The organism is Pseudoduganella sp. HUAS MS19, assembly GCF_053615455.1.
Genome location: NZ_CM132133.1, coordinates 1,750,090 through 1,807,760 on the forward strand (window position 1 = coordinate 1,750,090; position 57,671 = coordinate 1,807,760).

General features: G+C 62.6%; 33 protein-coding genes (2 of these 33 only partly in view). 23 read left to right on the forward strand and 10 right to left on the reverse strand.

Translation table 11 applies throughout. The annotated features are described in order from the left end of the window. The 6 genes from ACWBU6_RS08160 to ACWBU6_RS08185 all read left to right on the forward strand — a co-directional run. Positions 1–407, forward strand: partial view of a sterol desaturase family protein gene (locus ACWBU6_RS08160; protein WP_452648313.1) — the 3' end only. It extends 559 nt beyond the left edge of the window; 407 of the gene's 966 nt are visible here — the last part of the coding sequence; its start codon lies off the left edge, out of view; its stop codon occupies positions 405–407. A gap of 3 nt (positions 408–410) precedes the next feature. Next, positions 411–1,238 (forward strand): EI24 domain-containing protein, encoded by an 828-nt coding sequence (locus tag ACWBU6_RS08165; RefSeq protein ID WP_452648314.1) that lies wholly within the window; start codon positions 411–413, stop codon positions 1,236–1,238. After that, a complete protein-coding gene (locus ACWBU6_RS08170) occupies positions 1,223–2,008 on the forward strand; it encodes a competence/damage-inducible protein A (protein ID WP_452648315.1) in 786 nt (261 codons plus the stop codon). Before ACWBU6_RS08165 ends, ACWBU6_RS08170 begins: the two co-directional genes overlap by 16 nt. A 312-nt stretch (positions 2,009–2,320) precedes the next feature. After that, entirely contained in the window at positions 2,321–5,530 is a 3,210-nt protein-coding gene (locus ACWBU6_RS08175) for a transglycosylase domain-containing protein (RefSeq protein WP_452648316.1), read from the forward strand. Between the two features lie 127 nt (positions 5,531–5,657). Beyond that, entirely contained in the window at positions 5,658–6,956 is a 1,299-nt protein-coding gene (locus ACWBU6_RS08180; protein WP_452648317.1) for a TAXI family TRAP transporter solute-binding subunit, read from the forward strand. Positions 6,957–7,062: 106 nt separating this feature from the next. After that, a complete protein-coding gene (locus tag ACWBU6_RS08185; protein ID WP_452648318.1) occupies positions 7,063–9,525 on the forward strand; it encodes a TonB-dependent receptor plug domain-containing protein in 2,463 nt (820 codons plus the stop codon). A gap of 148 nt (positions 9,526–9,673) precedes the next feature. Here the strand turns inward: ACWBU6_RS08185 and ACWBU6_RS08190 are convergent, their stop codons facing one another. Beyond that, entirely contained in the window at positions 9,674–10,135 is a 462-nt protein-coding gene (locus tag ACWBU6_RS08190) for a rhodanese-like domain-containing protein (protein WP_452648319.1), read from the reverse strand. A gap of 217 nt (positions 10,136–10,352) precedes the next feature. Here ACWBU6_RS08190 and glnA point away from each other — a divergent pair, with 217 nt between their 5' ends. From glnA to ACWBU6_RS08225, 7 genes are all read left to right on the forward strand, one after another. Then, positions 10,353–11,768, forward strand: a complete 1,416-nt coding sequence (gene glnA / locus ACWBU6_RS08195) for a type I glutamate--ammonia ligase (RefSeq protein WP_090437322.1) — start codon at positions 10,353–10,355, stop codon at positions 11,766–11,768. Positions 11,769–11,867: 99 nt separating this feature from the next. Next, on the forward strand, positions 11,868–12,356 hold the full coding sequence (locus tag ACWBU6_RS08200) for a DUF4124 domain-containing protein (protein WP_452648320.1): 489 nt from the start codon (positions 11,868–11,870) through the stop codon (positions 12,354–12,356). Next, entirely contained in the window at positions 12,353–13,444 is a 1,092-nt protein-coding gene (gene glnL / locus ACWBU6_RS08205; RefSeq protein WP_452648321.1) for a nitrogen regulation protein NR(II), read from the forward strand. Before ACWBU6_RS08200 ends, glnL begins: the two co-directional genes overlap by 4 nt. Before the next feature lie 9 nt (positions 13,445–13,453). Then, positions 13,454–14,950, forward strand: coding sequence for a nitrogen regulation protein NR(I) (gene ntrC, locus ACWBU6_RS08210; protein ID WP_452648322.1), 1,497 nt, complete (start codon positions 13,454–13,456; stop codon positions 14,948–14,950). 121 nt (positions 14,951–15,071) lie between these two features. Next, complete coding sequence (gene corA / locus ACWBU6_RS08215; RefSeq protein WP_452648323.1) at positions 15,072–16,037, forward strand: magnesium/cobalt transporter CorA; 966 nt, start codon at positions 15,072–15,074, stop codon at positions 16,035–16,037. A 57-nt stretch (positions 16,038–16,094) separates the two neighbouring features. After that, a complete protein-coding gene (locus ACWBU6_RS08220) occupies positions 16,095–17,621 on the forward strand; it encodes an HD domain-containing phosphohydrolase (RefSeq protein WP_452648324.1) in 1,527 nt (508 codons plus the stop codon). Positions 17,622–17,630: 9 nt separating this feature from the next. Next, positions 17,631–18,974 carry an ATP-binding protein gene (locus tag ACWBU6_RS08225; RefSeq protein WP_452648325.1) on the forward strand — a complete coding sequence of 448 codons (1,344 nt, stop codon included), beginning with the start codon at positions 17,631–17,633 and terminating at the stop codon, positions 18,972–18,974. On the opposite strand, the gene ACWBU6_RS08230 is transcribed toward ACWBU6_RS08225, so the two are convergent. Continuing rightward, positions 18,949–20,583 carry an NAD(P)/FAD-dependent oxidoreductase gene (locus ACWBU6_RS08230; RefSeq protein ID WP_452648326.1) on the reverse strand — a complete coding sequence of 545 codons (1,635 nt, stop codon included), beginning with the start codon at positions 20,581–20,583 and terminating at the stop codon, positions 18,949–18,951. The genes ACWBU6_RS08225 and ACWBU6_RS08230 overlap by 26 nt on opposite strands. Positions 20,584–20,820: 237 nt before the next feature. On the opposite strand from ACWBU6_RS08230, the gene ACWBU6_RS08235 reads away from it, so the two are divergent. After that, positions 20,821–23,613 carry a TonB-dependent receptor gene (locus tag ACWBU6_RS08235; protein ID WP_452648327.1) on the forward strand — a complete coding sequence of 931 codons (2,793 nt, stop codon included), beginning with the start codon at positions 20,821–20,823 and terminating at the stop codon, positions 23,611–23,613. A gap of 132 nt (positions 23,614–23,745) precedes the next feature. Here ACWBU6_RS08235 and ACWBU6_RS08240 read toward each other — a convergent pair whose 3' ends face one another. After that, positions 23,746–24,471: a 16S rRNA (uracil(1498)-N(3))-methyltransferase gene (locus tag ACWBU6_RS08240; RefSeq protein ID WP_452648328.1), complete on the reverse strand. Its 726-nt coding sequence runs from the start codon at positions 24,469–24,471 to the stop codon at positions 23,746–23,748. A 126-nt stretch (positions 24,472–24,597) separates the two neighbouring features. On the opposite strand from ACWBU6_RS08240, the gene tkt reads away from it, so the two are divergent. The 3 genes from tkt (at position 24,598) to ACWBU6_RS08255 (ending at position 30,702) form a co-directional block, all read left to right on the forward strand. After that, positions 24,598–26,589, forward strand: a complete 1,992-nt coding sequence (gene tkt / locus ACWBU6_RS08245; protein ID WP_452648329.1) for a transketolase — start codon at positions 24,598–24,600, stop codon at positions 26,587–26,589. 24 nt (positions 26,590–26,613) lie between these two features. Next, positions 26,614–27,624 (forward strand): type I glyceraldehyde-3-phosphate dehydrogenase, encoded by a 1,011-nt coding sequence (gap, locus tag ACWBU6_RS08250; RefSeq protein ID WP_130315211.1) that lies wholly within the window; start codon positions 26,614–26,616, stop codon positions 27,622–27,624. A gap of 270 nt (positions 27,625–27,894) precedes the next feature. After that, a complete protein-coding gene (locus ACWBU6_RS08255; protein WP_452648330.1) occupies positions 27,895–30,702 on the forward strand; it encodes a TonB-dependent receptor domain-containing protein in 2,808 nt (935 codons plus the stop codon). A gap of 16 nt (positions 30,703–30,718) precedes the next feature. Here ACWBU6_RS08255 and ACWBU6_RS08260 read toward each other — a convergent pair whose 3' ends face one another. After that, the gene (locus ACWBU6_RS08260; protein ID WP_452648331.1) at positions 30,719–31,687 is read right to left on the reverse strand and encodes a helix-turn-helix transcriptional regulator; all 969 of its coding nucleotides are present in this window, start codon (positions 31,685–31,687) and stop codon (positions 30,719–30,721) included. A 92-nt stretch (positions 31,688–31,779) separates the two neighbouring features. Here ACWBU6_RS08260 and ACWBU6_RS08265 point away from each other — a divergent pair, with 92 nt between their 5' ends. Further along, positions 31,780–32,358, forward strand: a complete 579-nt coding sequence (locus tag ACWBU6_RS08265; protein WP_452648332.1) for a glutathione S-transferase family protein — start codon at positions 31,780–31,782, stop codon at positions 32,356–32,358. On the opposite strand, the gene ACWBU6_RS08270 is transcribed toward ACWBU6_RS08265, so the two are convergent. Both ACWBU6_RS08270 and glnE read right to left on the reverse strand, forming a co-directional pair. Further along, positions 32,359–35,223: a TonB-dependent receptor plug domain-containing protein gene (locus ACWBU6_RS08270; protein WP_452648333.1), complete on the reverse strand. Its 2,865-nt coding sequence runs from the start codon at positions 35,221–35,223 to the stop codon at positions 32,359–32,361. A gap of 135 nt (positions 35,224–35,358) precedes the next feature. Further along, entirely contained in the window at positions 35,359–38,088 is a 2,730-nt protein-coding gene (glnE, locus tag ACWBU6_RS08275) for a bifunctional [glutamate--ammonia ligase]-adenylyl-L-tyrosine phosphorylase/[glutamate--ammonia-ligase] adenylyltransferase (RefSeq protein WP_452648334.1), read from the reverse strand. 101 nt (positions 38,089–38,189) lie between these two features. Here glnE and ACWBU6_RS08280 point away from each other — a divergent pair, with 101 nt between their 5' ends. The 4 genes from ACWBU6_RS08280 (at position 38,190) to udk (ending at position 45,326) form a co-directional block, all read left to right on the forward strand. Further along, a complete protein-coding gene (locus tag ACWBU6_RS08280; RefSeq protein ID WP_452648335.1) occupies positions 38,190–42,338 on the forward strand; it encodes a YhdP family protein in 4,149 nt (1,382 codons plus the stop codon). Further along, positions 42,335–43,132 carry a carbon-nitrogen hydrolase family protein gene (locus ACWBU6_RS08285; protein WP_452648336.1) on the forward strand — a complete coding sequence of 266 codons (798 nt, stop codon included), beginning with the start codon at positions 42,335–42,337 and terminating at the stop codon, positions 43,130–43,132. The genes ACWBU6_RS08280 and ACWBU6_RS08285 overlap by 4 nt, the downstream gene beginning before the upstream one ends. Positions 43,133–43,169: 37 nt before the next feature. Further along, positions 43,170–44,630 carry a metalloprotease TldD gene (gene tldD / locus ACWBU6_RS08290; RefSeq protein ID WP_452648337.1) on the forward strand — a complete coding sequence of 487 codons (1,461 nt, stop codon included), beginning with the start codon at positions 43,170–43,172 and terminating at the stop codon, positions 44,628–44,630. A 63-nt stretch (positions 44,631–44,693) separates the two neighbouring features. After that, entirely contained in the window at positions 44,694–45,326 is a 633-nt protein-coding gene (gene udk, locus ACWBU6_RS08295) for a uridine kinase (RefSeq protein WP_452648338.1), read from the forward strand. A 46-nt stretch (positions 45,327–45,372) separates the two neighbouring features. Here the strand turns inward: udk and ACWBU6_RS08300 are convergent, their stop codons facing one another. Further along, positions 45,373–48,231 carry a TonB-dependent receptor gene (locus ACWBU6_RS08300; protein ID WP_452648339.1) on the reverse strand — a complete coding sequence of 953 codons (2,859 nt, stop codon included), beginning with the start codon at positions 48,229–48,231 and terminating at the stop codon, positions 45,373–45,375. 392 nt (positions 48,232–48,623) lie between these two features. Beyond that, on the reverse strand, positions 48,624–51,287 hold the full coding sequence (locus ACWBU6_RS08305) for a TonB-dependent receptor (RefSeq protein WP_452648340.1): 2,664 nt from the start codon (positions 51,285–51,287) through the stop codon (positions 48,624–48,626). Positions 51,288–51,702: 415 nt separating this feature from the next. Here ACWBU6_RS08305 and aroG point away from each other — a divergent pair, with 415 nt between their 5' ends. Continuing rightward, positions 51,703–52,761, forward strand: a complete 1,059-nt coding sequence (aroG, locus tag ACWBU6_RS08310) for a 3-deoxy-7-phosphoheptulonate synthase AroG (RefSeq protein WP_452648341.1) — start codon at positions 51,703–51,705, stop codon at positions 52,759–52,761. Between the two features lie 65 nt (positions 52,762–52,826). Here aroG and ACWBU6_RS08315 read toward each other — a convergent pair whose 3' ends face one another. Beyond that, positions 52,827–55,619 (reverse strand): TonB-dependent receptor, encoded by a 2,793-nt coding sequence (locus ACWBU6_RS08315; RefSeq protein ID WP_452648342.1) that lies wholly within the window; start codon positions 55,617–55,619, stop codon positions 52,827–52,829. A 413-nt stretch (positions 55,620–56,032) separates the two neighbouring features. Continuing rightward, positions 56,033–57,671, reverse strand: the 3' portion of a protein-coding gene (locus ACWBU6_RS08320) for a TonB-dependent receptor (RefSeq protein ID WP_452648343.1). 1,157 nt of this gene lie beyond the right edge of the window; 1,639 of the gene's 2,796 nt are visible here — the last part of the coding sequence; its start codon lies beyond the right edge, outside the window; it ends in the stop codon at positions 56,033–56,035.

Consider the following 57,671-nt stretch of genomic DNA (forward strand, 5'->3'; position numbering starts at 1 on the left):
ACATCGTGATGGCGGTGCTGGCGCTGGCCATCGGGGTGCCGCCAGGCCAGTACGTGCTCCTGGTATCGCTGTCGCGCATCGTGCAAAGCCTGCAACACGCCAATGTTCGTATACACTTCGGCCCCATCGGCGAACGCTTGCTGGTGTCGCCGCGCTACCACCGCATGCACCACGCGATTGGCATCGGCCATGAATCGACAGGACAGGGCACGCTGGGTGGTTGCAATTTCGCCGTGCTGTTCCCGATGTGGGACATTATTTTCCGCACCGCTAACTTCACGCCGCGCTTCGAAGCGACCGGCGTACGTGACCAGTTGGCGGGCCGCGACTACGGCCGCGGCTTCTGGGCCCAGCAATGGCTCGGCCTGAAGCGGATGTTTGAATTTATGAGAAAGAAACCGGGTTAATTAATGCGCGCTGTTATCCATGCTTACGGCAGGGCCCTCCTGTCGCAGTTCCACGGCAAGATTTTATTGCTGAGTATTGTTCCTTTCATTATGTCAGTCGCTGTGTGGGCGCTGCTGCTGTGGCTTGGCCTGCAGCCGCTGCTGGACTGGCTGCACGGCCACTTCGTCGACTTCGAGGTCTACCGCGTGACCAGCGACTGGCTGGAATCGATCGGCCTGGGCGGCTTGCGCTCGATCGTGGTACCGCTGTTTGCGCTGCTGCTGCTATTGCCCCTGATGATCGTGACGGCCATGATCTTTATCGGCGTGGCCGCCATGCCCTTCATCGTGCGCCACGTCGGCGGCCGCCATTTCCCGCAACTGGAAAAAAAGCAGGGCGGCTCCATCCTCGGCGGCGTGATCAAGGCGCTGGGTGCGTTCGGCCTCTTCATCCTGGCCTGGCTGTGCATCCTGCCGATGTACATCATTCCGCCGCTGGCCGGCCTGGCCACTGTGCTGCTGTGGGGCTGGCTTACCAGCCGCGTGATGAGCTATGACGCACTGGCCGACTATGCCAGCGCCGAGGAACTGGCCAGGCTGCAGCGCGAACACCGCTGGCAACTGATGTCCATCGGCGTGGTGTCCGGCCTGGCCGGTTCGCTGCCGGCACTGGTGTGGGTGGGCGGCGCCGCTGCTGCGATTGCCTTCTTCCCGATCCTGCTGGCGGCATCGATCTGGGTCTACGTGGTGATTTTCATCTTCACCGGCCTGTGGTTTGAGTATTATTGTCTGCAAGCGCTGGCGCAGTTGCGTCACGCGCCTTTCGAGGAAAGCCTATGCGAATCGGACTGATCATCATTGGCGACGAAATCCTGTCGGGCAAGCGGGTCGACCAGCACTTCCCCAAAGTGGTGCAACTGCTGGCGGCACGCGGGCTGCAACTATCCTGGGCGGAATTGCTTGGCGACGACCGCGCACGCATCACTGCCACGCTGAAGCGCACTTTTGCCAGCGGCGACCTGGTGTTCTGCTGCGGCGGCATCGGCGCCACCCCGGACGACCACACGCGGCAGGCTGCTGCTGCCGCGCTGGGGGTGCCGCTGGCGCTGCATGAAGGAGCAAAGGAAAGCATCCAGCAGCGTGTGCGCCAGGTGGCCGAAGAAAAGGGCGAGGTGGCCGACCTCGCATCGGCGGAAAACCTGCAGCGCCTGCAGATGGCCGAATTCCCGCAAGGTGCTGCGCTTATTCCAAATCCGTATAACAGCGTGGCTGGATTCGCGCACGGCACGCATTACTTCGTGCCCGGCTTCCCGGTCATGGCCTGGCCGATGATCGAATGGGTGCTCGACACGCACTACGCCGAACTGTTCAATCGTGAGCCTCGCGCTGAGCGATCGGTGTTAGTGTACGAGGCGGCGGAAGCAGCGCTAACGCCGCTGATGCTGGCCCTGGAATCAGCCTGGCCGCGCATCAAAGTCTTCAGCCTGCCAAGCGTGGGCGACGCGAAGACCAGGCGCCACATCGAGCTTGGCGTGAAAGGCGATCCGCCCCAATGCGAGGCAGCATTTGCCCACATGTGCCGTGAGCTCGATGCCCTGAAAGTGGAGTACGCGAAGCCCTGAATCCACAGTATGAAAAGGGTGTTAACTGCTCTTGCAACGGCGCTCACAAAACCTGTGAAGCGCCGTTGTTTTTTTGCGAAACTGATACGCGAAGTTTAAATATTTTGCGTCTTGCCCCGTGCAGTGCACGCCGTTGTGGTGCAATGGTAATCAAGCAGAAATACACTGCGTGTACTGTCCGGTTTGAACACTATGTTAAGCAATCGTCGTTTTCGCCGGCCCCGAGTTGTCGTCCGAGCGGTGCGCAAAATGCGCGCCGGCGCGGCAGCGGTTGGATATGGCGGCAACAGGCGGCGTTTGCGCTCGGTACCTATGCCTTCCCAACAAGATCACGAATCAAGCTCCTTCCAACCAAACGAACCAACCGAGCCGGCGCCGCCACCTCCATCCGAACCGAAGAAAGGTTCGCGTTTGCGCAATGCGTTCATTGTGCTGATCCTGGTGCTGCTGACCGTGGCCGGTTTCTGGGGCTATCACGAGACCCGCACCTCGACGGTGCAGGCGAAGGTGTTCACCGACCTGGTTGGCAAACTGACATACAAGGTTGAGCCGGGGCCGAGCAAGTCGATCCGCTTTCCGCACGACAGTCCTTACGATGAACGCCTTGGCTACGCCAACCTGCCCGAATACCTGGACAAGCTGAAAACGCGCGATTACGAAGTCATCTCGCAGGCCCGCTTCTCGCCCAAGATGCTGGAACTGACCGACATGGGCGTGTTCGCGACCTACCGCGAAAAGACCCGTACCGGCCTGTCGATTTTCGATTGCCGCGCGCAGCCGCTGTTTACGGCCAGCTATCCCGAGCGTATCTATGGCAGCTTCGAGCAGGCGCCCACTGCGCTGGTGCAAAGCCTGCTGTTCATCGAGAACCGCGAGCTGCTGGACAACAAGTACCCGAAACGCAACCCGGCCGTGGAGTGGGACCGCCTGTCCAAGGCCATCCTGGAAAAATCGATGAGCGCCGTGGGCGCCGCCGGCCACCGTGCGGCCGGCGGCTCCACGCTGGCTACCCAGATCGAAAAGTACCGCCATTCGCCGGAAGGGCGCACCGGCTCGATGAAGGACAAGCTGCAGCAAATGGTGTCGGCCTCGCTGCGCGCCTACCAGCAGGGCGAGGACACCACCAAGGTGCGGCGCCAGATCGTGGTCGACTACCTGAACACCGTGCCGCTGTCGGCCAAGCCTGGCTATGGCGAAGTGAACGGCGTGGGCGACGGCATGTGGGTCTGGTATGGCCGCGAGTTCGATGAAGTGATGCGCCTGCTGGGCGGCAAGTTGGACCAGCCGGGCAGCCCGCTGGCGTTCAAGGAAGCGCTGTCGCTGCTGATCGCGCAGCGCCGCCCGAGCTACTACCTGGGTGAAGGCGATGAAGACCTGGAAGTACTGGCCAACAGCCACCTGCGCCTGCTCGCTAGCGCCGGCATCATCACGCCGCAACTGCGCGACGCCGCGCTGAAGGAGAAGCTGCATCCGGCCAAGGGTAGCGGCGTGCAGGCCGCGCCGCCGATGACCTATGTCACCAAGAAGGCGTCGAACGCGGTGCGCGTGCACCTGGCCAACCTGCTGGGCGACAACCGCATGTACAACCTGGACCGCCTCGACCTGGCGGTGAACACCACGCTCGATGCCGAGACGCAGAAGACCGTCACCGCCATGCTGCGCCAGCTGCGCGAGCCGGAAACGGCCGTGCAGGCCGGCCTGACCGGCAAGGGCATGCTGGGCAATGGCGACCCGGCCAACGTGGTGTACAGCTTTACCTTGCTGGAGCGCGGCGAGCATGCCAACTACCTGCGCGTGCAGACCGATAACTATGACCAGCCGCTGGACATCAACGAAGGCGCCAAGCTGGACCTGGGCTCCACCGCCAAGCTGCGCACCCTGGTGACGTATATGGACATCGTCGACCAGCTGCACAAGAAGTATGGCCAGATGGAGGTGGCGGAACTGAAGAAAGTCAGCGTCGACCAGCGCGACCGCCTGACCACCTGGGGCATCGAATATCTGGCCATGACGCCGAAGGACAAGCGCGACCTGCCAGCCATGCTGCAGGCGGCGCTGGAGCGCAAGTATTCGGCCAATCCGGGCGAGGGCTTCTTCACCGGTGGCGGCCTGCATTACTTCGGCAACTTCAGCAAGGACGACGACTTCAAGATCATGACGGTGCGCGAGGCGCTGCGCCGCTCCACCAACCTGGTGTTCGTGCGCCTGATGCGCGATGTGGTCAAGTACTATTCCTTCCAGATGCCGGGCTCCTCGCAGACCCTGCTGACCGATGCCGACGATCCGCGCCGCGCGGCCTACCTGGCGCGCTTTGCCGACAAGGAAGGCAAGGAGTTCCTGTACCGCTTCTACGCCAAGTACAAGGGCAAGAAGACTGCGGAACTGGACGCGATCCTGCTCGACACGATCCGCCCGACGCCGGTGCGCCTGGCGAACATCCACCGCACCGTATACCCGAACGCGTCGCTGGCCGAATTCGGCAAGTTCGTAAACGACAACCTGAAGGTGCAGAACGATGTGCCGGAAGAGCGCCTGGCCAAGATGTACGAGCAATATGCCATCGCCAACTGGAGTCTGGCCGACCGCGGCTACCTGGCTGCCGTGCACCCGCTGGAATTGTGGCTGGTGGCTTACCTGCACCAGAATGAGGGCGCCTCGCTGGCCGACGTCGTGGCCGCCAGCGAGAAGGAGCGCCAGGAAGTCTACCAGTGGCTGTTCAAGACCCATCGCAAGCATGCGCAGGACAAGCGCATTGCCGGCTTGCTGGAGATGGAGGCCTTCATGGGCATCCACCGCCAGTGGAAGAAGATGGGTTATCCCTTCGATTCGCTGGTGCCTTCGTATGCGACCACCCTGGGCGCCTCGGCCGACCGTCCCGCCGCGCTGGCCGAGATGATGGGGATTATCATCAACAACGGCGTGCGCAAGACCACGCAGCGCATCGAGTCGCTGCACTTCGCCGAAGGCACGCCTTATGAAACGACGGTGGCGCGCAACAAGTCGTCCAGCAACGAGCAGGTGCTGACGCCGGAAGTGGCGCGCGCAGTAGCCGATGCGATCCGTGAAGTGGTGTCGGACGGCACGGCGCGCCGCGTGAAGTCGGCCTTCGTCGGCCCGGACGGGCAGATCATTCCGGTGGGCGGCAAGACCGGTACCGGCGACCAGCGCTTCGATGTGTATGCGGCTGGCGGGCGCCTGATCGAGTCGCGCTATGTGAACCGTTCGGCGACCTTCGTGTTCAATATCGGCGAGCGCTTCTTTGGTTCGATGACGGCCTATGTGCACGGGCCTGAGTCGAAGAATTACGACTTTACCTCGGCGCTGCCGGTGCAGTTGCTGACGGTGCTGGCGCCTTCGCTGATGCCGCTGATCGAGCCCGATGCGCAGAAGGCGGCGCCGGTGGTGACGGCGATGGCGAACAATGCGCCGGGCGGCGTGCAGCCGGTCGCCACTGCGGCACTGGCTGCTGCCACGGCTGCTGCCGTTCCCGCTGCGCCGCTGCGTGCCTGCGGGGCGCGCTAAAACCGGTAAACCGGGGTCAGACCAAAGGTCTGCCCCCCAACGGTCTCGAAGCCGGAGGCAGCGGCCGGCGCGCCGACGTGTCTGACCCTGCGGGTCAGACACAGGTTTACCGGTTTACAATGCGCGCATGAAACTCATTACCAAGTTCACCAACATCAGCCTGCGCGACCTGCTGGTCTCCTTTGCCCCCACCATCGTGCTGATTGCCGGCGCCTGCGCGCTGGCCTACTGGATCATCGACCCCGCCCCGCCGCGGACGGTCAAGCTCTCCACCGGCCAGGAAAACAGCGCCTACGAAAACATCGGCAAGCGCTACGCGCAAGCGATGGCCAAGCACGGCATCAAGGTCGTCCTGCAGCAAAGCCAGGGCTCCCAGGAAAACCTGCAACGCCTGAACAAGGGCGACACCGACATCGCCTTCGTGCAAAGCGGCTCCACCAATGAAGCCGAAGCCGAACGCACCGGACTGGTCTCGCTGGGCAGCCTGTTCACCGAGCCGCTGTGGCTCTTCATGCGCGAGAAAAAAGCCGTGACCAGCCTGACCCGCATCAAAGGCATGAAGGTCAACCTGGGCCCCGAAGGCAGCGGCGTGCCGCGCCTGTTCCGCCAGGTACTGCAGATTAACGGCGTCCAGAGCAGCGACATCGTCGCCAGCGACCTGGAAAACACCCCCGCCACGGTGGAACTGCTGGAAGGACGCATCGATGCCCTGGTCTTTGCCGCCGCGCCGGACGATCCCTTGATCCAGATGCTGCTGATGACGCCCGGGATCAAGCTGTTCAACTTCACCCAGGCCGAAGCTTACGCGCGCCGCCTGCCGTTCCTGACCCACGTCACCCTGCCGCGCGGGATCGTCGACCTGGGCCGCGACCTGCCGGCCCGCGACTATCACCTGATCGCACCAACGGCGACCCTGGTGGCACGCGAAGACCTGCATCCCGCCCTGGTCGACCTGTTCGTGCAGGCGGCCAGTGGCATCCACAGCGGGGCAGGGTGGTTCCAGCAGCAGGGTCAGTTCCCATCGCCGCGCTATACGGAAATTCCGGTTGCGCATGAAGCGGCCAAGTTCTACAAGGACGGCCCGCCTTTCCTGCAACGCTACATGGCCTTCTGGCTGGCCAACCTGTTCGACCGCCTGTGGGTGGTGTTGCTGGCGGTCGGCGCCCTGATCCTGCCGCTGTCGAAAGTCGTGCCGCCGCTGTATGTATGGCGCATCCGTTCGCGCGTCTACCGCTGGTACGGGCAACTGCGCTCGGTGGAGCAGGGCGTCGACGAAGGCAAGCCGCGCGAAGAATTGCTGCACCGGCTGGACCAGATCGAAGAACGGGTGAACCGCCTGAGCGTGCCCCTGTCTTTTGCCGATGAGTTCTACGGCTTGCGCAACCACATCGAGTTCGTACGCCAGAAGCTACGTATAAACACGTAAAAGAAGTTGAAAGTGTTGTATCCGCGAGACCCTTAATTGACAGTTGCTTACAGTTACCTCAAAGATAAGCCGGGGAGTGAAACTGGTTTAATCACAAGGGGTAGCTATGGCACCAAAAAAACAGGTTCTCGCGATCGCAGTTGCATCACTTTTCACCAATGCCGCAGGGGCGCAGGAAGCACCCGCCGGCGAAACCGCTACAGTGGTGGTGACCGGTACCCGGGTCTCCAACCGCACGGTGCTCGACACCACCGCACCGGTGGACGTCATCAATGCAGACAGCCTCAAGAACAGCGGCGTGCCGGAAATTACCCAAGCGCTATCGGTGGCACTGCCGTCCCTGAATTTCCCGCGCCCAGGCCTGGCTGACGGTACCGACACCATCCGCCCGGCCACCCTGCGCGGCCTGGCGCCCGACCAGACCCTGGTGCTGGTCAATTCCAAGCGGCGCCATGCCTCTTCGCTGGTCAACCTGAACGGCACCATTGGCCGCGGTTCGGCGGCTGTGGACATGAACGCTATCCCGACTGGCATCGTGAAGAGCATCGAGGTGCTGCGCGATGGCGCCTCCGCGCAATATGGCTCCGACGCTATTGCAGGCGTGGTCAATATTCGGCTGCGCAGCGACCGCACTGGAGGCGATGCCAGCTTCAGTTACGGCCGCCGCGATACCGAATACAATTTCAATCCAGGCACGCCGCCAGCCGGTGCGACCTGGGGCACACAGGACTCGCGCAAACGCAAGGACGGCAACACGGCCACCTACAGCCTATGGAAAGGCATGGAACTGGGCGAAGACGGTTTCCTGACCATCGCGCTGGAGCACAAGCGCCAGGACCATACCGAGCGTTCGGGCTGGGACGTGCGGCAGCAATACGTCACGGTGAACGGCGCCTTTGATCCGCGCGAAGCGAACTTCAATCGCTACAACGCCTGGTACGGCGAACCGGAGCTGAAACAAAGCACCTTCTTCGCCAACGCCGGCTATAACCTGCAAGGCGGCGCCAAGCTGTACGGCTGGACCAGCTACCAGGACCGCGACGGCAAGGGCGCCGGCTTTTTCCGCCGTGCCATGCAGAACACCAACACCATCGAGATTTATCCGAATGGCTACTTGCCCTTCATTGAACCATCGGTGGCAGACTTCAGCGCCGCCTTTGGCGCTGCCTGGACCGTTGGTGCTTGGGATCTGGATGCTTCAGTCTCGTATGGCGAGAATGAGATGGACTTCACCATCACCAACACGCTGAACCGCTCGCTCGGCCCGGCCTCCAAGACAGTGTTCGACGCGGGCGGTTTCAAGTACGACCAGACGACCTTCAACCTGTCCGGCGTGCGGCAATTTGAAGTGGGTTTGTCGTCGCCGCTCAACCTGGCCGTGGGCGCCGAGGCGCGCCGGGAAGGCTATTCCTTGCATGCCGGGGAGCCCGATTCGTGGCGCAACGGCGGCGTGCTGCTAGGTGGCGTAAAGACTGCTTCCGGTTCGCAAGTGTTTCCGGGCTTCCAGCCGCGCGACGAGCGCAACGTCAACCGCAAAGCATATTCCGCATATGCCGACGTGGAAGCGAACATCACGGACAAGCTGTTGGCATCTGCCGCGGTACGCGGCGAGCATTACTCGGACTTTGGCAATAACTGGTCGGGCAAGCTGGCAGGACGCTACAACTTCACCCCGGACTTCGCGTTGCGCGGTTCGCTGCAGAACGGCTTCCGTGCGCCATCGCCGCAGCAGCAATACTTTACGTCGACGGCTATCAATTTCATTAACGGTGTCCCGTTCGACATCATGACACTTAAGCCGTCCGACCCGGCTGCAATTGCGCTCGGCGCCAAGCCGCTGGATGCGGAAAAGTCGACCAACTTCTCGCTGGGCGCCGTAGCCAAGGCGGGTAAAGCCAGCTTCACCGTCGATGCGTTCCAGATCAAGATTCGCGATCGTATCGTCTTGTCCGAAAACCTGATTCAGGCGAATGTGCGCAGTTACCTTGTGGCGCAGGGCTTTGATGACGTCGGCGCTCGTTTCTTCATCAATGGCGTGAACACCACCACCCGTGGCGTCGATGTGGTGGCGAGCTATCCGTGGAATGCGGCGGCGGCCGGCAAGTTCGACTTCACGCTGGCGGGCAATTACACCAAGACCGAGGTGACCAAGGTGCCGGAAACGGCACAGTTGCAGGCCTTGAGCCCGGCCCCGGCCTTGTTTGCCAGGGTGAATGTGCTGACTTTTGAACATGGCACGCCTCAGACCAAGTTCACTGCGAGCTTGAACCATTCGCTCGGTGCCTGGAGCGGTACGTTGCGAGCGACGCGGTATGGCAAAGTGTTGGCGCCGGGAACCACTGCGGTTGATGATTTCTGGATGACGCCGAAGACGCTGGTGGATATCGAGGGGCGGTACAAGATTACTTCGCGCCTGAGCGCGGCCCTGGGGGCGGAAAACCTGTTTGACCAGTATCCCGATCCCTATCCACCTTCGCTCAATACGACAGGCAATGCGCCCTATTCGAATTATTCGCCGTTCGGGCGTTCCGGCCGCTTTGTGTACGCCCGCTTGAATTACTCGCTTTAAGCGGTCTTAACCGGCCTTATCGGCATCGATGATATTGAACTATCCCGATGCCCATTTCTTCATTCACTTTCGTGCGCGCATATGGTTCGCGGTACGCTGTCCTTCCTCCGGTACTTCGAGCAGGCATAGCTGGAAGCGCAGAGATGGGTCAGGCGCCAACCCAGGGCAGGCCGGCCTTGCACCAGCCGCCCACGGTCTTGCGGTGGCCTTGCGCATCCTTGTCGCCTTCAAACCCCTCCAGGATGTCGTAGCACTGGCGATAGCCGGCTTCAGTCGCGGCCTTGGCCGCATGGCGCGAACGCACGCCCGAACGGCACAGGAAGACGATCACCGTGTCCTTGCCCGGCACCGCCGCCGCCAGTTGTCCCAGGAAGTCCGGATTCGGGGTCCCGCCCGGATACACATTCCACTGTGCCGCATGGTGCTGTTCGGCCGGAATCGCCACCCGTCCCACCCAATCGCGCTCGGCATTGGTCCGCACATCGACCAGGCGCACATGCGGATCGCATTTCAGCAGCTCGTATGCCTCTTGCGGGGTCACCGCACCGGCATAGGGCAGGGAAGTGTCGCGTTTGCGTGCACGGTCGAGGATTTCGGAATTGGAACTCATGGTTTTTCCTTTATGATGACTGCACCACAACGATGCATTTGCATCAATTGGTGCAATAATGCACCACAACGGTGCAATAATCGGCAAGCGCACCCGCATGGTGCGTTGTTTACGTGTCGGTAGCATGGAATTAGCTGGCATGATATCTGCTTAATGTACCATCAGCGTTCGCCGCACCCAAGAGGTCGCGGCAGTTTTTTCACTTAGGAGATATGTAATGGCACTGACCGCCGCAGACGTTCTGAAGATGGTGCAAGAGCACGAAGTCAAGTTCGTGGACTTCCGTTTCGCCGATACCCGTGGCAAGGAACAGCACGTAACCGTGCCTGTGTCCCATTTCGACATCGACAAATTTGAATCGGGCCACGCTTTCGACGGTTCTTCCATCGCCGGCTGGAAAGGCATCGAAGCTTCGGACATGATCCTGCTGCCGGATCCTGCGACCGCCAATATCGACCCATTCTTTGAAGAAACCACCCTGTTCATGCAGTGCGACGTGATCGAACCGTCGGACGGCAAGGGCTACGACCGCGACCCGCGTTCCATCGCCAAGCGCGCTGAAGCCTACCTGAAGTCCTCCGGCCTGGGCGACACCGCCTACTTCGGCCCGGAGCCGGAATTCTTCATCTTCGACTCCGTGAAGTGGAAGATCGACATGTCCGGCGCCATGGTCAAGATCGACTCCGACGAAGCTTCCTGGTCGACCGACAAGGACATCGACGGCGGCAACTCCGGCCACCGTCCAACCGTCAAGGGCGGCTACTTCCCGGTGCCTCCGGTCGACTCCTTCCAGGACATGCGCTCCGAAATGTGCCTGATCCTGGAATCGATGGGCATCCCGGTCGAAGTGCACCACCATGAAGTGGCCGGCGCCGGCCAGAATGAAATCGGCACCAAGTTCTCGACCCTGGTTGAGCGCGCCGACTGGACCCAGAACCTGAAATACGTGGTGTGGAACGTTGCCCACTCCTACGGCAAGACCGCTACCTTCATGCCGAAGCCAGTGGTTGGCGACAACGGCTCCGGCATGCACGTCCACCAGTCGATCTGGAAAGACGGCAAGAACCTGTTCGCCGGCGACGGCTATGCCGGCCTGTCCGATTTCGCCCTGTACTACATCGGCGGCATCATCAAGCACGCCAAGGCACTGAACGCGATCACCAACCCGGGCACCAACTCGTACAAGCGCCTGGTGCCAGGCTACGAAGCGCCAGTGAAACTGGCTTACTCCGCACGTAACCGTTCCGCTTCGATCCGTATTCCACACGTGGCCAATCCAAAAGGCCGCCGCATCGAAACCCGCTTCCCGGACCCGCTGGCCAACCCATACCTGTGCTTCGCCGCGCTGATGATGGCCGGCCTGGACGGCGTGCAGAACAAGATCCACCCAGGCGAAGCAGCGTCCAAAGACCTGTACCACCTGCCGCCGGAAGAAGATGCACTGATCCCGACCGTCTGCGCATCCCTGGAAGAAGCGCTGGATCACCTGAACAAAGACCGTGAGTTCCTGACCCGCGGCGGCGTGTTCACCGATTCGATGATCGATGCCTACATCGAACTGAAGATGACCGAAGTCACCCGCATGCGCCAGACCACCCACCCGGTCGAGTTCGACATGTACTACTCTCTGTAATCAGGGCACGATTGCCGGGATTAACCGGTAGTCAACAAAAACGCGAGGTCAGCAAGCTGCTTTCCTCGCGTTTTTTTTCGGATGTTGTATAGTCGGGGCATGAACACTCGCACTCTCGTATTAAATGGGCTGGCGCTGCTGGCCGTGAGTGGCGCAGCGCAGGCGCAGCAAATTTTTCTCTGCGTAGATGCCGATGGCCGCAAGGAACTGACCGATAGCAGCCGCAAGGGGAAGAACTGCAAGATGCTGGACCTGCCAGGCGCCGCGATACCCGCGCCAGGCGGCGCGCGCCGCAGCGGCACGCCATCAGCCCCTGCCGTGGCGCCAGCCAATTTCCCACGCGTCGACAGCTCGGAACAGAAAGCCCGCGATGCGGACCGCCGCGCCATCCTGACCGAAGAACTCAATACCGAAAACCGTAAGCTGGCGGATTTGCGCAAGGAGTTCAACAACGGCGAACCCGAACGCCGTGCCGACGAGCGCAATGCCGCCAAATACCAGGAGCGCGTCGCTGGCCTGAAGGACAGCATCGCGCGTGCGGAACAGAACGTGGAAGCGCTGAAGCGCGAGCTCTCCAATATAAAATGACCCCAGACAGCCCTGCCAGGATCCGGCCCGCTGAACTGGCAGGCCTGGACCTGCTGGCATCGGCCGTTGTCATCGTCGATGGCGGCGGCCATATCCTGTACCTCAACGCCGCCGGCGAAAACCTGCTGGAATCGTCGCTCAAGGCGCTGGCGCGCCAGCCGTTGGGCGGCCTGTTTGCAGCGCCGCTGGAGCTGGACAACATCATCGCGCAGGCGCGCGAACACAAGTTCTCCGACGTGCGGCAAGAGCTGGTGCTGGACCGTGCCGGGCGCGAAGCGCTGCATGTGCACATCATTGCCAGTGCGCTGGACGAGCCGGACGGCGCGGTGATGATCGAACTGCGCGAGATCGTGCAGCAGGTGAAGCAGGACCGCGAAGAGCGCCTGATGGACCAGAGCCAGGCCAACAAGGAGCTGATCCGCAACCTGGCGCACGAGATCAAGAACCCGCTGGGCGGCATCCGCGGCGCCGCCCAGCTGCTGGAAATGGAGCTGCCGCCGCTGCATTTGACGCAGCTGCGCGAGTACACCCAGGTCATCATCAAGGAAGCGGACCGCCTGCAAACGCTGGTGGACCGCCTGCTGGCGCCGCACCGCCGCCCGCATATCGTGGGCGACGTGAATATCCACGAAGTGCTGGAGCGGGTGCGCAGCCTGATCCTGGCAGAATTCCCGGTCGGGCTCACCATCCGCCGCGACTACGACGCCTCCTTGCCCGAATTCCGCGGCGACAAGGAGCAGTTGATCCAGACGGTGCTCAATATCGCCCACAATGCCGCGCAAGCGCTGGTCGCGCGCATCGAGCAGGGCGATGCCGAGATCGTTTTCCGCACCCGCGTGGCACGCCAGATGACGCTGGCGAAGGTTCGGTATCAGCTGGCATTAGATTTGCATATCATCGATAACGGACCGGGCATCCCGCCCCAGATCCGCGACCGTATCTTCTACCCGCTGGTATCGGGCAGGGATGGCGGCAGCGGCCTGGGACTGACGCTGGCGCAAACCTTCGTGCAGCAGCACATGGGCGTTATCGAATGTGAAAGCAGGCCTGGCCAGACGGACTTCAGAATCTTATTGCCTTTGCCTTGATCGGACTAAATGAAACCAATCTGGATTGTTGACGACGACGAATCGATCCGCTGGGTGCTTGAGAAAGCCCTGGCGCGGGAGAACCTCGCTACGCGCAGCTTTGCCAATGCGCGCGATGCGGTCGCGGCGCTGGAACAGGAGACGCCGCAGGTGCTGGTGTCGGACATCCGCATGCCGGGCGATTCGGGACTCGACCTGCTGCAGCTGGTGAAGCAGCGCCATCCCGGCCTGCCGGTCATCATCATCACCGCGTTCTCCGACCTCGATTCCGCCGTGGCGGCCTTCCAGGGCGGGGCGTTTGAATACCTGGCCAAGCCCTTCGACATCGACAAGGCGGTGGAGCTGATCCGCCGCGCGCTGGACGAAAGCCTGCGCGAATCGAGCATCGAATCCGGGCCGGCCGATACGCCGGAAATCCTGGGCCAGGCGCCGGCGATGCAGGAAGTGTTCCGCGCCATCGGCCGCCTGTCGCAATCGAATGTGACGGTGCTGATCACCGGCGAATCGGGCACCGGCAAGGAGCTGGTGGCACGCGCGTTGCACAAGCACAGCCCGCGCTCCGACCAGCCATTCATCGCCATCAATACGGCGGCGATTCCCAAAGACCTGCTGGAATCCGAACTGTTCGGCCATGAACGCGGCGCCTTTACCGGCGCGCAGACCACGCGCCGCGGCCGTTTCGAGCAGGCCGAAGGCGGCACGCTGTTCATGGACGAAATCGGCGACATGCCGTTCGACCTGCAAACGCGCTTGCTGCGCGTGCTGTCCGATGGGCATTTCTACCGCGTCGGCGGCCACTCGCCGCTGAAGGCCAATGTACGCGTGATCACGGCCACGCACCAGAACCTGGAACAGCGCGTGCGCGACGGCCTGTTCCGCGAAGACTTGTATCACCGCCTGAACGTGATCCGCCTGCGCCTGCCCAGTTTGAGGGAGCGGCGCGAGGATATCCCCATCCTGGTGCGCCACTTCCTGGTGCAAAGCGCGCGCCAGCTTGGGGTGGAAGCCAAACGCATGAGCGAATCGACGCTGGCCTTCCTGCAGCAGCTTGAGTTGCCGGGCAATGTGCGGCAGCTGGAGAACCTGTGCAACTGGATCACGGTGATGGCGCCGGGCCAGACGGTGGAGGTGAAGGATTTGCCGCTGGAGCTGACGCAGGGCCAGGAAGGCACTGCTGCCGCTGCGCACGCGGCAGCTCCGGCGGTTGCCGAGACTGCGCTGCCGCAGCATCACGGCAACGTGCAGCCGCTGGCGCCACCGGCGCTGGCGACGTCGCCGGAAGGCTGGCTTAGCCTGCTCGAACTGCAGGCAGCGGGGATGTTAAGCAGCGGGCAGCAGGATGTGATGGATGTGCTGGGGCGCCAGTTCGAGTCGGCCCTGATCCGCACCGCGCTGAAATTCACGCACGGGCGCAAGAACGATGCGGCGATCAGGCTGGGGATCGGGCGCAATACCATCACGCGCAAGATTGCCGAGCTGGGTATCGACGGCGCCAAAGACGACTAAATGTCCACCCTGGGGTCAGGAACGGAAGTGGACATTTTCCGAAGAAAATGTCCACTTCCGTTCCTGACCCCAGGGTGGACATTTTTGTTATGCTGCGGGCTTGGAAATTTGAGGAGCCTGCATGCTGATTAACTGCGTCGCCTACCAGGATGGGCGCAAGCTGGCTGATATCCCGGTGGCCGATATCAGCGATTATGTGGCGCGCGACGATGCCTTCGTCTGGGTCGCCCTGCGCGATGCCACGCCCGCTGAACTCGAAGTGATGCAGGAGGAGTTCGCCCTGCACGAACTGGCAGTGGAAGACGCCGGCCGCGGCCAGCAACGGCCGAAGATCGAGGAATACGGCGACTCCCTGTTCGTCGTGGTCAAAATGCTCGAACTGCGCGACGACGAGCTGCACGTGGGCGAGGTCGATATCTTCGTCGGCCCGAATTATGTGCTGTCCAACCGTTCCAATTCCACCAAGGATTTCCTCGGCGTGCGCGCGCGTGCCGAACGCGAACCGCACCTGCTGCAGCAGGGGGCCGGCTTCGTGCTGTACGCCCTGATGGACGCCGTGGTCGACCGTTACTTCCCCATTATCGATGCGCTGGAAGTCGAGCTGGAAAAAATCGAGGAGCGCATCTTCATCCGCGGTTCGCAGCGCGACAATATCGAACGGTTGTACGAACTTAAGCGCAAAGTGATGACGGTGCGCCACACGGTTGCTCCCTTGCTCGATGCAATTGGCAAGTTGCACGGCGGCCGCGTGCCTGCGGTTTGCCGCAATACGCAGGAATATTTCCGCGACGTGCACGACCACTTGCTGCGAATCAATGCCGCCCTCGATACCATGCGCGACACCATCGGCACCGCGATCCAGGTCAACCTGTCGATGGTGGCGCTGGAAGAGGGGGAGGTGAACAAGCGCCTGGCGGCCTGGGCTGCCATTTTTGCGGTGCTGACCGCCTTTGCCGGCTTGTGGGGCATGAATTTCAAGCATATGCCTGAGCTGGACTGGCGCTTCGGCTACCCGGCAGCCCTGACTTTAATGGCTGTTGTTTGCGGGTCATTGTATCGACGCTTTAAGAAGGTAGGCTGGTTGTAGCGGTATATAATTTACAATAAACAACCTCTGGTGGGGCTGGGCATGGTGGATGACGCAATGTTGTTCGACGATGATGAGACGCCAGCCCCCGCTGCGTCCCTGCCGCCGTGGGAAATTCTGATCGTTGACGACGAGCAAGCCGTACACCAGGTCACGCAACTGGTGATGTCGGACTTCGAGTTTGACGGCCGCCGTGTCCGCTTTTCCCATTGCTATTCCGGCGCCGAAGCGCGCGAACGCCTGGTGCGCCCTGGCCAGTTCGCCCTGGTCTTGCTCGATGTCGTGATGGAGTCCGAGCATGCCGGCCTGGAACTGGTGCGCTATATCCGGGAAGAACTGGGCGACCGCAATGTGCGCATCGTGCTGCGCACCGGCCAGCCGGGCCAGGCGCCGCAGGCGCTGGTGCTGAAAACCTACGACATCAACGATTACCGCGAAAAGACCGAGTTGACGCACGCCAAGCTCAGTACGGTGTTCTATTCCGGCCTGCGCGCCTACCGCGACCTGATGCGCCTGGAGCGCGCCCGCCTAGGCCTGCGGCGCTCGATCGATGCCATCACCCACGTGTGCGACTCGGACAACCTGCGCCACTTCTGTTCCGCCGTGCTGGAGCAGGCTTCGGCCTTGTTGGGCCGCCAGGCGGAAGGCGTGTGCGCCAGCCGCATGAACGCCTACGCCGCCGCGCGCCAGCCGGGCCGCCTGCAGGTGCTGGCGGTGACCACGGCCTATGCCGGCCTGGCGCTGGAGGAAACCCTGGAGCATTTGCCGGTGCCGGTGCGCGATGCCTTCCTGCGCTGCATGGCTGAGCAGGCCGACCACTACGGCCCGCTGTATTACGCCTGCTACTACCGCACGCGCGACGGCAACGAGAGCCTGCTTTACATGTCCTTCAGCGAACCGGTGGAAGAAGAGGAGCGCGAGCTGCTTGGCCTGTTCTCGGCCAACGTCGCCATCACCTACGAACGCCTGCTGGCGCGCGAAGAGCTGGAAGCGACCCAGGACGCCATCATCCACATCCTGGGCGAGGCGCTGGAAAGCCGCTCGGCCGCTGCCGGCGGCCACGTCGAGCGCGTGGGCGAGATTGCCGCCATGCTCGGCGCAGCGGTCGATATGCCGGACAATGCCGTGCGCCAGCTGCGCCAGGCCGCGCCGCTGCACGACATCGGTCACGCCGGCATCCCGAACGAGATCCTCAACCTGCCGGGCCCGCTGGATGCGGCGCAGCGCAAGCGCATGCAGGGCCACAGCGATATCGGCTGGCATATGCTGTCTTCGTCGAAGCAGCCGGTGCTGCAACTGGCGGCGCGCATCGCGCATGAGCACCACGAGCGCTGGGATGGGGCAGGTTATCCGCAAGGCCTGCATGGCGCCGACATCAGCCTGGCCGCGCGCATCACTGCGCTGGCCGATTTCGTCGACGCCATGGTGAGTCCGCGCAGCTACCGCCCGGCGCACTCCCTGCAGCATGCGCTGGACGAAGTGCGCGAGGGCAGCGGCAGCCGCTTCGATCCCGCACTGGCCAGTTTGCTGTTGCAGCACGAGCGCGATTTGCAAGACCTGTATCGGCGCCACCCACCTCATTAGGAGCCCGTCATGGAATTATTCGACGCCAACGACGCGCGCACCCTGGCCGAAGCGGCGTTGCGCTCGATTACAGATTCCACCGCGCGTGCGCGCGGCGACCAGTTCTTCCGCGTGCTGGTGCGCGACCTGGCGGCGGCACTGGATGTGACCTATGTGATCGCTGGCCGCGTGATACGCATGCCGGACGGGCAGGAGGGCATCCGCACCCTGGCGGTGTGGGGCGGCGAGGAGTTCCTGCCCAATATGGAATACAGCCTGGAGCACACGCCCTGCCATAACGTGACCGACCAGACCATGTGCTTCCACGGCTGCGGCATCCAGCAGGATTACCCGCTCGATACCCTGCTGGTGGACATGAAGGCGGAAAGCTATGTCGGCATGCCGATGGTCGATACCGAGGGCAAGACACTGGGCATCCTGTCAGCCATCGACACCAGGCCGATAGACGAGAACAAGCGCTTGCTGGCGCTGTCGCTGCTGTCGATCTTCGCCGCGCGCGCAGCGGCCGAGCTGCAGCACCAGGACCGCGAGCACCTGCTGGAAGAGAAGGTCTCGCGCCGCACGGAAGCCTTGCGCGCGGCCCAGGCCAGCCTGGTGGAGCAGGAAAAGCTGGCGGCCTTGGGTTCGCTGGTGGCAGGCGTGGCGCATGAGGTGAACACGCCGGTGGGCGTGGCGCTGACGGCGGCATCGGCCATGAGCAGCTATACGGCGCAGCTGGTGCAGGCCTTGGAAGCGCCCAAGGTAAGCCGCTCCGACCTGGTCAACCTGGCATCGCGCCTGAACGATGCCGCGGCACTGATCGAGCAGAACCTGCACCGCGCGGCTGCCCTGATCGGCAACTTCAAGCAGTTGGCGGTGGACCAGGGCACCGAGCATGTCAGTACGCTGGCGCTGAAAGACTATGTGCAGGGCGTGGTGTCGGCGCACAGCCCGGAGCTGCGCAAGGCCGGCATCAAGGTCGAAGTGGAGATCGACCCCCTGATGCGGCCGCGCCTGCCGCCCGGGAAGTTTTCGCAGGTGTTGTCCAACCTGTTGATGAATGCCGCGCGCCACGCTTATCCCGACGGCAAGGGCGGCACGGTCACGGTGCGTGCCAGCGAGGGCGAGGGCTGGCTGGAAATGGACTTCATCGACCAAGGTGTCGGCCTGGCGCCCGGCGTGCGGGAAAGGATCTACGAACCTTTCTTCACCACCAAGCGCGGGCAGGGCGGCTCAGGGCTGGGCATGCACATCGTCTACACCATCATGCAGCAGATGGGCGGCGCGGTGGAAGTGCACAGCAAGCCCGGGCAGGGCTGCCGCTTCCAGCTGCGCATGCCATTCGAAGTCAAGTCTTGTCTGCCGCCTGCATAGACAGCGCAACGGCTTCCGCCACCTTGATGCCATCCACGCCGGCCGACAGGATGCCGCCGGCATAGCCTGCGCCTTCGCCGGCCGGGAACAGGCCGCGCGTGTTCAGGCTTTGCAGGTCGTCGTTATTGCGCTTGATGCGGATCGGCGACGAGGTGCGGGTTTCCAGGCCGGTCAGCACGGCGTCGTGCTTGAAGTAGCCCTTGACCTGCTTGTCGAAGGCCGGGAAGGCTTCGCGCAGGGCCACTACCGCGTATTCCGGCAGGATGGTGGCCAGGTCGGTCCAGGTGATGCCGGGCTTGAACGACGGCACCACTGCGCCGACATCGCTGGAGGCGCGTCCCGCCACGAAGTCGCCCATCAACTGGCCCGGCGCATTGTAATTGGAGCCGCCCAATACATAGGCTTTCTCTTCCAGGCGGCGCTGCAGTTCGATGCCCGCCAGCGGGTGGCCCGGGTAATCTTCCTCCGGGCTGATCGACACCACGATGGCGCTATTGGCGTTGCGTTCGGCGCGCGAGTATTGCGACATGCCGTTGGTGACCACGCGGCCCGGCTCGGACGCCGCTGCCACCACCGTGCCCCCGGGGCACATGCAGAAGCTGTACACCGCACGGCCATTGCTGGCGTGGTGCACCAGCTTGTAGTCGGCCGCACCGAGGATGGGGTGGCCGGCATTCGGGCCGAAGCGGCACTGGTCGATCAGCGATTGCGGGTGCTCGACGCGGAAGCCGATCGAGAACGGCTTGGCCTCGACATAGACGCCGCGCTGGTACAAGGTTTCAAATGTGTCGCGCGAGCTGTGTCCGATAGCCAGCACCACGTGGCTGGTCTCGATGTATTCACCGCTGGCCAGGTGCAGGCCGCGCACCTGGCGCACGCCGTTCTCCTGGCGGATGTCGAAGTCGGTCACGCGCTGCTCGAAACGGATTTCGCCGCCCAGGGCGGTGATTTCTTCGCGCATGTTTTCCACCATCTTTACCAGGCGGAAAGTGCCGATGTGCGGCTTGCTGACGTAGATGATTTCTTCCGGTGCGCCGGATTTGACGAACTCGGTCAACACCTTGCGGCCATAGTGTTTGGGGTCGCTGATCTGGCTGTACAGCTTGCCGTCCGAGAAGGTGCCGGCCCCGCCTTCGCCGAACTGCACATTCGATTCGGGGTTCAGCACGCGCTTGCGCCAGAAGCCGAAAGTATCCTTGGTGCGTTCGCGCACGGTCTTGCCGCGCTCGAGGATGATGGGCTTCAGGCCCATCTGTGCCAGGATCAGCGCGGCAAACAGGCCGCACGGACCCATGCCGATGACCACCGGGCGCGGCTGCTTGCCATCGGCGTTGACGCCATGCGCCACGAACTTGTAGGCCATGTCCGGCGAAACCATCAGGTGCTTGTCATCGGCGCGCCGGGCCAGGATGCCGGCATCGTCCGTGGTCTCCACGTCCACCGAATAGATCAGCGAAATATTCGTCTTCTTGCGCGCATCGTAGCTGCGTTTGTAGACGGTAAATCCCAGCATCTGCTGCGGCGAAATCTTCAGGCGGGCCAGGATGGCCGCGGCCAGTTCCGGTTCCTCGTGGTTGAGAGGGAGCTTGATTTCATTCAGTCGCAACATGGTGGTCTTTCTCTAAAGGATGGGGCGCGCAACGGGCCCAAAGGCGACATTTTACCTGCTTCGTCCTGATTGGAGTGGTGTTGGTTGCACGCCATAAGGCTTTGCCGATTCGCGGCTGCCTTCCTGGCGACTCCGGCACAATCCCGATTTTTCATTATTCATTGCTGAATTGACATGCTCTGATGAATACGCCGCACCCGCGGCGAGCACAAAAAACAGAGAGTCAAAGAGGAAACGATGATGAAAGAAACCATCCTGTCGCGTTCAGTGCGACTGATGTTCATGGCCGGCCTGGGCGTTGCAGCCCTGCCGGCCATGGCTGAGGAGAACATCCAGCGGGTCGAGATTACCGGTTCGGCAGTCAAGCGCGTGGCCGTGGAAGGCGCGCTGCCGGTGCAGACCCTTTCCAAGGCGCAGATCGAACAGACCGGCGCCACCACCGTGGCCGACCTGGTGGCCACGCTGCCGTCGATGCAGGGCTTTGTCACGTCGGCCGCGTCGATCAACGGCGGCGGCGGCGGCGTGCAAACGGCATCGGTGCATGCCATTGGCACCGGCTACACGCTGGTGCTGCTGAACGGCCGCCGCATTGCGCCTTACAGCTCGGGCTCGGCGGTCAACCTGGCCTCGATCCCGCTGTCGGCGGTCGAGCGGGTCGAGATCCTGACCGACGGCGCCTCCGCGCTGTACGGTTCCGACGCGATTGCCGGCGTGGTCAACTTCATCTTGAAGAAGAACCAGACCGATGCCAACATCGAGCTGACCTACAACCGCCCGACCAAGGGCAGCGCAGGCGCTACCTCGAATGTCGCCATCTCCAAGGGCTTCGGCGAACTGGAGACCGATGGCTTCAACGTACTGCTGGCCTACAGCCACGACACCCAGAAAGAGCTGAACGCCAGCGACCGCCGCTTCGCAGCGCCCGGCGGCGTGCATGCGTTCAGCGAAGGCGGCCAGCGCTACTCGCTGTACCAGGTGTCGGCCAATTCGATCCCGGGCAACGTCAATGCGCGCACCAGCAGCGGCAATGTCCTGTTCAATCCAAGCCTGATCAACACCGGCGCCTGCGGTGCGCCGAATACCTTCAAGGTCGGCGACCGCTGCATGTACAACTATGGCGCCGTGGTCGAGCTGCTGCCGGAACTGAAGCGCGACGGCCTGTTCGCGTCCACCAACATCAAGCTCAATGCCGACTGGACCTTCTTTGCCGAAGGCCTGTATTCGAAGTTCACCAGCACGGCGCGCTATGCGCCGCCGGCCCAGCCGCTGTCGCTGGACATCAATTCCTCACTGTACCAGGCTAACGTGGTGCCGGCTCTGGTCAAGCTGGGTGTGGACCCGGCGACCGTCAACTCCGCCACCATGAGCCTGCGCCTGGTCGATGCCGGCGGCCGTACCGACGACTGGAAGACTGAAGCGAAGCACCTGGCCTTCGGCGCCGAAGGGCGCCTGGGCGGCTGGGACCTGCATGCGTCCTACACCCATTCGGAAACCATGGCGGAAGACCATGCGGTATCGGGCTACACCAGCAGCGACAAGCTCGATGTCCTGATGGCCTCCGGCACCTACAACCCTTTCATCGTGCCGACCGCGGAAACCCGCGCGGCACTGGCTTCGGCCGTGCTGCGGCAGAAGCTGGATGAAACCAAATCGAAAATCGACGTGGTGAACCTGCGCGGCTCGCGTTCCGTATTCGATGCGCCGGGCGGCTCGGCCATGCTGGCGCTGGGCGGCGACTTCCTGCGCCAGAAATACGTCTACGATCCGAGCGCGATCACGATGGGCGCCAACAGCCTGCAGCCTGACTTCACCGACAGTCCGATCGGCGGCATCTCGGGCGCATTGCCGACCGACGCTTCGCGCAAGAACTGGGGCGCGTTCGCCGAACTGGTGGTGCCGGTAATGAAAGGGCTGGAGCTGACCGGCGACGTGCGCTACGACAGCTACGATGCGGTGAAGGACAGGATGAACTTCGACAGCACCGGCCGGCTGGTGGCGCCGGCGATCAAGGGCAATGAGGCCAGCAAGACCACCTATAAACTGGCTGCGGCATGGCGTCCCACCGATTCGGTGCTGGTGCGGGGCTCCTACGGCACTGGCTTCAAGGCGCCGGTGCTGACCGATATTACCGACCCACTGCAAACCGGCGGCTCGTCCAATGCCCACCCCTGCCCGATCACTTCCGGCCCGTTGCTGCCGCTGTGTAACGGCAACTCGGAATATAACCTGCTCAACGGCGGCAACCCGTACTCCGGCGCTGCCGGCCTGAAGCCGGAAACGTCGAAGCAGGCTTCGGTCGGCCTGCGTGTGGAGGCGAGCAGGGCGCTGTCGATCGGCTTCGACTTCTGGGACGTGAAGATCAAGGACCAGATCTCCACCTTGCCGGAAAACGAGGTGTTCAACAATCCGGCCAAGTATATGGGCTTGTTCGTGTCCTACTACGACCCGATCCAGAAGCAGAACACGTTGGCCGCTTCGCTGACGCCGTTCAACCTGGCCCAGTCGCACTACCAGGGCATCGACTGGGACCACACGTACAAGCTGGGCAAGCTGTCGTTCAACTGGACCGGCACCTATATGAAGAAGGCCGATTTCCAGACGCTGGCGACCGACCCGGTCGAGAACAGCGTGGGACGCTTCGATTCGTACAACTCGGTGACCTTCCGCTGGATCAGCAAGGTGGTGGCGAGCTGGAAGCAGTCGGATGTGCTGACCCATTCGCTGACCGGGGTGTACAAGTCGGGCTACCAGGATATGCCGATCAGCGCAGGCAACCAGGCGGTGCAGGATGCGGCGGGCAATTTTGTGGCCCTGAACCGCAAAGTGGACGATTACCTGGTGTGGGACTGGCAGACGCGCTATCGCTTCAATGCGAACCTGACCCTGACTGGCGGGATCAAGAACCTGTTCGACCGGGAACCGCCGTTCTCGCAGCGTATTGCTGGCGGCGGCAACCAGATGGGGTTTGATGCGCGGTATACCGATCCGCTGGGGCGGCAGCTGTATCTGGTGGGCAGTTACAAATTCTGATCAGACCCAAGGGTCCGACCCTAACCCTGCGGCGGTTGGCTGACGGGGTCTGACCCTGCGGGTCTGACCCTAACTCCGTGGCGGTTGCGCCGACAGGGTCTGACCCTGTGGGTCAGCCCCCGGTTTACCGGTTTAAATCCCGCCCCAGGCCGCAGCAAGTATCGACACCGCCGCCAGCGCCGCAGTTTCGGTACGCAGCACGCGTGGCCCGATCGACAAGGGCAGGGCGCCATGCCGCAAAGCCTCAGCCTCCTCCTCATCGGAAAAGCCGCCCTCCGGCCCGACCATGATGCTGAGCGCCTGCGCCGGCTGGTGCCTTGCCCAATCGGCCAGCGATGCCGTGGCGCGCGGGGTCAGGATCACGCGCTTGTGCAAGTCCTGCCGCGAAATCCAGTCGCGAAACTCCAGCGGCGCCGCCACCGTGGCCAGGCGGTTGCGCCCGCACTGTTCCGATGCCGACACCACGATCCCATTCCAGTGCTCCAGCTTCTTTTCCGCCCGCTCCGCCGACAGCCGCACCACGCAGCGCCGCGCCGCCAGCGGCTGGATGCCGGCCACGCCCAGTTCCACCGCCTTCTCGATAATCCAGTCCATTTTCGTCCCTTCCGGCAGGGCCTGGGCCAGGGTTACGGCAAACGGCAGCTCCGCTTCGCGCGGATCGAACAGCTTGATCTCCGCCCAGGCTTTTTTCTTTTGCACTTCTGTCAACACTGCCGTATACTCGCCGCCATCGCCGTTGAACAGGGTCAGCGTGTCGCCCGGCTCCATGCGCACCACATTGATATGGTGGGCAACATCGGCTGGCAGCTCCAGTTGCTGGCCTGCGGCAAGGGGCTGTGGCACGTGGAAACGGGGCATATGGTCACTTCGGAAAGGTTGAAATGCACCAATTTTAAGCGCTGGGGTCACGCTCTGGTAAAATATCGGGTTCCTAAGGCGGCGCCTGCCGCAGTGCACCAAATACTCAACCTTCCTCGATATACGATGAAAACTTCGCTCCCCTTCACCAAGATGGCCAACGCAATCCGTGCGCTGGCAATGGACGCTGTGCAGAAGGCCAACTCCGGCCACCCAGGCATGCCAATGGGCATGGCCGAGATTGCCGTAGCACTGTGGAGCGGTCATCACCGCCACAACCCGACCAACCCTGCCTGGGTCAACCGCGACCGCTTCCTGCTGTCCAACGGCCACGGCTCGATGCTGCACTACGCGCTGCTGCACCTGTCGGGTTACGACCTGCCGATGGAAGAGATCAAGAACTTCCGCCAGCTGCATTCCAAGACCCCGGGCCACCCTGAAGTCGGCTACACCCCGGGCGTGGAAACCACCACCGGCCCGCTGGGCCAGGGCATCGCCAACGCGGTCGGCATGGCGCTGGCTGAATGGCTGCTGGCTTCCGAATTCAACAAGCCTGGCTTCGACGTGGTCGACCACTACACCTACGCCTTCATCGGCGACGGCTGCCTGATGGAAGGCATCTCGCACGAGGTGTGCTCGCTGGCCGGCACCCTGGGCCTGAAAAAGCTGATCGCCCTGTACGACGACAACGGCATCTCCATCGACGGCAAGGTTGAAGGCTGGTTCACCGACGACACCCCTAAGCGTTTCGAATCCTACGGCTGGAACGTAATCAAGAACGTGGACGGCCACGACGTTGCTGCGCTGTCGGCCGCCATCGAACAAGCCAAGAAATCCGACAAGCCGACCCTGGTCTGCTGCAAAACCATCATCGGCAAGGGCTCGCCGAACCTGCAAGGCGGCGACAAGGTGCACGGCGCACCGCTGGGCGACAAGGAAATCGCCGCAGTGCGCGAGTACATCTCCTGGGGCGCCGAGCCATTCGACATCCCGCACGATGTGAAGGAAGCGTGGGACTTCAAGGAACAGGGCGAGAAATTCGAAGCCAGCTGGAACGAAATGTTCGCCAAGTACGCTGCCCAGTACCCGGCCGAAGCTGCTGAACTGACCCGCCGCATGAAAGGCGAATTGCCAGGCAATTTCCAGGCTACCCTGGACGCCGCCATCGCCGCCTGCGTCGAGAAGAAAGAAACCATCGCCACCCGCAAGGCATCGCAGAACGCGATCCAGGCACTGGCGCCAGTGCTGCCTGAATTCCTGGGCGGCTCGGCCGACCTGACCGGCTCCAACCTGACCAACTGGAAGGAATGCATCGCGGTCCGTTCCGGCGTGCCGGGCAACCACATCAACTACGGCGTGCGCGAGTTCGGCATGTCCGCCATCATGAACGGCGTCGCCCTGCATGGCGGCTACATCCCGTTCGGCGCGACCTTCCTGACCTTCGCCGACTACAGCCGCAACGCCCTGCGTATGGCCGCGCTGATGAAGCAGCGTTCCCTGTTCGTGTTCACCCACGACTCGATCGGCCTGGGCGAAGACGGCCCGACCCACCAGTCGGTGGAACACGTGTCCTCGCTGCGCCTGATCCCTAACCTGGACAACTGGCGTCCTGCCGACACCGTCGAATCGATGGTGGCATGGGGTGAATCCGTGAAGCGTGCCGACGGCCCGTCGACCCTGATCTTCTCGCGCCAGAACCTGCCGTTCATCGAGCGTTCGGCCGAAGTCCTGGCCAACGTCGCCAAGGGCGGCTACGTGCTGTCCGACGAAGCCGGCGCCAAGGCCATCCTGATCGCCACCGGTTCCGAAGTGGAACTGGCCATGAAAGCCGCCGCCGAACTGAAGGCAGCCGGTACCCCGGTTCGCGTGGTTTCCATGCCGTCGACCGACGTGTTCGACCGCCAGGACGCAGCCTACAAGGCATCCGTGCTGACCAAGGGCCTGCCACGCGTGGCGATCGAAGCGGGCGTCACCGCGTTCTGGTACAAGTATGTTGGCCTGGAAGGCGCCGTGGTCGGTATCGACACCTTCGGCGAATCGGCGCCGGCCGGCGTGCTGTTCAAGCACTTCGGCTTCACCGTCGACAATGTCGTGGCTAAAGTCAAAGCAGTCATCTAATTTCTATCATCAGGAGTAAACAGCATGACGATCAAAGTAGCAATCAACGGTTATGGCCGTATCGGCCGCAATGTCCTGCGCGCTTTCTACGAAGGCGGCAAAAAGCAGGACATCCAGATTGTGGCGATTAACGACCTGGGCAACGCCGAGTCGAACGCCCACCTGACCCGCTACGACACCGCCCACGGCAAGTTCCCGGGCACCGTGACGGTGGAAGGCGACAACATGATCGTGAACGGCGACAAGATCCGCGTATTCGCGCAGCGCAACCCGGCTGAAATCCCATGGGGCGAGCTGGGCGTGGACGTGGTGCTGGAGTGCACCGGTTTCTTCACCACCAAGGAAAAAGCGTCGGCCCACCTGAAAGGCGGCGCCAAGAAAGTGATCATCTCCGCACCAGGCGGCAAGGACGTTGACGCGACCGTCGTATACGGCGTGAACCACGGCGTGCTGAAAGCTTCGGACACCGTGATCTCGAACGCATCCTGCACCACCAACTGCCTGGCCCCGCTGGTCAAGCCGCTGAACGACGCGATCGGCCTGGAAACCGGCCTGATGACCACCGTGCACGCTTACACCAACGACCAGGTGCTGACCGACGTGATGCACGAAGACCTGCGCCGCGCCCGTTCCGCCACCCAGTCCATGATCCCGACCAAGACCGGCGCTGCTGCCGCGGTTGGCCTGGTGCTGCCGGAACTGAACGGCAAGCTGGACGGTTACGCCATCCGCGTTCCGACCATCAACGTCTCGATCGTCGACCTTTCCTTCATCGCCAAGCGCGACACCACTGTTGAAGAAATCAACAAGATCATGAAGGAAGCTTCGGAAGGCGCACTGAAGGGCGTGCTGACCTACAACACCGAGCCGCTGGTCTCCGTGGACTTCAACCACAACCCGGCTTCGTCGAATTTCGACGCCACCCTGACCAAGGTGTCGGGCAAGCTGGTGAAGGTATCGTCCTGGTACGACAACGAGTGGGGCTTCAGCAACCGCATGCTGGACACCACCGTGGCACTGATGAACGCCAAATAAGCGGCTGACCGCTGAAAAAGGAAGGGCGCCCGAGGGCGCCCTTTTCTTTGCCGAAGCGCGCCGTCGAGGCGACTCTTTGTCGTCAAAACGTAAGTTTGTGTATAGACTATCTTTCATTATGCCAAACTTCGTTGTCATTTTCCAACAAACTCACACAATATTGCTTTTGTGCTAAACATTCTCTTCTAAAAACAGTTGCCCGATGGCAGACTCCCACGGTGCCGCCTCAAAACGGTGCACACATATAAATAAGCATCTAGGGAGAATGTGTTGAACAAGCAATTTGTTTTGAAGCGCAGCGTAGTCGCAGTCGCGCTTACCCTGGCAGGCTCGCAGTTTGCGTTCGCGCAAACTGACGCAACCGTCCAGCCAGCTGTCCAAAAAGTCATCGTGACCGGCTCGCACATCAAACGCGGCATCAATGAGCAGACCGCATCGCCGGTCCAGGTGCTGGGCCGTGAAGAAATCAAGGCCATGGGGGCCTCCACCGTCAAGGACATCGTCGATACCCTGACTGCCAATACCGGCGACCTGAGCGACCTTACCAGCGGCAATTCGTTCTCGTCGGGCGCAACCGGCCTGTCGCTGCGCAACCTGGGCAAGGGCTCGACCCTGACCCTGCTGAACGGCCGCCGTGTGTCGAACTTCGGTACCGCCGATGGCGGCCAGCAAACCTTCGTCAACATCGACTCGATTCCATCCGAAGTGATCGAGCGCGTCGAAGTGCTGCTGGACGGCGCCTCGGCAATTTACGGCTCGGACGCCGTTGCCGGCGTGGTCAACATCATCACGAAGAAGGAATTCAATGGCCTGACCCTGCGCGCCGGCGTGCGCCAGTCGCTGGTCAAGAGCGAACTGGATCGTGACCAGACCGCATCCGTCACCTGGGGCCTGGGCGACTTCAATTCGCAGGGCTGGAACGTATTCAACCACCTGGAACTGTTCCACCGTACCCCGTACGACGACCGCGCCATCAAGAGCCGCCTGCCGGACTGGTATATCACCCACGTCAGCCCTACCTTCGGCGTGAAGTCGACTTACTCGACCCCGGGTAACTACTTCGGCAGATACCCGAATCCATACCCGGCCGATCCTTCGCTGGCCGGCAGGTCGATCGCCACCGCGGCACCAGGCTGCGCGCCTGAACTGCTGGAAGACGGTCTGTGCAAATTCGACCAGTGGGCCCGCGTCGGCGCGCACGCCGAAGCAGACCGCGCCAACTTCATGTCTTCGGGCCGCCTGAAGATCGACGACAACCTGCAGGCGTTCGCTGAAATCACACTGTCGGACACCAAGACCACCTTCTACAACGCGCCGGCTATCATGCAATACACTGGCACGCCATCGCGCTGGTTCAACGCCAGGACCCGCCAGCTCGAGTCCTTCACCGAGCCAATGCTGCCGGCGGGCCACCCGTACAACCCGTACAGCTTCCCGATCCAGCTGCGCTACCGCTATGCTGATTCGGTTGAAATGTACAAGAACGAAGCGCACGCTCGCCAATATCGCGTCATGGCCGGCCTGGAAGGCACCCACTTCGGTTGGGACTGGAACAGCGCGATCGGCACCATGGCCAACACTTCGGATGCGGAAGGCCGCGGTAACAAGCATGCGAAGAATTACCTGGCTGCCGTCCTGAGCGGCGAATACAAGTTCGGCCAGGTGAACAGCGATGAACTGCTGCGTCGCATGTTCCCGAGCACCAGCTTCAACGGCAAGTCGAAGCAAAGCTTCATCGACCTGCGCGCATCGCGCGAACTGATGCAACTGCCAGGCGGTCCGATGCAGCTGGCCGTTGGCGCGGAATACCGCCGCGACAGTTTCGACTCCTGGGTCAGCGAAAACATCGCCAATGCGGAGATCGTCGGCTACGGCTCGATCAATGTGACTGGCGGCCGCAATATGTATGCTGCGTACACCGAGCTGTCGGCGCCGGTCATCAAGGACCTGGAGCTGAGCGGCGCGCTGCGTGTGGACAAGGTCGGCAAGACCGATGCGAACGTTGTGCCGAAGTTCAGCGCGCGCTACCAGCTGCATCCAAGCCTGATGGTGCGCGGTACCTTCTCGCACGGCTTCCGTGCGCCGAATGCCGCGGAAACTGGCAAGGTGGCGCTGTCCGCCTTCCAGAACCGCATCCAGGATCCGAAGCGTTGCGCCACCGCGACCCAGCTGTACAACGAACTGTTGAAGGGTAATGCGGTCGACAAGGCCGATGCGATTCGTGCCCGCGACGCAGGCTGCTCGGCCAGCGCCGCAGTCGACATCGCCGGCAACCCGGACCTGGATCCGGAAAAGTCGAAGAGCGTGAACGGCGGCGTGGTCTGGCAGCCGACCCAGGACCTGTCCATGAGCCTGGACTACTATCGTATCGAGCGCCGCAATGAGATCGGCACCCTCGACATCGACCAGATCCTGGCTCAGGAAGACCTGAACCCGGGCTTCGTCAACCGCCTGCCTGTCACGGATGACGACCGCAATATGTCGCAGCGCGTCTTCGAACTGTCGGGCAAGCGCATCGAACATACCACCGGTCCGATGTCGGCTATCTCGATGGCTTACCAGAACCTGAACCGCACCAAGGTGTCCGGCCTGGACTTCGAGCTGAACCACCAGATCAACCTGGGTACCTACGGCAAGTTCCGCAACACCGTGCGCGCGAACTACCAGCTCGACTACCGCGGCTGGGATACCGTCGAGAACGACTTTACGGAGAATCTGGCTGGCCTGTACGGCAACCCACGTTACACCGTGCGCGCCACCTCCAACTGGAACAACGGCCCTTGGAAAGCCGGCGGCGCCATGACCTACCGTCCTGGCACCCAGTTGATCACCAACAAGTACGACGAGAACAACACTGCGGAAGGTTGCGAAGCACGTGATATCCCAGCCGATTATTGCCGCATCAAGAAGGACGTGGTCTTCGACGCGAACTTCGGCTACACCGGCATCAAGGATCTCGGCATCTACGTCAATGTGGACAACGTGTTCAACCGCCAGTCTGTCGTCAACGTGCGTACCACCGGCCTGCCGCTGCGCGGCCGCGTACTGCGCCTGTCGGCCGAGTACAAGTTCTGGTAATAACCGGTTGGCGTAGCTAACCTGCGAGGCGCGCCAAGCGGCGCGCCTCTTCTTTTATGGCCTCGCGCAATTGTTCCGGGCCTTCGATGGTGAAGTCGAAGTTCCAGGAAGCCAGGACGCGCGCGAACCAGCTGTAGCTGGTAGTGGTCGTCTTCAGCCTTACTCCGCCTTCCGCTTCGGCCAGCGGACCGATATAGCGTCCCACTTCGCGCGCGGCACTGGCCAGGTCGGTGTGCAGCAGCACTTGTACCGGCAGGGGCCGCGGCAAGGTCGCCATGGCGTGCTGCAATTGCGCGGCAGCGTCAAAGCTGTCCGGCTTATCGAATACGGCGCCGGTTTCGGCTACCTCCGCGATGCGGTCGAGGCGGAACGAGCGGATCGCCAGCCGCAAGCGGCACATACCCACCACATACCAGCGCGTATGGCTGAATACCAGGCCGTACGGATCGAATTCGCGCTGCATGGATTCGCCATCCTGCGGCGTGTAGCGGAAGCGCACGCGGTGCTGGGTCTGTGCCGCCAGCGCCAGCGCCGTCAGCTCGCCGGTCAGGGCGGGGCGGGCGGTGCCGGAATAGGCCCAGCGCTGTTCCGGCGTGTCGAGGACCGCAGTCTCGCGCAGTGCCTGTACGCTGCCTTGCAGTGCCGGCGGCATGACCCGTTCCAGCTTGGCCTGGGCGCTGGCCACCGAGGGCGCGGTATCGGCCAGGCGCAGCGAGCGCACCGCCATCAGGCCCAATGCCACGGCGGACGCTTCGTCGTTGGTGAACATCAGCGGCGGCAGCTTGAAGCCGGGCACCAGCATATAGCCGCCATAGCGGCCTCGCTCGGCGGTGATCGGGATCCCCAGCTCTTCCAGCATGGCGATGTAGCGGCGCAGCGTGCGGCGGTCGATGCCGAGGCGCTCGGACATTTCGGCGCCTGAAATCTGCCGCTGGCTTTGCAGCAGTTCGAGGATGGAGAGGGCTTTGATGGCGGGTTTCGACATGATGATGCCATCATGGCATGAAATCAGGGCGGATATTGTCCTATATTGGTCGGACAATGCTGCATCCCCAACAAAAACAATGAGGCATACACATGGAAACCATCCTGTACCACGGCGCACCGCACGGTTGTGCATTCGGCGTAATCGTTGCCCTCGAGTGGCTGTGCCGGCCGTACCGGCTGGTCCAGGCCGACCTGCCCGGCTTGCCGGTGCCGGTGCTGCAGGCGGGCGGCAAGCTGCTGCGTGATTGCCGCAGCATCCTGCGCCATATCGGCCAGCAGCGCCGCTACCTGCTGGGCTACCGCGCCGGCACGGCGGAGGCGCGCAAGCTCGATACGCTGCTGGACTACCTGCATGAAAGTTTTGATGGCGGCCCGGCGCGCATGGCGCTGGCATGTTCCGCACTGGATGAAGTTCTGGCCAGCCAGGAGTGGCTCGATGGCTGCAAACGAACGGTGGCGGATGCCTGCCTGGTGGCGGTGGTGCGCTGGGCGCAGCGCGAAGCGGGGCTGGAGCTGGCGGCTTACCCGGCATTGCAGCGCCATGTGACGGAGCTGCACGCCGACCCGGCCGTGTTCTTCGCCGATGCCATCGAAACGCAGCGGCCGGCCGTGAGCAGCGGCCGCTACCTGGGCAGCGCGTCGGCCGATGCGCTGCCCATGGCTGCCTGATCAGAAGAAGCGGTACTCTGCCGTCAGGCGGATGCGGCGGCCGGCCACGTCGTCCAGGTTTTGCGGGATGATGCCCCCGCCATCGCGGTTGACGGCTTTCAGGTCAAGCGGCGGGCGCTGGTCGAACAGGTTGCGGATGTTGACCGACAACGTCAGGTTCTTGATGCCGGTATAGGTGAAATTGTAGTCCCAGCGCACTTCGGAACCTACGCGGCATACACCCGCATCCCATTCGTTCGCTTCGCAAGCTTGCTTGGTGTACTCCTCGTCGAAGTAGTCGCCCTGCAGCTTTTGCGGGCTGAAAAACACCGCGCGCAGGCTGTTGGTGTAGGCGCCCGTGGTCAGCGCCGCCATCAGGTTGGCGCTGAACTTGGAGTAGCCATAGCGGCCGGCCAGGTTGTCGCCCCAGCTGCCGCCATTGCGCGTCGGTGCAAAGTTGCGCAAGTCGATCAGGTAGGTGGCGTTGCCATTGATGTCGAGGCGGCCCACCGGCACCGTAAAGCGCGACGCCAGACCCAGGTCGACGCCGCTGGTCTTGGTCTTCGACACGTTCTCGAACATGCCGTTGGTGGAAGCCAGCGGGCCGGCAGTCACCCCGTAGGTCGTCCGTTCGGCAGCGGTGAAAGTCGTGTCCTGTGCCAGCGGAAGACGCGTAATCGTGCCTGCCGGAAGGGAGTCTTCTGCCGACAGCAGCTCAGAGGTGTTCTTCAATCCGATCTCGTTCTTGCGCTCGATGCGGAAGTAGTCGAATGCGACCGACGTGCCTTTCACCGGCTCCAGCACGAAGCCCAGGGTCGCGCTGTGCGAAGTTTCCGGCTTCAGGTTGGGGTTGTTGCGCACGATGGATGCCACGCCGGCCGCGCATTCGTTGCCTTCCACAGTGTCGGCGCGCGCCAGCAGCAGCGCTACGTTCGGATCGCTGGGCGGCAGCGCATCGGCCTGGGTGCGCAGATCGCTGGCCAGGGCTTGCGCCTGGTCGCAGCGCTTCGGATCGGTGACGCCATTATCGAAGGCGAACTTGCTCGATTGGGCGCTCTCGGTCAGGTTCGGTGCGCGGAAGCCCGATTCCACGGTCGCCCGCAGCAGGAAGGATTCGGCAGCTTGCCAGCGCGCCGCCACCTTGGGCGAGAAGCGCCCGGCAAAGCCGGGGAATTTGTCGTAGCGCGCGGCGCCGATCAGCTCCAGCTTCTCCAGTACCGGAAGGCTGATTTCGGCGAACAGCGACTCGTTGGTGCGGCTGGCATTGGCTGCCGATGCGCCGTTGCTGACGATATCGCCCGCCAGCAGGTTGGCGGTCGGCATGATGCGGATTTTTTCATGCCGCACGTCGCCGCCGACGGCGACACTGACCGGGCGGTTGCCGATGCTGCCGACCTGGCCGTTCGCCTTCAGGTCGATGAAGGTCTGGGTGATCTTGCCGTCGTAGCCGTTTTCCGGGAACAGCCTGGCGATCACATCGGGCGAGTTGATCTGGCCCAGCTTGTACTCGCGGTTGAAGAAGTCCGGATCAGGGAAGTCGGCGGGATCGCGGTCTTCGCCAATGACCTGCCTGAAACCGCTGACACTGAAGAAGCCGCCGCGGCTGCGGTCCTTGGTCTTGCCGCCCATCACGCCCAGCGCCGCTTCCCAATCCCATTTGCTGGCCAGCGTGCCTTTGATGCCGGCCAGCGCGCGGTACTGGTCGCTGGTCGACTTGCGGTAGGACGGGTCGTCGGCGAAGCGGTAGCGCAGCTCGAGTTCCTCGCCGCTGGTGTTGAGTGGATGGGTGGCCGGCAGGCCGCGATAGAAGAACTGGCGCTGCTGGCCTGTGCTTGGGTCACCCCATACAGCCACCGGATTGGTCGAGCCATAGGTGGCGAAAGCACCGCCGTAGTCGGTGGTGGTGTGCGAGTACAGCACTTCGGCAAACGTTTCGGTGCTGTCGTTGATCTTGAAGCGGCCCGAGATCAGGCTGTTGACACGTTCGGCGCCTGGCTGGGCCTGGAAGCGGCTGAAGCGGTCATAGACGCACAGCCCGCCGGCATTCAGGGTGGCGCAGCCGGGCAGCGGTCCCTGGCCGATCAGGTTGCCGGGGAAACTGAAGGTCGATGGCAGGCCGCGGTTGCCGAACATCTGGCCGCTCTTTGGCGCCAGCGCGCCGAAGTAATCGCCATAGCGATGGTTGATGTCGTCCACGATTTCGCGCCAGAACACGCCGTTGCGCTTGTAATACTCGACGTTGGCCAGGACATTGAAGCGGTCGGTGTCGAGGTCGCCCATGCCGCCGGTCACGCTGACGGTGCCGTTGCGTATCATTTGCTGCTCGACGGAGCGGGTGAAGCTGCCGCTGGCCGTCAGGCCGCGGAAGTCGGAACGGGTGATGACGTTGATCACGCCGGCCACGGCGTCCGAACCGTAGATGGCCGAGCCGCCATTGCGCAGGATTTCGACCCGCTCCACCGCATCGAGCGGCAGCGAGTCGAGGTTGGTGAACACTTCGTTATAGTCGGCCAGCGGATACGGGGCCACGCGGCGCGAGTTCAGCAGCACCAGGGTCGACTGCTTGCCGAGGGCGCGCAGCGACACGGACGAGGCGCCGCCGGCAAAGGAATTGCTGCCGCCGGCATCGGTCAGGGCCGAGCGGTCGGACGAGGTCAGGGTGTCCATCAATTCCTTGACCGAACTGACGCCGAGCCGCTTGATGTCCTGCTGGCGGATGACTTGCACCGGTTGCGAGGTTTCCGACTCGATGCGGGCGATGTTCGAGCCGGTCACGATCACTTTCGGGATCGGCTTGTCGGCGGCTTCCTGGGCCAGCAGGAAAGGCGATACAGGCAGGGTCAACGCTACTGCGATGACACTGCGTTTCGGCAGGATTCGCTTCACTATGTTTTCTCCCATTGTTAGCACGCATGAGGCTCGTGCCTGTTTTGCACGGCCGGCTGGCTTCAATCTAGTGATACAAAATTACTAGATCAATAACTTTGTGGGAAAAACAGCGAATTTACGGCGATTTTCCGCTCAAGGCGTGGCGCGGAAAATACGTTCCCACAGTTTCCGCACGTTTTGGGCGTGTTGTGCCGCCTTCTCCGGCGGCACGCGCGACTGGTCCTGGCCTTGCAGGCGCAGCTGGTGCTGCCATTTGCGCATATCGCGGTAGGCGTCGGCGACGTCGCCCGCCAGTGCCGCGTCCACCAGGCCCAGTTTGCCGGCCAGGTGCAGCAGGGCGATATTGCCGATATTGCCAGTCAGTTCCGGGTATTGGGCCGAGTATTGCAGCACCAGGTATTGCACGATGAATTCGATATCGATCATGCCGCCCTCGTCCTGCTTGAGGTCGAACAGTTCGCTACGGTTGGGGCGGGCGTCGCGCATCTTCTGGCGCATGGCCAGCACTTCCTGTTTCAGCGCGGCGGCATCGGGGCGGGCCTGGCGCAGCACTTGGCAGCGGATCTGCTCGAAGCGCTGGCCGATGGCGGCGTCGCCGGCGCAGAAGCGGGCGCGGGTCAGGGCCTGGTGTTCCCATAGCCAGGCCGCGCCCTGCTGGTATTTTTCAAAGGAGCCGACGCTGGAGACCAGCATGCCGCTGGCGCCGTCCGGGCGCAGCGCAGTGTCGATGTCGAACAGGATGCCGGCCGGGGTATGCGAGGTCATCCAGGTGATGAAACGCTGCGCCAATTTGGCGTACAGGCCGGGCGCGTCCTGGTCTTCATCGTCGAACAGGAAGATCACGTCAAGGTCGGAGACATAGCCGAGCTCCTTGCCGCCCAGCTTGCCATATGCGATGACGGCGAACTTGGGCACGTCCAGGTGGCGCTTGGCGACCGTTTGCCAGGCCGCTTTCACCACGGCTGCCACGATCACATCGGCCAGGGCCGACAGGTGGTCGGCCAGCTTTTCCACTGTCAGCGAACCGGCCAGGTCTTGCGCCAGCAGGTGGAACAACTGGGCGTGGTGCACTTCGCGCAGGATGTCGAGCTGGCGTTCCGTGTCGCCGGCGGCGGTGGCCAGCTGGCGCTCGAGTTCGGCCGCTACGGCTAGCGGGTCGAAAGTCGCACTGAGGATACGGTCATCCAGCAACTCGTCCAGCAGGATCGGATGCTGGGTCAGGAATTTGGCGGCCCAGCCGCTGGCATGCATCATGGTGATCACGCGTTCCAGCGTGTGCGGGTATTCGGTCAGCAGCGACAGGTAGGAAGAGCGGCGCGAGATCGCTTCCAGGAAGTCGAGCAGCCGGCCCAGTGTGCCGAGCTTGCTGCCTGCACTGTTGCGCTCGGCGGCACGAGCGATCTGCGGCAGGGCGGCGTTGACCAGGGCTACCAGCCGCTGGCGGCTGGCATCGGGCAGGGTGGCCAGCTTGGGCGCTTGCCAGGTGGCGATCAGGCGCCGGGCGGCGGCGGCCGGGTCTTCGTAGCCGAGGCTGGCAAAGCGCGCTTCGATCGCTTCCCGGTTGTCGGGATCGGCGCATTCATTGCTGGTGGCCGGATCGACATCTTCGCTGCCGTTGCCACTCTTATCGGCGAAGATGGCATCAAACTGCTCGGCGACGTACTGGCGGTGGGCGTCCATCCCGGCCAGCAGGGTGGCCACGTCAGGCAAGCCCATCATCTGCGCCACGGCCAGGCGGTCGGCCTCGTTCGGCGGCAGGGTATGGGTCTGGGCGTCGTCGATATACTGCAGGCGGTGTTCCAGGTTGCGCAGGAAGGTGTAGGCCTCCAGCAGGCGCGCCACCACGTCGGCGCCCAGCAAGCCTTTTTCCGGCAATTGGCGCAGGGTGGCGCGTGTGGAACGGCCGCGCAGTTCGGGGTCGCGCCCGCCGCGGATGAGCTGGAAGACCTGGGCCAGGAATTCGATTTCGCGGATGCCGCCGCGGCCCAGTTTGACGTTGTGGCTGCGCTCGGGGTGCAGCCTTTCCTGGCGCGCCACTTCGGCGCGGATCTGGGCGTGCATGGAGCGGATGGCATCGATCACGCCGAAATCGAGGTAGCGGCGGAAGCAGAAGGGGCGCACGATGGCGTCCAGCGCCGCGATGTCTTCGGGCCGGCCGGTGACGGCGCGCGCCTTGACCCAGGCGTAGCGCTCCCACTCGCGGCCTTGCACGATCAGGTAGTTCTCCACCATGCCCAGGCTGGCGGCCAGCGGGCCGGAAGCGCCGTTCGGGCGCAGCGCCATGTCGACGCGGAAGGTAAAGCCGTCTTCCGTGATTTCGGAAATGGCGGCAATCAGCTGCTTGCCCAGGCGTACGAAGTACTCGTGGTTGGAAAGCTGGCGCTGGCCGGGAGCGGCAGCGGTTTCGCCGTCTTCCGGATAGACGAAGATCAGGTCGATGTCGGACGACACGTTCAGCTCGCCGCCACCGCCTTTGCCCATCGACAGCACCATCATGTGCTGCTCGCTACCCGAATCGGCGCCAAGCGGCACGCCGTGGGCCGCGCGCATGGCGGCATCGAGCTGCGCCAGGTGCGTGCGGATCACGAAGTCGGCCAGCCTGGTCATGGTCGTTACCACCTCGTCCAGGTCAGCCTTGCCCTCCAGGTCGCGCCGGATCAGGGTGGCCAGCACCAGGTTGCGCAGGCGGCGCATGCCGCGCGCCAGCGGCAGCTCTCCCTGTTCGCTTGCCAAAACATCGGCAAAGTTGAGCGAGGCAAGCGATAATTGCGCTAAAGCATCTATTTTGGCCTGGCGGGAGGGATCGGCAGCCAGCCAGCGCTGGTAAAAGCGGGATGCGGAAACGAGTGCGGAAGTGCTCATTGACAGATGTTAGAGAGTGTAAAAAGCCTGCAAAACCGTGCCTATTGGAACATAGTTTAACGGGGCGGTGCGGTAAAATGCTGTATTGATAAGGGCTTGGCTTGAGCGTATTGAAGGACAACCTGGTAGAGCAGATCGAGGCAGTCGAGGCCCCGCTCAAAGAGCGCTGGCATCGCTTGCAGGCTGCCTATCGCTTCTGGAACATCGCCACCCATCATGTCCTCGGCTTCACCATCAAGCTGGCCCTGCTGCTGTACTTTGCCTTCACCCTCCTGTTCCTGGCGCTGCGCTGGGTGATCCTGCCAAATATCGACCATTACAAGGGCGATATCGAGCGCCTGGCCAGCCGGGCGGTCGGCAACCCGGTCGCCATCGACCGCGTCTACGCTTCCTGGAAAGGCTTGCGCCCACAACTGATCTTGGGCGACGTGGTCATGCGCGATGCGCGCGGCCAGCAGGCGCTGCACCTGCCCAGCGTATCGGCTACGCTGTCGTGGTGGAGCGTGCCGGCCGGCGGCCTGCGCTTCGAATCGCTGGAATTTCACCGTCCCGAAGTCGACGTGCGGCGCGAACCCGACGGCAAGCTGTATGCCGCCGGCATCTACATCGACCTGGACAAGAAGGGCGATGGCAAGAGTGCCGACTGGCTGCTGTCGCAGCGCGAGGTGGTGGTGCGCGATGGCCGCATCGTCTGGACCGACATGCAGCGCGGCAGCGCGCCACTGAAGCTGGAGAGTGTCACCGCCCTGATGCTGAACAAGTGGCGCCGCCACCAGTTTGCCTTTAAGGCTACCCCGCCTGCCGCGATGGCAGCGCCGCTCGATGTGCGCGCCGATTTCAGCCACCAGCCTTTTTCCCGCATTTCCGACGTCAAGCAGTGGAAGGGCGAAGTCTATGCGGAACTGCGCCGGGCCGACCTGGCGGGCTGGAAGCCTTATCTGCCGGGCAAGCTCGATGTGCAATCGGCCAGCGGCGGCGTGCGCGCCTGGCTCAGCATCGACGCTGCGCGCCCGACGGCTGTCACGGCCGACGTGGCGCTGGATAATGTGGTGGCCACCCTGGGCAAGGACTTGCCGCAGCTGGACGTGGCGGCCTTGCGCGGCCGCGTCACGGCCAGCGAAGCGCATGCCGCCACCCTGGTGGCCACGCCCGGCACGCCGCCCGCCATCACCCGTTCGCTGGAACTGAAGGACCTGACGCTGCGCACGCGCGACGGGGTGGAGCTGGCGCCGACCACCGCGTCGGCGCGTCATGTAACCGCGGCGAAGCAGCCCGCCTGGACCGAAGTGAAGGCCGCCGCGCTGGACCTGAAGATCCTGTCCGAACTGGCGACCCGCCTGCCGCTGCCGCAAGTGCAGCGCGACCTGCTGGCGGAAGCCGCGCCGCGCGGCCGCGTGCGCAACCTGGTGGCGGAATGGCGCGGCCCGCTGTCGGCGGCCCAGGACTACAAGCTGGCGGCCGATCTCGACGGCCTGGGCATGGAGCCACTGGCAGCACGCCCCGCCGTGGCGCGCTCGGCCAGGGCGCTGCCGATGCCGGCGCTGCCCGACATCCCCGGCTTCGAGAATTTGAGCGGCCGGGTGGCAGCCGGCGAGCAGGGCGGCAGCGTGGCGCTGAACGCACCCGGCTTCACGCTGGCAATGCCGGCCTGGTTCGACGACGAACCGATGGCATTCGAGCAGTTCAAGCTGAACGGAAGCTGGTCGCTGGCCGATGCCAGGCAGTTGGCGGTCAAGCTCGAGCAGCTCGACCTGGTCCAGGATGGCATGAAACTCAAGCTGGCCGGCAGCCACACGCTGCCGCGCGGGCCCGGCGCGAAGGGCCCGGGGATGTCCGATTTTACCGGCAGCATCGACGACTTCACCATCAACCGCATCGGCCGCTACCTGCCGAAGCAGACGCCGGAACATACCCGCCACTGGCTGGTGGGCGCGCTGGAAGACGGCATGCTGCGCGAGACTTCGCTGCGCCTGCGCGGCGACCTGTCGCATTTCCCGTTCAAGGAGGGCTCGCCGGACAAGGCCAGGGGCGAATTCCGCGTGGCCGGCCGCATCGTCGATGGACGGCTCAACTACGAACCCGGTCATTTCGCCAAGGACGGCAAGACGCCGCTCTGGCCGCTGGCTGAAAAGATCCGCGGCACCATCGTGTTCGACCGCGCCCGCATGGAAATCAAGGCGGAAACCGCACGCACCCTGGGTGTCGCGCTGTCCAATGTGAAGGCGGTCATCCCTGACCTGGGCAGCCACGACAGCATGCTCGACATCGACGGCACGGCCGCCGGCCCCATGCAGGACTTCCTCAAATACGTGGCGGCCAGCCCGGTGCTGGAATGGATTGGCCACTTCACCGAAGAAACGACCGCCACGGGCCATGCGAAACTGGCGCTCAACCTGCACCTGCCGCTGTCGCACATCATCGACGCCAAGGTGCAGGGCGCCCTGCAGCTGCAGGGCAACGACGTGGTGCTGTGGCACGACATGCCAACGGTAGCCGGCGCCACCGGCAAGATCGAGTTCCATGAAAAAGGCGTCAACCTGAACAACCTGGCCGGCACCTTGCTGGGCGGCCCGCTGTCGGTGACTGGCGGCAGCCAGAAGGATGGCGGCATCCAGGTGCGCCTGGCCGGCTCGGCAACGGTGGAAGGGCTGCGCAAGCAGTACCCTGCGCCTGCGGTGCAGCGCCTTGCCAACCACCTGGGCGGCGGCGCCAAATTCACCGGGCTGATTACCGCCAAGGACCACAAATACGAGGTAGCGATCGATTCCGGCATGCAGGGCGCGAGCCTGGACTTCCCGGCGCCGCTGAAGAAAGCCGCCGCCGACAGCATGCCGCTGCACTTCCAGCTGAATGGCGGCAGCGCCAACGAGCAGGGCGTGGCGCGCGACGATATCCGCATTACGCTGGGCAGTTCCTATGCCGCGCGCTACCATCGCCAGCGCGTCAACAAGGGCCCATGGAAGCTGGTCAACGGCGGCATTGGCGTCAACGTGCCGGCCCCGGAACCGGACAGCGGCATGATGATCCAGGCCAGCCTGAGGTCGCTGAATGTCGATGACTGGATCGACCTGGCGGCCGAGATCGCAGGCAATGACAGTAAGCCCGCTGCGCAAGGCGCAGCTGAAGGCGCCGATATTGCGCAATATGTGATGCCGGAAACCATGGCGGCCCGTGCCGTTGAACTGATCGTCGGCGAACGCAAGCTCGACAATGTGGTGGCCGGCGTCACGCACAGCAAGGGCGTGTGGCAGGCCAGCATCGACTCGCAGCAGGCGGTCGGCTATATCACCTGGAACGAATCGCCAACCGGCAAGGGCGTGGGCAAGGTGACGGCGCGCCTGTCGTCGCTGGTCATCCCCGAATCGCAGGCGGCTGCGGTCAAGGACTTGCTGGAAAGTTCGACCACCGCACCGGCCATCCCGGCGCTGGACATCGAAGTGCAGCGTTTCGAATGGTTCAATCGCCCGCTGGGCCAGCTCGAACTGCATGCCTACAATGCGCTGACCACCTCGGCGCGCGAATGGCGCATCAGCAAGCTGTCGCTGGCCAATGCGGATGGCGAATTGAACGGCACCGGCCGCTGGCAAAGCAGGGATGGCCAGCACAACACGGCGCTCAACTTCAATATGGATATCCACGACGCCGGCAAGCTGCTGGAGCGCTTTGGCTTCAAGGACACGCTGCGCAACGGGAAAGGCAAGCTGAGCGGCGATATCGCCTGGAAGGGCCTGCCCTACCATATGGACTTGCCGAGCCTGTCCGGTACGCTGGCGCTGAACGTGGAGAAGGGGCAGTTCCTGAAGCAGGACCCGGGCGCCGCCAAGCTGCTCGGCGTGCTGAGCCTGCAAGCCTTGCCGCGCCTGCTCAAGCTGGAATTTACCGACGTTTTCTCGGAAGGCTTGCAGTTCGACGGCATCACGGCCAACGCCACCATCAACCAGGGCATCGTCAAGACCGATAACCTGAAGATGCACGGCGTACAGGCCACCGTGCTGATGGACGGCACGGCCGACATTGCCAATGAATCGACCAACCTGCGCGTGGTGGTGATCCCGCAGGTCAACCTGGGCACGGCGCCGCTGGTGTATGCGCTAGCGGTCAACCCGGTGATTGGCCTGGGCAGCTATCTGGCGCAGTTGTTCCTCAGCGCGCCGGTGATGAAGGCGCTGACTTACCAGATGCAGGTGACCGGGCCTTGGAAAGCGCCGGTCATCACCAAGATCGAGAATCCAAAGGAGCCAACGCCATGACCAAAGTCTCTGCGATCCAGATGGTGTCCACCCCTGTCGTGGAAGAGAATATCGCCACCGCCGCCCGCCTGATCGGCGCAGCTGCCGCGCAGGGCGCGCAGCTGGTGCTGCTGCCCGAGTACTGGGCCATCATGGGCATGAACGATAGCGACAAGGTGGCCAGGGCGGAAGCGCTGGGCAAGGGGCCGATCCAGGACTTCATGTCGGCCATGGCGCGCGAGCATGGCATCTGGCTGCTGGGCGGCACGCTGCCGCTGACCTCGGACGATCCCGAGCGTGTCATCAATACCACGCTGGTTTACGATCCGCAGGGCAAGCATGTTGGCCGTTACGACAAGATCCACCTGTTCGGCTTCACCAAGGGGACCGAGTCCTACGACGAGGCGCGCACCATCGTGCCGGGCAAGACGGTGGGCACGGTCGAGACAGCGGTGGGCAAGGTCGGCATGTCGGTCTGCTATGACCTGCGCTTCCCCGAACTGTACCGCGCCATGGGCCCGCTCGACCTGATCGTGGTGCCGGCCGCCTTTACCTATACTACCGGCAAGGCGCACTGGGAAATCCTGCTGCGCGCACGCGCCATCGAAAACCAGTGCTATGTGCTGGCGGCGGCGCAGGGCGGCAGCCATGTCAACGGCCGCCGCACCTGGGGCCATTCGATGCTGATCGACCCGTGGGGCGAGGTCAAGGCGGTGCTGGCGGAAGGCGAGGGCGTGGTGACCGGCGAGCTGGACCCGGCCTTCGTGCATGGCGTGCGTGAAAGCCTGCCAGCACTGAAACACCGAATCCTCTAAAATCCGGCTTAAGTACCATCAAAAACAAGATTCCGATATGAAACCATTCGACCCCAACCTGTCCGCCATGGCTGCAGCGAAAGACATCCTGCTGACCCCATTTGGCCTGGACGAAAGCAAGCTGCTCAAAGCACTGGGCAGCATGTTCACCCATAAGGTCGACTACGCCGACCTGTACTTCCAGTTCACCAAGAACGAGGGCTGGAGCCTGGAAGAAGGCATCGTCAAGACCGGTTCGTTCTCGATTGACCAGGGCGTCGGTGTGCGCGCCGTGTCGGGCGACAAGACCGCCTTCTCCTATTCCGATGAGATTTCCGAATCGGCACTGCTGGATGCTGCCGCTGCCACGCGCACCATTGCGCGCGCCGGCGCCGGCAAGATCAAGGTGGCCGGCAAGATGACGCCTGTCGGCGGCCGTTCGCTGTACATGCCGCATGACCCGCTGGTGTCGCTGGATGCGGCGTCCAAGGTCAAGCTGCTGGAGCGCGTGGAAAAGATGGCGCGCGCCAAGGATCCGCGCGTGGTGCAGGTGATGGCCGGCCTGGCCGGTGAATACGATGTGGTGCTGGTGGTGCGCAGCGATGGCGTGCTGGCGGCCGATATACGCCCGCTGGTGCGCGTGTCGGTGACCGTGATCGTGGAGCAGAATGGCCGCCGCGAAGTCGGCTCGTCCGGCGGCGGCGGTCGTTACGACTACGGCTACTTCAGCGATGCGCTGCTGGACCAGTACGCAACCGACGCCGTCAAATCGGCACTGGTGAACCTGGACTCGCGCCCGGCACCGGCCGGCCCGATGACCGTGGTGCTGGGCCCGGGCTGGCCGGGCATCCTGCTGCACGAGGCGATCGGCCACGGCCTGGAAGGGGACTTCAACCGCAAGGGCTCATCCACCTTCTCCGGCCGCATCGGCGACCGCGTGGCGGCCAAGGGCGTCACCGTGGTCGATGACGGCACGCTGGCCAACCGCCGCGGCTCGCTGAACATCGACGACGAGGGCAACCCGACGCAGTGCACCACCCTGATCGAAGACGGCGTGCTGAAGGGCTATATCCAGGACACCATGAATGCGCGCCTGATGAAGATGAACGTCACCGGCAATGCGCGCCGCGAATCCTTCGCGCACCTGCCGATGCCGCGCATGACCAACACTTATATGCTGGGCGGCGACAAGGATCCGGAGGAGATCCTGGCGTCGGTGAAGAACGGCATCTACGCGGTCAACTTCGGCGGCGGCCAGGTCGACATCACCAACGGCAAGTTCGTATTCTCGGCCTCCGAGGCTTATATGATCGAGGACGGCAAAGTGACCTATCCGGTCAAGGGCGCCACCCTGATTGGCAATGGTCCGGACGTGATGAACCGTATCACCATGATCGGCAACGACATGAAGCTCGATCCAGGTGTCGGCGTATGCGGCAAGGAAGGGCAAAGCGTGCCGGTCGGCGTCGGCCAACCGACCTTGCGACTGGACGGCGTGACAGTCGGCGGCACCGCCTAAAAGCTGGTGTAGTACAAAGACCGGGTAAAATACCCGGTTTTTTTTGCCTGGGACGGATATCACATGAACAATTCGAACAACAAACCCTTCGTGATAGGTGTCGCAGGCGGCAGCGGCAGCGGCAAGTCGACGGTCACGCGCGAAGTGCTGAAATCCTTCGGTTCGGAAGTGGTGTCGGTCGTGCTGCAGGATGACTACTACCTGGACCAGACCCATATGGCGCCCGAGGACCGGCGCAAAGTCAACTATGACCATCCGGATGCGTTCGACTGGCCGCTGATGGTGGAACATGTGCGTCGGCTGCGCGAAGGCGAGTCGATCGAGATGCCGGTGTACGACTTCTCCATAGACAACCGGACCACGCAGACCATCACCGTCAAGCCGGCGCCCGTGATTGTGATCGAGGGCCTGTTTGCACTGTACGACGCCGACCTGCGCAAGCAGATGTCGTTGAAGATTTTCGTCGACACCGCGGCCGATGTGCGCTTCATCCGCCGCCTGCAGCGCGATATCGCGGAGCGCGGCCGCAGCACGGAAAGCGTGATCAATCAATACATGGAGACGGTGCGCCCGATGTACAAGCAGTTCATCGAGCCGACCAAGCGCCACGCCCACGTCATCCTGCCGCACGGCGCCAATGGGCCGGCGGTGGATATCATCACCACCAAGGTGGCCAGCCTGATCAAGGGCGAATAAAAAAACCGCGCCCCGAAGGGCGCGGCTGCTTGGCAAGTGCCGGTGCTTAGAACTTGTAGCGCATGCCGATGTTGAAGTAACGGCCCATTGCACCGCTGTAGTCCAGCGGGTTGTAGCTGGTGGCGCCGTAGGTCAGCGGATCGAGCGGAGCCTTCTTGTCGAACAGGTTGTTGATCGAGCCGAAGATTTCCGCCTTGTCGCTCAGGCGATAACGGCCCACCATGTCGAACGTGGTGAAGGACGAGATCTTGCAACCGGCCGGGGCATCGTCATGGTTGGCAAAGTGGGAGGCGCAACCATCCGGGTCGTCCTTGAAGAGGACGTTGTCCAGCTTGTCGCGGTAGTTCGCGTTCACCGACAGGCGCAGCGCATCACGTTCCCAGGTGACGCCGAGGTTCACGCGATTGTCAGGCGTGCCCATGCAGTTGGTAGCGTCGCAATTGCCGTGGGTGCCGGCGAAATCGCGCTTGGTGCCATCCTGCTCCGTCCGTTCCATCTTGAACAAGTGGGTCCACTTGGCGTCGATGCTCAGGTTGCCCCTGCCATCTCCCAGCGAGAACGTCTTGCGCAAATCGAAGTCGACACCGCGCACGATGGTCGAGGCCGAGTTCACATAGTTCGCCAGCACGGCGGTGATGGCGCCTGGGTCGCCAGGAATAGTGGTAGCGGTCGACGGGTCGCGTGCAACGTGGCCGGCGGCGATTGCGGCATCGGTCTGTTCCTGGTTGATTTCGTTCTTGCGCTTGATTTGCCAGAAGTCGACAGCCACGCTGGTACGCGGCATTGGATCCCAAAGGATGCCCAGCGAGTAGCTCTTCGAACGTTCTGGTGACAGGGCTGGGTTCGGGCTGGTGATGATCGCGACCGAAGCAGAGTTACATGCCGTGGCGACGCCCAAGGCGCAGCGTACCGGGTCGGATGCGGTGGAGAACGCGGCCAGGCCACCCTTGCCGTTTTCTGCCGCGCTCGGGGCACGGAAGCCGCGCTCCAGGTTGGCACGCATGGCGAAGTTGCTGGCCGGGTTCCACTTCAGGCCCAGTTTTGGCGTGTAGGAATCGCCAACGTCGGAGAAATGGTCCCAACGGATAGCCGTTTGCGCTTCCAGGGTTTTGTGCAGTGGAATCGACATCTCGGCGTACAGTGCGCTTTCCTTACGCTTGCCGTCATATGCCGAGTAACCCAGGCCGATGATATTGCCCCTGTCGGTGCCTTGGGTCGGATCCAGGCGGGTCTCGGCGTGACGGTATTCGGCACCGAAGGCCAGGCCCAATGAGCCGGCATCCCATTTGGCGATTTCGCGCGAGGCCTTGAAGTCGACTTGCTTGATGCTCGTTGCGGCATCGTTGGCAATCGTCGGCGACAGGGCCGCGTACAATGCGGCCGAGTTCAGGCCGGCGTTCTCGCCGATGCGCCAGAAGCTGCCGGCAGGCAGGGCAGCGTAGCCGGGGTTCTGCATAGCAGCGGCGACGTTGGCGGCGCTCGGGTTCAGCAGGGCGAAGGCGACGTCGCGTTGCAGGTAGCCGGTGCGCTCATTGCTGACCTTGGTTGCCGAGTACAAGAAGGAGGTGTCGATATCCCAGCCAGCGGCCGTGCCTTTCACGCCGACCAGGGCCCGGTAGAAGTTGGAGTCGACGTTGCTGACGCGTGGGCCGACGTCCCAGGCCAGGTAACGCAGGCGGGCGGTGCTGCCGAAATAAGGGTTGTCCGGGTGGGCGGCACCCAGGGCCACGGCTGCGTTGCTGACCGGACCGCCTGGATAGCCGACGCTGCCGGAAATCCCGGACGGGGTGGTGCTGGCAATCGATTCGCTGCGGTAGGCATTGCCTTCAATGTAGGCTTGCCAATCCTGGTTCAGGTTGATGGTGGCGCGGGTGAACAGGTTGCCCGTCTTCTGGCGTGGCTGGATCTGGCCGTATTGCTGTGCGGCGTCGATCAGGCAGCCGCCGCCCGGGTCACCCTGAGGGTGGCTGGTCAGGCTGCTGCAGGCTGCGTTCGGGAAGGTGCGGGTGAAGCCTGAGCCATTCAGATTACTGCGGCTGTAGTAATTCAGAAAGTCTGGCGAAAGCGGATCCGGATTGCGCACGTTACCGACGATCGAGCTGCCGGCAGCGTTGTTGCCGGTGATGGCGCCGGTACCGCCCAGTGCTTCCTGGGCGCTGAAGCCGAAGTCGCGCAAGTCGCTGCGGCCGATCGCGCCGCGGCCGGCGCGGTCGCGGTTCCATACTTCGCGCTTGATGCCGAATTCGGCGTTGAACAGCACGCTGTAGCGATCGCTTTCCAGATCGCCGAAGCCGCTGGTAAGGGTCAGGCGGGTATCGCCGCCGTCGCGTTCTTCCGACAGGCCCTGGCTGAAGCGCACGGCGGTGCCCTTGTAATCTTTGCGAAGGATGATATTGACCACGCCGGCGATTGCGTCGGAACCGTACAGGGCGGAGGCACCGCCCTTCAGGATTTCAACGCGTTCCAGCGCTTCGAGCGGGATCACGTTCAGGTCGGCGAACACTTTCTGGCCGTCGTCGGCCAGGCCATAAGGCGCCATGCGGCGGCCGTTCATCAGTACCAGGGTGGAGGCGGCTCCCAGGCCGCGCAGGGAGATGCCCGATGCGCCAGAGGCAAAGCCACCGCCAAAGGTGGTCGGGACCGAACCCTGGTTGTCAACTGCCAGGGATTGCAGCAGTTCGGAGACGCTGGTCTTGCCGGATTTCTCAATATCAGCGCGCGACAGCACCTGGATCGGATTTGAGGTCTCAGCTTCGGCACGGCGGATGTGCGAGCCGGTAATTTCAACGCGCTGGATCGGCGCGGTGGATTGCTGGGCTTGGGCAGTCAGCGAGGAAAGCAGCACCGGCGCAGCCAGGTAAGGCAGGCAGCGGCGCAGGTTCACAACCAGTTTCTTTTGGTGCATTGACGATCTCCAAAAAGGGGGGGATAACTCTTTTGCAAGAGATCCATCTTTTATAATGTTTTTCTAATATCAAGGAAATAGGTCGTTACAAAAAATGTCCGCTTGATAAAACTCTTCAATTTGAAAGTCGCTCGCTAGAAAAATATGCCAAATGTCGCGATAATGGCCCCAACTGTAAGGAATTTGCCTGTCGGATCACATTTCTTTGCCAATTTCTCTTGGCTTTTCAGTTTTTAATGCCCGGATGCCGAGGGACCGTGCAGTTCGCATAAAAACAACAGGAGATATCGTCAGAAAGCCCAACAAGCCGCCTGTAGTGGGGCATATATCAGAAGGGCCGAGCCCTGTGCAATACAGGACCCGGCCCCAGCGCCCGGCTAGTTACAGCAGGTTCAGAAGCTGTAGCTGGCGCGCAGGTAGATGGCGCGGCCGATCGGGTCGGAGTAGCGCGGGTCATATCCTTTCTGGAAGACCGTTCCCTGGTTGGTGAATGGCGGATCCTTGTCCAGCAAGTTCTTCACGCCGCCGGTCAGCGTCACGCCCTGCCAGCCGGTGTAGGTGGCAGACAGGTTCCACAACTGGTAAGAGTCCACTTTGTTGAAGAACTCCGGTTCCACGAAATTCTGGTCGACGTAGCCGGACTTGAAATTCTGCGACAGCGTCGCGCTCCAGTCCCCGTGACGCCAGCTCAGCGAAGCATTGTGGCGCCAGCGCATGATCGGGCCGTTGTCGCCGTAAGTGCCCACGTTCTGGATGAAGGCGCCGTCACGTTCGTTCTGGTACCGATAGCTGTGGACCCAAGTGCCGTCCAGGGTGAAGGTGAAACTGCCGTATGCGGTGCGGCCCGAGCTGACCGTTGCGCTCAAGTCGATACCGTCGGTCTTCACGCGGCCCAGGTTTTCGTTCAGGTCGAGGATGGCAAACGGCGAGCCGTCCGGATTGCGCAGGAAGCGGTCCTTGTATTTTTCGTAGTTGCCGTAGATGGCCTGTTCCGGCAGTGCGCCGATCTTGTCCTTCAGGCGGATGTTCCAGTAGTCCAGCGCGATGGTGGTGTTGCGCACCGGTTCGAACACGGCGCCGAAGGAAAAGGTTGTCGATTCTTCCGGCGTCAGCGCCGGGTTGCCGCCTTGCAGCTTGAACTGCTGCAGGTCGCAATCACGCAAGGGGTTGGCGCCAGGCTGCGGCACGCCGCCAGGGCACAGGATCGGATCGTCGTAGGTGTTGCTGGTGTCGTTCCTTGACCGCGGCGCATTTTTCTCGAACAGGGTAGGGGCGCGGAAGCCGGTGCTGGCCGAGCCGCGCAGCAGCAATTGCTGGATCGGCTGGTAGCGCACACCCAATTTCGGGTTGGTGGTGCTGCCCGCGTCGCTGTAGTGGTCGTAGCGCACGGCGGCCTGGATGTCGAGGTCCTTGATCAGCGGCACGCTCAGCTCGCCGTACACGGCCTTCACATTGCGCGAACCGGTCTTCGATTGCGAGCCGGACAGGCCGGAACTGGTCGCCTGGCTGGCAATATCGCGGTTCACATTGAAATCGGCATCCTCCTTGCGGTATTCGGCGCCCAGCGCCACCGCCATCGCGCCGCCGGCCAGTTGCATCACGTCACGCGAACCCTTGATGTCGAAAGTGGTGGACTTGTTCTCGGCATCCTGCACCTTGCCGCGCAGTGCCACGCTGGCCAGGTAGGCGCGGCCGGCTTCATTCTGCAGGCCGAAGGGATTCAGGATGCCGTCGCGCACGCCGGCCGCAAAGCCAGCATCCTGCACATAGCCGCCGGTGAAGTTTTCCTCGGACTTGCTGACAGAGTGGTTCAGGCCGGCCTTGTAGTCCCAGCCTGCCACGATGCCTTCCAATGCTGCCACCAGGCGGTCGCCTTCGCCCTTGGAATGGATCTGGCGCTGGCCGGCTTCGACCGGCCGCCAGTTGACCGACAGCGGCTGGCCCGACAGGTTGGGCTGGGCCGGCACGCCGCCCGAATTGCCAGGGTAGTAGGGGCTGGTGTTCGGCAGGGACAGGTTGATTTGTGGCGGCGGGGCGGTGCGCGACACTACTTTGTTGCGCGAGTGCAGGTATTCCAGGCTGGCCGTAGTGTCGGGATTCAGCTTGAACGCAGCCTTGCCGAAGAAGACCAGGCGGTCCTGTTCGGGCAGGTCGTCGATCTGGCGCGTGTAGTCCTGGCGGCAGGTGCCGTTTGAAGGGCGCGGGATCGAGAGCGGCGGCAGGCAGCCGCTGGCAAAGCCGGGGTTGCCCGTGGCTTCGGTGACGGGGTCAAAGTAGTTGCCGGGGAAGGTGGTGCCGGAAGTGCCGTCCGCCACCGTCATGCCGCGCTCGGGGATCACGGCAGTACTGGAGAAATCGCGCTGCTGCGAAGTCAGCGCCTCCTGCTTCTGCCAGTCCAGCACGCCCATCAGGTTCCAGCCATCGTTGTCGAGGTTGCCAATGCCGCTGACGATATTGGCGCGGCGCTCCTTGCCGCCTTTTTCGCGCGGCAACATGGTTTCCGCGGTGACGGTGGTGCCGGTCACGGAACGTTTGGTGATGAAGTTGATCACGCCGCCAATGGCATCGGTGCCGTAGATAGCGGAGGCGCCGTCGCGCAGCACTTCGACGCGTTCCAGCGCGGCCACCGGCACCATGTTCAGGTCGACACTGGCGCCATCATAGGGGTGGTTGGCGATGCGGCGGCCATTCAGCAGCACCAGCGTCTTGTCGCCGCCGAGGCCGCGCAGGTCGGCCACTGCCTGGCCACCGGTCGGCAAGCCGCTGGCGTTACCGCCCACCACGTTGCCGGCGCCCATGCTGGTCTGGTTGGCGGGAATGCGGTCGAGTACTTCCTGGGCGGTGGTCAAGCCTTGCTTGGTGAATTCCTCGGCCTTGAAAACGGAAAGCGGCTGGGACGTTTCCGCCACCAGCCGCTTAATGGAAGATCCGGTCACTTCGACGCGGATCATCTTTTCTTCGGGAGCCTGTTGCTGCGCCATGGCCGGCAAGACCGCCAGTGCGCCAAATGCTGACAACAGGGAATAGATCATCGATTTAGCCTTGATTGTAGCCAACGTCCTTCTCCTCAAATAGAAATTCTTTCGGGACCGATGGAAGCGCCGGAGTTAGACACTTGCAAAGGTTGAGTAAATTCTATTTGATATTTGATAACGGCTATCCAAAAACTACCGTTTCGAAATATTTACTGTTGCGCCTGCGCGTCTACTTTAATAACGCAAGTTTCTGTTGCCAGTCTGGCAAAACGCCCGCTTGCAATAGTAGCTAACTGTTGTTATAGTGGATCGAAATCCACGGAACTCGACCATGCACCTGCACTTCTTTACCGGCTTTTTTTACTTTAGCAATTCCAACCCAAAGGCGGTGGAGTAGCGGCCGGTTCACGTAGCAGCACAGCGAGATCCCAGCAGATACCAAGACAAACCGCCAGTGATGGCGGTTTTTTTTTACTTTGATCCAGGAGAAACCATCATGCAACGTACCGACGACCTGCGCATTCGTGAAATGAAGGAGTTAACGCCACCGTCGCACCTGATCCGCGAATTTCCCTGCACGGAAGCGGCATCCAAGACTGCTTCGGAAGCGCGCGTCGCGCTGCACCGCATCCTGCACGGCCAGGATGACCGCCTGATGGTGGTGGTCGGTCCATGCTCGATCCACGACCCGAAAGCGGCGCTGGAGTATGCGCAGCGCCTGGCGCCGCTGCGCGAACGCCTGAAGGGCGACCTGGAAATCGTGATGCGGGTGTACTTCGAAAAGCCGCGCACCACGGTGGGCTGGAAGGGCATGATCAATGACCCCTATATGGACAACAGCTTCCGCATCAATGACGGCCTGCGCATGGCGCGCGACCTGCTGCGCAACATCAACGAAATGGGCCTGCCGGCCGGCACCGAATTCCTGGACGTGATCAGCCCGCAGTACATTGCCGACCTCATCTCGTGGGGCGCCATCGGCGCCCGCACCACCGAATCGCAGGTGCACCGCGAACTGGCTTCCGGCCTGTCCTGCCCGGTGGGCTTCAAGAACGGCACCGATGGCAACACCAAGATTGCGGTGGAAGCGATCAAGGCCGCATCGCAGCCGCACCATTTCCTGTCGGTCACCAAGGGCGGGCACTCGGCCATCGTGTCGACCAATGGCAACGAAGATTGCCACATCATCCTGCGCGGCGGTAAAACGCCGAACTATGATGCGGCCAGCGTGGAAGAAGCCTGCAAAGCCATCTCCGGCTACGGCCTGGCAGCGCGCCTGATGATCGATGCCTCGCACGCCAACTCGTCGAAGAAGCCGGAAAACCAGGTGCCGGTGTGTGCCGATATCGCGCAGCAGGTGGCCGGCGGCGATACCCGTATCGTCGGCGTGATGGTGGAATCGCACCTGGTCGCCGGCCGCCAGGACCTGGTGCCTGGCAAGGAACTGACTTACGGCCAGTCGATCACCGATGGCTGCATCGACTGGGATACCAGCGTGCAGGTCTTGGAAAACCTGGCTGCTGCGGTGCGCCAGCGCCGCCTGCAGGGCGAATAAGAGCTACGGCAGCAAATAAAAAAACCCGCCAGAGGCGGGTTTTTTTGCTTCTAGTCCCGAAGGGATTACTTGAAGGTGTAGTTGGCCGATACGTACACAACGCGTGCGCGTGGATCGTACTGGGTCACGTCGTAGCCGTTCTGGAACTGGTTCGATGCTGGAACGAAGATCGCAGGGTCCTTGTCGAACAGGTTGCGCACGCCAGCGTTCAGCACCAGGGTCTTCCAGCCCTTCCAGCTCACGTTCAGGTCATACAGCGAGTAGGACGGGACGAAGGTGCGGTTGTTGTCCATGTCGTGGCCAGCTTCGTAACGCTTGGAGAAGTTCTGGGTCAGGGTGACAGCCCATGGACCCTGGCTCCAGGTGCCGGACAGGGCGTGTTTCCACTTCAGCACCACGCCGCCGCTATCGGCGCCCAGCACTGGCGTGCCATCCTTATCGTTCATGACGATGGTGCCGACCTTTTGCGACAGGACGCCGCCCGGGCTGGTCTGGTCGAACTTGTCCATGTAGGTACCGTTCAGTGCGACGTCGAAGCGGCCAACAGAGGTGTTATGGCGATACTGCGCGAACACGTCAACGCCCCTCACATCGGCATCACCCGAATTGGCCAGGGTAGTGACGATGCTGTCGATCTGGTTGCCGTTCAGTTTTACCAGGTTGGCGTATGCCGGATCGCCCTGGCGGAAGCGGGAAACCACTTCCTGGGCCGAAGGGGTAGCCAGGATGTCGGAAATCTTGACGTGGAACCAGTCGAAGCCGACGGTCAGGTTGTTCATCGGCGACAGCACCAGGCCGACGGACTGCTGCTTGGACTCTTCCGGTTTCAAGTTCGGGTTACCGCCGGACAGCGCGTTCACCTGCTGCTGCGATGGGCTGGTCGCCTTGTCGATGAAGGAAGCGGAAGTGCCAATGGATTGCGGGGTCCACAGGTCGGTCAGGGTCGGTGCGCGGAAGCCGGAACCGACGGACGCACGAACCAGAACTGCCCGGACAGGCTGCCAACGAACGTTAGCCTTGTAGTTGGTGCTGTTGCCAACGTCGTTGTAGTCGTCGTAACGCACGGCCGCGCCGACTTCCAGGGTCTTCAGCAGAGGGAAGTTGGTTTCACCGAACAGCGACTTGATCTTGCGCGAGCGGTCGACTGGAGGCACGCTGCCGCCCAGGCCAGCGATGTCGCCGGTTTCCAGGGCTGGGCTTGGGGTAGTCACGTATTTTTCGTCACGGTACTGGCCGCCCACCGCGTATTGGCCGGTGATGCCTGCGAAGGTCGGCAGATCGCCGTTGATCTTGGCGTCAAACAGGGTCGACTTGGACTTGGCGTTCAGCGTGTCGCCGGAGTACTTGGCTTGCTGCAGCTTTTCTGCCAGAGGACCGGTCTGCACCGCGCCTGGTGCCCACGGGTTCCAGTTGTTGGCTGGATCGTTGATGATGCGGGCGTAAGCGACTTGCGAGAAGTAGCCGTCCGGTACGGAACCGTGCAGCTTCGACACGTTCTGGGTCACAGCCACTTCGTAGTCCTGGCCGGCAACATTGCCCTTGGCGCCGATGACCATGCGCGACTGGCGGGATTTGTCCAGGCTGGTACGCGGGCCAAAGTCGAACACGCGGCTGGTGACTGCCAGCGGAGCGCCAATCAGGTCGGTGAAGCCGCGGCTGGTCAGGTAAGGAACGGCGATCGACTGGTAAACAGGGTTGCTTGGGAACAGCAGCAGTGCCGGCTCAACACCTTGCTTCTCGAACTCGGCGTCAGAGGTCAGGAAGCTGCGGCGCACAGGGCTGCCCTGGAAGCGCTGGGTTACTTCGCTTTCCGAGTACAGCATATCGGCGAACAGCTGGTGCTGGTCGTTGATCTTGTATGCGAAGTTACCGGTCAGGTTACGCAGTTCGCGCTTAGGGATCAGGCCGACGAACGGTGCACTGTCAAACGTGCAGTACGGAGCGCCATGCGCGGTCGGGCTTGGATCCAGGAACATATTAATGTCCGCGCACTTGCCGGAAGCGGCCAGCGGGTTGCCGTAGCCACCGGCTGGCGAGTTGCCGAAGCCTGGCAAGCGGTTGTCCTGTGGGTATGGCTTGCTCGGGTCGATGCCGCCTTCGATGTTGCCGTGGCCGGTTGCGCCGTTGACAAAGTATGGCTCGCGTACGCCGCTCTTGGCGAAGTCACGCTCGTTGCCGAACAGTGCGCGTTCACGTTCCGCGGACATGGAAACCACGGCGGAGAAGCCTTGGTCTTCCAGGTTGCCGAAGCCGGCAGTCAGGGAAAACTTGTTGTTCTGGCCGCCGCCATCGCGGGTCGGGGTGCCGTAGCCGGCGCTCAGTTCCAGGCCTTCGAAGTTCTTGCTCAGGATGAAGTTAACTACGCCTGCGACAGCGTCAGAGCCGTACACGCCGGATGCGCCGTCTTTCAGGACTTCCACGCGTTCGATCGCGGACAGCGGGATGACATTGACGTTGACGGTTGCGCCACCACCGCCGGCGAAGGCTGCCAAGCGGCGGCCGTTAACCAGCACCAGGGTGCGCTCGGCGCCCAGGCCGCGCAGCGAAACGGAGGACAGGCCATAGGTGGAGCTGCCAGCGCCGGTGGCGTTGCTGGTGCCGCCCATGGAGGACAGGGCCGACACGCTGTTCAGCAGTTCCTGGGTGCTGGTGGCACCGGTGCGGGTGATCTCGGCTTTGCTCAGCACTTGGACTGGCAATGCGGTTTCAGAGTCCACGCGCTTGATCGAGGAACCGGTGATTTCCACGCGTTGGATTGGCTGGTCAGCCGTCTGTGCGAATGCTGCTTGCATGCCCAGTGCCAGGCCACCCGCGCAGATCACGCGAACCGAGCGAGACAGGATGGTTTCCTTCAACATATCTTTGTTACTCCCAAGAATTACAAACCGTTTAAGGCCGTCGCCGACCCTTAATTTTTGTTTGACGAGAAACAGCGCAACTTGCTGTGACCGCTTTTCGTCCGCGCTTATCAAATCATTCATTGGGAAAGGATGTCAATCGAAAGTCGCCCTGGAGCAGTCCATACAACTTGCAAAATAACACTATTGATTCATCTAAAATGGATGAATTTGTTGAATTTAAAGCGAAGAAGGGAGTAGTTTAGCAAAAAGATTAGCTAGAGAAACTTGCTCCACTGCAGCTTTTTGGTTACTTGTGAAGTGTGCCGAATTTGCTACAAAACTTTTAAGAACGTTAATTTTTTTCTCCCGGCAACATTCAAAAAAAACCCGCCGGCTTGCGCGGGCGGGGTTCGGGAGAAGTGAGCAGGAAGTTAGAACTTGTAAGACGCGCTCACATAGAACTGTCGACCCAATGCCGAAGAGTAGGAAGGGTTGTAGCCAACCTGGTGCGAACCGGTGTTGCGCAGGGTGAACGGCGGATCGCGGTCGAACAGGTTGAGGATGCCGCCCGTGATTTCCAGGTTCTTCATTGGACGGTAAGCGGTCTGCAGGTCGAAGGTGGTGTAGCTGGGCACCTGCAGGGTGATGCCGTAGCATTCGCCCGGCTGGCCGGCTACGATCACGGCGCAATCGTCCGCGCTTTGCTCCTTGTCGGTGTAGCCGTTGCGGTAGCTGGCGCTCAGGGTATGGGTCCATTGTGCCTGCTCGAAGCTGGTCGAGGCGCGCACCACGTGGCGGAAGCTGACCTTGTCGTTCGAACCATAACGGTTCAGGCTCGATTCCCACTGGTCGTCGGTGCCCGGCGTGGTGTAGCGCGAGCGCAGCAGCCAGGTACCGGCCAGGCGGCTGGTCAGCTTGCCGCCCAACAGCTTGGCACGATGCGTGAAGTCGTAGTCGACGCCGCGGTTTTCCACCTTGCCGATATTGATCGGCAGAAGCTTGATCGCCAGCACATCCCTGCCGGTCGAGCTGATGTGTTTGGTGGTAAACAGGTCGGCGTACTTGGCCGGTTTGTCGAAAATCAAGCCTTCGGACACCGAGGTCACCTGGTCGCGGATTTCCACGTTCCACAGGTCGAACGCCATGGACAGCGAGCTGGTCGGCTCGAACACGGTGCCGATGCTCCACTGCCTGGACTTCTCCGGCTGCAGGTCGGGGTTGCCGCCCTGGAAGGCTTCGAACTGCTGGCGTACCACGCCGTTGCAGTAGGAGGCCAGCGGGTGGCTGGTGCCGGTCAGCGGGCACTGGTAGTTGCCGCCAGTGACGCCCCAGTCTTCCAGCGGGCCGGCGATTTCCTGCATCGACGCGGCGCGGAAGCCGGTGCCCAGTGCGGCGCGGAACAGCAGGTTGCTGGCAGCGGCGTACTTGGCGCTCATCTTCCAGGTGGCGGCATTTTCCTTGTTGCCTACTTTCTGGCCGCTCAGGTTGTTGTCGATTGCGCCGATCTGGTCGTAGCGGGCCGAACCGGTCAGTTCCAGCGCTTTGCTGACGGGCATGACCAGCTCGGTGTAGGCGCCGAAGTTGTCGCGTTCGTAGGCGCTGTCCACTTGCGGGTTGTCGAACAGGATGCGGGCGTTCTTTGCCACGTCCGCCTGGTTGACCTTGAACGAAGTGTTGCGGTAGTCGACGCCGACGCCGACCTGGGCCGCGCCGCCTGGCAGCTTGAACGCTTCGCGCGAGGCACGGGCATCCCAGCCCTTCATTTCCACGGTCTGGGTGTTGTAGGTGCCGGTGAAGCCGGTGCCCAGCAGGGTGTCGCGCATGGCTTGCGGCATTTCGCCCAGGCCGTAGGCGAATGGGTCGATGCTGCCGGCGTCGATCGCGGCCTGGAACTTGTCGGCCAGCGGGAAGCCGGCCACGTATTTCTGCGTCTGCTTGTTCTTCGAATAGGTCAGGGCCGAGTTGACGTCCCAGCCTGCTACAGCGCCATCGACGCCTGCCACCAGATGGGTGGCCTTGGTGCCGTAGTCGTAGCTGCGGTTGCCCATCTCGTACAGGCGGTACTTGGCG

What these genes read in the sequence shown, in the direction of transcription:
- ACWBU6_RS08165 (WP_452648314.1), top strand. Translation starts at nt 411, where the DNA reads ATGCGCGCTGTTATCCATGCTTACGGCAGGGCCCTCCTGTCGCAGTTC.
- ACWBU6_RS08170 (WP_452648315.1), top strand. Translation starts at nt 1,223, where the DNA reads ATGCGAATCGGACTGATCATCATTGGCGACGAAATCCTGTCGGGCAAG.
- ACWBU6_RS08175 (WP_452648316.1), top strand. Translation starts at nt 2,321, where the DNA reads ATGCCTTCCCAACAAGATCACGAATCAAGCTCCTTCCAACCAAACGAA.
- ACWBU6_RS08180 (WP_452648317.1), top strand. Translation starts at nt 5,658, where the DNA reads ATGAAACTCATTACCAAGTTCACCAACATCAGCCTGCGCGACCTGCTG.
- ACWBU6_RS08185 (WP_452648318.1), top strand. Translation starts at nt 7,063, where the DNA reads ATGGCACCAAAAAAACAGGTTCTCGCGATCGCAGTTGCATCACTTTTC.
- ACWBU6_RS08190 (WP_452648319.1), bottom strand. Translation starts at nt 10,135, where the DNA reads ATGAGTTCCAATTCCGAAATCCTCGACCGTGCACGCAAACGCGACACT.
- glnA (WP_090437322.1), top strand. Translation starts at nt 10,353, where the DNA reads ATGGCACTGACCGCCGCAGACGTTCTGAAGATGGTGCAAGAGCACGAA.
- ACWBU6_RS08200 (WP_452648320.1), top strand. Translation starts at nt 11,868, where the DNA reads ATGAACACTCGCACTCTCGTATTAAATGGGCTGGCGCTGCTGGCCGTG.
- glnL (WP_452648321.1), top strand. Translation starts at nt 12,353, where the DNA reads ATGACCCCAGACAGCCCTGCCAGGATCCGGCCCGCTGAACTGGCAGGC.
- ntrC (WP_452648322.1), top strand. Translation starts at nt 13,454, where the DNA reads ATGAAACCAATCTGGATTGTTGACGACGACGAATCGATCCGCTGGGTG.
- corA (WP_452648323.1), top strand. Translation starts at nt 15,072, where the DNA reads ATGCTGATTAACTGCGTCGCCTACCAGGATGGGCGCAAGCTGGCTGAT.
- ACWBU6_RS08220 (WP_452648324.1), top strand. Translation starts at nt 16,095, where the DNA reads ATGTTGTTCGACGATGATGAGACGCCAGCCCCCGCTGCGTCCCTGCCG.
- ACWBU6_RS08225 (WP_452648325.1), top strand. Translation starts at nt 17,631, where the DNA reads ATGGAATTATTCGACGCCAACGACGCGCGCACCCTGGCCGAAGCGGCG.
- ACWBU6_RS08230 (WP_452648326.1), bottom strand. Translation starts at nt 20,583, where the DNA reads ATGTTGCGACTGAATGAAATCAAGCTCCCTCTCAACCACGAGGAACCG.
- ACWBU6_RS08235 (WP_452648327.1), top strand. Translation starts at nt 20,821, where the DNA reads ATGATGAAAGAAACCATCCTGTCGCGTTCAGTGCGACTGATGTTCATG.
- ACWBU6_RS08240 (WP_452648328.1), bottom strand. Translation starts at nt 24,471, where the DNA reads ATGCCCCGTTTCCACGTGCCACAGCCCCTTGCCGCAGGCCAGCAACTG.
- tkt (WP_452648329.1), top strand. Translation starts at nt 24,598, where the DNA reads ATGAAAACTTCGCTCCCCTTCACCAAGATGGCCAACGCAATCCGTGCG.
- gap (WP_130315211.1), top strand. Translation starts at nt 26,614, where the DNA reads ATGACGATCAAAGTAGCAATCAACGGTTATGGCCGTATCGGCCGCAAT.
- ACWBU6_RS08260 (WP_452648331.1), bottom strand. Translation starts at nt 31,687, where the DNA reads ATGTCGAAACCCGCCATCAAAGCCCTCTCCATCCTCGAACTGCTGCAA.
- ACWBU6_RS08265 (WP_452648332.1), top strand. Translation starts at nt 31,780, where the DNA reads ATGGAAACCATCCTGTACCACGGCGCACCGCACGGTTGTGCATTCGGC.
- glnE (WP_452648334.1), bottom strand. Translation starts at nt 38,088, where the DNA reads ATGAGCACTTCCGCACTCGTTTCCGCATCCCGCTTTTACCAGCGCTGG.
- ACWBU6_RS08285 (WP_452648336.1), top strand. Translation starts at nt 42,335, where the DNA reads ATGACCAAAGTCTCTGCGATCCAGATGGTGTCCACCCCTGTCGTGGAA.
- tldD (WP_452648337.1), top strand. Translation starts at nt 43,170, where the DNA reads ATGAAACCATTCGACCCCAACCTGTCCGCCATGGCTGCAGCGAAAGAC.
- udk (WP_452648338.1), top strand. Translation starts at nt 44,694, where the DNA reads ATGAACAATTCGAACAACAAACCCTTCGTGATAGGTGTCGCAGGCGGC.
- ACWBU6_RS08300 (WP_452648339.1), bottom strand. Translation starts at nt 48,231, where the DNA reads ATGCACCAAAAGAAACTGGTTGTGAACCTGCGCCGCTGCCTGCCTTAC.
- aroG (WP_452648341.1), top strand. Translation starts at nt 51,703, where the DNA reads ATGCAACGTACCGACGACCTGCGCATTCGTGAAATGAAGGAGTTAACG.
- ACWBU6_RS08315 (WP_452648342.1), bottom strand. Translation starts at nt 55,619, where the DNA reads ATGTTGAAGGAAACCATCCTGTCTCGCTCGGTTCGCGTGATCTGCGCG.